The 57,671-nt window shown below is 54.5% G+C and carries 47 protein-coding genes and 2 pseudogenes (1 of these 49 running past the window's edge); 19 read left to right on the top strand and 30 right to left on the bottom strand.

What is annotated here, in order from left to right; genetic code table 11:
* Positions 1-162: 162 nt before the first annotated feature.
* The 8 genes from hydF to dauA form a co-directional block, all read right to left on the bottom strand.
* Positions 163-1,419, bottom strand: coding sequence for a [FeFe] hydrogenase H-cluster maturation GTPase HydF (gene hydF / locus ACRRUX_RS17645; RefSeq protein ID WP_432532774.1), 1,257 nt, complete (start codon positions 1,417-1,419; stop codon positions 163-165).
* Complete coding sequence (gene hydE / locus ACRRUX_RS17650) at positions 1,403-2,428, bottom strand: [FeFe] hydrogenase H-cluster radical SAM maturase HydE (protein ID WP_432532776.1); 1,026 nt, start codon at positions 2,426-2,428, stop codon at positions 1,403-1,405. The genes hydF and hydE overlap by 17 nt, the downstream gene beginning before the upstream one ends.
* On the bottom strand, positions 2,419-3,054 hold the full coding sequence (locus tag ACRRUX_RS17655; RefSeq protein WP_432532778.1) for a hypothetical protein: 636 nt from the start codon (positions 3,052-3,054) through the stop codon (positions 2,419-2,421). Before ACRRUX_RS17655 ends, hydE begins: the two co-directional genes overlap by 10 nt.
* Position 3,055: 1 nt before the next feature.
* Positions 3,056-4,492 (bottom strand): [FeFe] hydrogenase H-cluster radical SAM maturase HydG, encoded by a 1,437-nt coding sequence (gene hydG, locus ACRRUX_RS17660; RefSeq protein ID WP_432532780.1) that lies wholly within the window; start codon positions 4,490-4,492, stop codon positions 3,056-3,058.
* Positions 4,493-4,602: 110 nt separating this feature from the next.
* Positions 4,603-5,268, bottom strand: a complete 666-nt coding sequence (locus ACRRUX_RS17665) for a cytochrome b/b6 domain-containing protein (protein WP_432532782.1) — start codon at positions 5,266-5,268, stop codon at positions 4,603-4,605.
* 32 nt (positions 5,269-5,300) lie between these two features.
* Positions 5,301-5,618: an iron hydrogenase small subunit HydB gene (hydB, locus tag ACRRUX_RS17670; protein WP_432532784.1), complete on the bottom strand. Its 318-nt coding sequence runs from the start codon at positions 5,616-5,618 to the stop codon at positions 5,301-5,303.
* Positions 5,619-5,630: 12 nt separating this feature from the next.
* Positions 5,631-6,863, bottom strand: coding sequence for an iron hydrogenase large subunit HydA (gene hydA, locus ACRRUX_RS17675; RefSeq protein WP_432532786.1), 1,233 nt, complete (start codon positions 6,861-6,863; stop codon positions 5,631-5,633).
* Positions 6,864-7,772: 909 nt separating this feature from the next.
* A complete protein-coding gene (gene dauA / locus ACRRUX_RS17680; protein WP_432532788.1) occupies positions 7,773-9,509 on the bottom strand; it encodes a C4-dicarboxylic acid transporter DauA in 1,737 nt (578 codons plus the stop codon).
* A gap of 297 nt (positions 9,510-9,806) precedes the next feature.
* On the opposite strand from dauA, the gene ACRRUX_RS17685 reads away from it, so the two are divergent.
* The 3 genes from ACRRUX_RS17685 to ACRRUX_RS17695 all read left to right on the top strand — a co-directional run bounded on the left by ACRRUX_RS17685 (position 9,807) and on the right by ACRRUX_RS17695 (position 12,869).
* Positions 9,807-11,624, top strand: coding sequence for a vWA domain-containing protein (locus ACRRUX_RS17685; protein ID WP_432532790.1), 1,818 nt, complete (start codon positions 9,807-9,809; stop codon positions 11,622-11,624).
* 86 nt (positions 11,625-11,710) lie between these two features.
* Entirely contained in the window at positions 11,711-12,262 is a 552-nt protein-coding gene (locus tag ACRRUX_RS17690) for a sigma-70 family RNA polymerase sigma factor (RefSeq protein ID WP_432532905.1), read from the top strand.
* Positions 12,249-12,869 carry a hypothetical protein gene (locus tag ACRRUX_RS17695; protein WP_432532792.1) on the top strand — a complete coding sequence of 207 codons (621 nt, stop codon included), beginning with the start codon at positions 12,249-12,251 and terminating at the stop codon, positions 12,867-12,869. The genes ACRRUX_RS17690 and ACRRUX_RS17695 overlap by 14 nt, the downstream gene beginning before the upstream one ends.
* Positions 12,870-12,917: 48 nt before the next feature.
* On the opposite strand, the gene rdgC is transcribed toward ACRRUX_RS17695, so the two are convergent.
* The gene (gene rdgC / locus ACRRUX_RS17700) at positions 12,918-13,829 is read right to left on the bottom strand and encodes a recombination-associated protein RdgC (RefSeq protein WP_432532794.1); all 912 of its coding nucleotides are present in this window, start codon (positions 13,827-13,829) and stop codon (positions 12,918-12,920) included.
* 372 nt (positions 13,830-14,201) lie between these two features.
* Here rdgC and ACRRUX_RS17705 point away from each other — a divergent pair, with 372 nt between their 5' ends.
* The 6 genes from ACRRUX_RS17705 (at position 14,202) to ACRRUX_RS17730 (ending at position 20,775) form a co-directional block, all read left to right on the top strand.
* Entirely contained in the window at positions 14,202-15,167 is a 966-nt protein-coding gene (locus tag ACRRUX_RS17705; protein ID WP_432532796.1) for a porin, read from the top strand.
* Between the two features lie 286 nt (positions 15,168-15,453).
* Entirely contained in the window at positions 15,454-16,143 is a 690-nt protein-coding gene (gene phoB, locus ACRRUX_RS17710; protein ID WP_432532798.1) for a phosphate regulon transcriptional regulator PhoB, read from the top strand.
* A 43-nt stretch (positions 16,144-16,186) separates the two neighbouring features.
* A complete protein-coding gene (phoR, locus tag ACRRUX_RS17715; protein ID WP_432532800.1) occupies positions 16,187-17,494 on the top strand; it encodes a phosphate regulon sensor histidine kinase PhoR in 1,308 nt (435 codons plus the stop codon).
* 134 nt (positions 17,495-17,628) lie between these two features.
* The gene (locus ACRRUX_RS17720) at positions 17,629-18,600 is read left to right on the top strand and encodes a PstS family phosphate ABC transporter substrate-binding protein (protein ID WP_432532802.1); all 972 of its coding nucleotides are present in this window, start codon (positions 17,629-17,631) and stop codon (positions 18,598-18,600) included.
* A gap of 1,033 nt (positions 18,601-19,633) precedes the next feature.
* On the top strand, positions 19,634-20,149 hold the full coding sequence (locus tag ACRRUX_RS17725; RefSeq protein ID WP_432532804.1) for a GNAT family N-acetyltransferase: 516 nt from the start codon (positions 19,634-19,636) through the stop codon (positions 20,147-20,149).
* Positions 20,150-20,229: 80 nt separating this feature from the next.
* Positions 20,230-20,775, top strand: a complete 546-nt coding sequence (locus tag ACRRUX_RS17730; RefSeq protein WP_432532806.1) for a YfaZ family outer membrane protein — start codon at positions 20,230-20,232, stop codon at positions 20,773-20,775.
* Between the two features lie 281 nt (positions 20,776-21,056).
* Here the strand turns inward: ACRRUX_RS17730 and ACRRUX_RS17735 are convergent, their stop codons facing one another.
* The 14 genes and pseudogenes from ACRRUX_RS17735 to ACRRUX_RS17800 form a co-directional block, all read right to left on the bottom strand.
* Positions 21,057-21,203: a hypothetical protein gene (locus ACRRUX_RS17735; protein WP_432532808.1), complete on the bottom strand. Its 147-nt coding sequence runs from the start codon at positions 21,201-21,203 to the stop codon at positions 21,057-21,059.
* A 107-nt stretch (positions 21,204-21,310) separates the two neighbouring features.
* Complete coding sequence (locus ACRRUX_RS17740) at positions 21,311-22,630, bottom strand: RsmB/NOP family class I SAM-dependent RNA methyltransferase (RefSeq protein ID WP_432532810.1); 1,320 nt, start codon at positions 22,628-22,630, stop codon at positions 21,311-21,313.
* Between the two features lie 155 nt (positions 22,631-22,785).
* Positions 22,786-23,454 (bottom strand): glutathione S-transferase family protein, encoded by a 669-nt coding sequence (locus tag ACRRUX_RS17745; RefSeq protein ID WP_432532812.1) that lies wholly within the window; start codon positions 23,452-23,454, stop codon positions 22,786-22,788.
* Positions 23,455-23,464: 10 nt separating this feature from the next.
* A complete protein-coding gene (locus ACRRUX_RS17750; protein WP_432532814.1) occupies positions 23,465-24,136 on the bottom strand; it encodes a DUF2461 domain-containing protein in 672 nt (223 codons plus the stop codon).
* A 98-nt stretch (positions 24,137-24,234) separates the two neighbouring features.
* A complete protein-coding gene (locus tag ACRRUX_RS17755; protein WP_432532907.1) occupies positions 24,235-24,528 on the bottom strand; it encodes a methyl-accepting chemotaxis protein in 294 nt (97 codons plus the stop codon).
* A gap of 24 nt (positions 24,529-24,552) precedes the next feature.
* Positions 24,553-25,782: pseudogene (locus ACRRUX_RS17760) on the bottom strand (bifunctional diguanylate cyclase/phosphodiesterase); the annotation flags it as partial.
* A gap of 175 nt (positions 25,783-25,957) precedes the next feature.
* Complete coding sequence (locus tag ACRRUX_RS17765) at positions 25,958-26,197, bottom strand: putative hemolysin (protein ID WP_432532816.1); 240 nt, start codon at positions 26,195-26,197, stop codon at positions 25,958-25,960.
* 173 nt (positions 26,198-26,370) lie between these two features.
* Positions 26,371-27,543: a PQQ-dependent sugar dehydrogenase gene (locus ACRRUX_RS17770; RefSeq protein WP_432532818.1), complete on the bottom strand. Its 1,173-nt coding sequence runs from the start codon at positions 27,541-27,543 to the stop codon at positions 26,371-26,373.
* Positions 27,544-27,676: 133 nt separating this feature from the next.
* Complete coding sequence (locus ACRRUX_RS17775; protein WP_432532820.1) at positions 27,677-28,810, bottom strand: PQQ-dependent sugar dehydrogenase; 1,134 nt, start codon at positions 28,808-28,810, stop codon at positions 27,677-27,679.
* Between the two features lie 259 nt (positions 28,811-29,069).
* Positions 29,070-30,227, bottom strand: coding sequence for an iron-containing alcohol dehydrogenase (locus ACRRUX_RS17780; protein WP_432532822.1), 1,158 nt, complete (start codon positions 30,225-30,227; stop codon positions 29,070-29,072).
* 122 nt (positions 30,228-30,349) lie between these two features.
* Positions 30,350-31,846 (bottom strand): DUF3300 domain-containing protein, encoded by a 1,497-nt coding sequence (locus ACRRUX_RS17785; protein WP_432532824.1) that lies wholly within the window; start codon positions 31,844-31,846, stop codon positions 30,350-30,352.
* 173 nt (positions 31,847-32,019) lie between these two features.
* Positions 32,020-33,342: an ATP-binding protein gene (locus tag ACRRUX_RS17790; protein ID WP_432532826.1), complete on the bottom strand. Its 1,323-nt coding sequence runs from the start codon at positions 33,340-33,342 to the stop codon at positions 32,020-32,022.
* Positions 33,339-34,019, bottom strand: coding sequence for a response regulator transcription factor (locus tag ACRRUX_RS17795; protein WP_432532828.1), 681 nt, complete (start codon positions 34,017-34,019; stop codon positions 33,339-33,341). Before ACRRUX_RS17795 ends, ACRRUX_RS17790 begins: the two co-directional genes overlap by 4 nt.
* A gap of 1 nt (position 34,020) precedes the next feature.
* The gene (locus tag ACRRUX_RS17800; protein WP_432532830.1) at positions 34,021-34,311 is read right to left on the bottom strand and encodes a PepSY domain-containing protein; all 291 of its coding nucleotides are present in this window, start codon (positions 34,309-34,311) and stop codon (positions 34,021-34,023) included.
* Between the two features lie 224 nt (positions 34,312-34,535).
* Here ACRRUX_RS17800 and ACRRUX_RS17805 point away from each other — a divergent pair, with 224 nt between their 5' ends.
* Both ACRRUX_RS17805 and ACRRUX_RS17810 read left to right on the top strand, forming a co-directional pair.
* Positions 34,536-35,336: a choice-of-anchor H family protein gene (locus ACRRUX_RS17805; RefSeq protein ID WP_432532832.1), complete on the top strand. Its 801-nt coding sequence runs from the start codon at positions 34,536-34,538 to the stop codon at positions 35,334-35,336.
* A gap of 154 nt (positions 35,337-35,490) precedes the next feature.
* Positions 35,491-35,829 (top strand): zinc ribbon domain-containing protein YjdM, encoded by a 339-nt coding sequence (locus ACRRUX_RS17810; protein ID WP_432532834.1) that lies wholly within the window; start codon positions 35,491-35,493, stop codon positions 35,827-35,829.
* A 108-nt stretch (positions 35,830-35,937) separates the two neighbouring features.
* On the opposite strand, the gene amrS is transcribed toward ACRRUX_RS17810, so the two are convergent.
* On the bottom strand, positions 35,938-37,014 hold the full coding sequence (gene amrS, locus ACRRUX_RS17815) for an AmmeMemoRadiSam system radical SAM enzyme (protein WP_432532836.1): 1,077 nt from the start codon (positions 37,012-37,014) through the stop codon (positions 35,938-35,940).
* 114 nt (positions 37,015-37,128) lie between these two features.
* Between amrS and amrB the strand changes: the two genes are divergently transcribed.
* Positions 37,129-37,923 (top strand): AmmeMemoRadiSam system protein B, encoded by a 795-nt coding sequence (amrB, locus tag ACRRUX_RS17820; RefSeq protein ID WP_432532838.1) that lies wholly within the window; start codon positions 37,129-37,131, stop codon positions 37,921-37,923.
* Positions 37,886-38,479: an AmmeMemoRadiSam system protein A gene (amrA, locus tag ACRRUX_RS17825; protein WP_432532840.1), complete on the top strand. Its 594-nt coding sequence runs from the start codon at positions 37,886-37,888 to the stop codon at positions 38,477-38,479. The genes amrB and amrA overlap by 38 nt, the downstream gene beginning before the upstream one ends.
* Before the next feature lie 377 nt (positions 38,480-38,856).
* Here amrA and ACRRUX_RS17830 read toward each other — a convergent pair whose 3' ends face one another.
* Entirely contained in the window at positions 38,857-39,600 is a 744-nt protein-coding gene (locus ACRRUX_RS17830; protein WP_432532842.1) for a sporulation protein, read from the bottom strand.
* Positions 39,601-39,839: 239 nt separating this feature from the next.
* Here ACRRUX_RS17830 and ACRRUX_RS17835 point away from each other — a divergent pair, with 239 nt between their 5' ends.
* The 4 genes from ACRRUX_RS17835 (at position 39,840) to ACRRUX_RS17850 (ending at position 42,689) form a co-directional block, all read left to right on the top strand.
* Complete coding sequence (locus tag ACRRUX_RS17835) at positions 39,840-40,370, top strand: PepSY domain-containing protein (RefSeq protein ID WP_432532844.1); 531 nt, start codon at positions 39,840-39,842, stop codon at positions 40,368-40,370.
* Positions 40,371-40,506: 136 nt separating this feature from the next.
* Positions 40,507-40,794 (top strand): hypothetical protein, encoded by a 288-nt coding sequence (locus tag ACRRUX_RS17840; RefSeq protein ID WP_432532846.1) that lies wholly within the window; start codon positions 40,507-40,509, stop codon positions 40,792-40,794.
* A gap of 51 nt (positions 40,795-40,845) precedes the next feature.
* Entirely contained in the window at positions 40,846-41,541 is a 696-nt protein-coding gene (locus ACRRUX_RS17845) for a response regulator transcription factor (protein WP_432532848.1), read from the top strand.
* Positions 41,538-42,689, top strand: coding sequence for a sensor histidine kinase (locus ACRRUX_RS17850; protein WP_432532850.1), 1,152 nt, complete (start codon positions 41,538-41,540; stop codon positions 42,687-42,689). Before ACRRUX_RS17845 ends, ACRRUX_RS17850 begins: the two co-directional genes overlap by 4 nt.
* Positions 42,690-42,805: 116 nt before the next feature.
* On the opposite strand, the gene ACRRUX_RS17855 is transcribed toward ACRRUX_RS17850, so the two are convergent.
* Complete coding sequence (locus ACRRUX_RS17855) at positions 42,806-43,324, bottom strand: glycine cleavage system protein R (protein WP_432532852.1); 519 nt, start codon at positions 43,322-43,324, stop codon at positions 42,806-42,808.
* Positions 43,325-43,583: 259 nt separating this feature from the next.
* Here ACRRUX_RS17855 and ACRRUX_RS17860 point away from each other — a divergent pair, with 259 nt between their 5' ends.
* Together ACRRUX_RS17860 and mscL are read left to right on the top strand one after the other, a co-directional pair.
* Positions 43,584-43,862, top strand: coding sequence for a DUF4242 domain-containing protein (locus ACRRUX_RS17860; protein WP_432532854.1), 279 nt, complete (start codon positions 43,584-43,586; stop codon positions 43,860-43,862).
* 279 nt (positions 43,863-44,141) lie between these two features.
* Positions 44,142-44,552, top strand: a complete 411-nt coding sequence (gene mscL, locus ACRRUX_RS17865) for a large-conductance mechanosensitive channel protein MscL (RefSeq protein WP_432532856.1) — start codon at positions 44,142-44,144, stop codon at positions 44,550-44,552.
* Between the two features lie 96 nt (positions 44,553-44,648).
* Here mscL and ACRRUX_RS17870 read toward each other — a convergent pair whose 3' ends face one another.
* The 4 genes and pseudogenes from ACRRUX_RS17870 to ACRRUX_RS17885 all read right to left on the bottom strand — a co-directional run.
* Complete coding sequence (locus ACRRUX_RS17870; RefSeq protein ID WP_432532858.1) at positions 44,649-47,624, bottom strand: TonB-dependent receptor domain-containing protein; 2,976 nt, start codon at positions 47,622-47,624, stop codon at positions 44,649-44,651.
* Positions 47,625-48,309: 685 nt separating this feature from the next.
* Positions 48,310-49,644, bottom strand: a pseudogene (locus ACRRUX_RS17875) (PfaD family polyunsaturated fatty acid/polyketide biosynthesis protein); the annotation flags it as partial.
* A 125-nt stretch (positions 49,645-49,769) separates the two neighbouring features.
* A complete protein-coding gene (locus tag ACRRUX_RS17880; protein ID WP_432532860.1) occupies positions 49,770-55,697 on the bottom strand; it encodes a beta-ketoacyl synthase N-terminal-like domain-containing protein in 5,928 nt (1,975 codons plus the stop codon).
* Positions 55,681-57,671, bottom strand: the 3' portion of a protein-coding gene (locus tag ACRRUX_RS17885; protein WP_432532862.1) for a PfaB family protein. 244 nt of this gene lie beyond the right edge of the window; 1,991 of the gene's 2,235 nt are visible here — the last part of the coding sequence; the start codon falls outside the window, past its right edge; it ends in the stop codon at positions 55,681-55,683. Before ACRRUX_RS17885 ends, ACRRUX_RS17880 begins: the two co-directional genes overlap by 17 nt.

Raw genomic sequence — 57,671 nt, forward strand, 5'->3', positions numbered from 1 at the left:
CGTTCTGCCAAGCGAAGCTTGGCTACTCCCAGCCGAAGGCACAGTGGCGGCCGAATCCCATGATAACTCCCCACGTTAGCGGTAAGCCCCACAGGGGCTTTAGGCAACCCAGCCATGCGCCAGCTTGGCTATCTTTACCGGCAGGCAAGCCCTGCTAAGGGCTTACAAAAGATGCCTCAGTGGCATCACCACTCTATCCATCACTCCCTGTAACTTGGAAATCGCCACCCCATAATTGGTGATCGCCACACCGCGGCGTTCACACTCGCGGATACGGCGGATCATCTCGGTGCGATTGAGCATGCAGGCGCCGCAGTGGATAACCATGGCATACTTTTCCAAATCATCGGGGAAGTCGTGGCCTGATACCACATCAAAGGTCAGCTGTTTACCGGAAACCTGCTTAATCCAGTTTGGCAGTTTCACCCGGCCGATATCATCTTCCTGCACATTGTGGCTGCAGCCTTCGGCGATCAGAATGCGGTCACCGTCATTGAGCTTATCCAGCTGCTCTGCGCCGCGCACCAGAGGTCCAATGTCCCCTTTGAAGCGGGCGAACAGGGTGGAGAAGGTGGTCAGTGGAATCGAATCGGGCACAATTTGCGCCACTTGCTTGATGGCCTGGGCATCGGAGATCACCAGCGCCGGTGGGCTGGCGAATTTATCCAGCGCTGCGGCCAATTCAGTCTCCTTGACCACCATGGCCATGGCATTGCAATCGAGCGCCTCGCGCAGCACCTGCACCTGCGGCAGGATGAGGCGGCCTTTGGGGGCGGCGGCGTCAATTGGGGTGACGCAGATAATGGCATCGCCTGCCTGATACAGATCGCCGGCCAGCACAGGTTCGGCTTTGAGCTCGGCCGGGGCCAGTTCCACCATCAGTCGCTTGAGCTCTTTACCGCCCAGGCCGGTTTTGGAAGAAACGGTAAAAAATGCCAGTTCCCGTGCCCGGCAGAAGGCGACATCTTCAGCCTTGGGCGCGCAGATATCCGCCTTGTTGAACACCACCAGGGTTGGCAGGTTCATGCTTTGCATTTCATCCAGCAGCGCCATTTCGCAGGCACTCAGCCCCTGCTCGTCGATCACCAGCAGCGCCATGTCGGCGCGGTACAGCACTTTACGGGTGGCAGCGATGCGCAGTGCACCCAGCTCGCCTTCATCGTCGATACCAGCGGTATCGTAGAAAGTCACCGGGCCCAGCGGCAACAGTTCATAGGGCTTGGCGACTGCGTCGGTGGTGGTGCCCTTGGTATCGGACACGATGGAGATTTGCTGGCCGGTGAGCATATTGAGCAGCGAGGACTTACCTGCGTTGCGGCGGCCAACCAGCGCGATTTGATAACGCATGCCTCTGGCAACAGCAGCGCCGGGCATCGCTGCCGAAGCACCCGTTTCCTGAGGGTTAATTCCTTGACACATAAGGATTTCTCCTGGCATCACCTCGGGCCTGTGAGGGCACAAGACCTTGATGGAAAAGCTGTTGTGAAAGTGTGGCGAGTCGGTCCTGAATGCCCCCCGCGGCGGCATTCTTGCCGGGGTAGATGTTATAGCTGGCGTATACTTCCTGCGGCGTGAACGAGGGCATAACCACGTTGCAGCCGCGGCCCAGCGCTTCAATCCGGGCGCCGGGGCGCAGTGCATCCAGTGAGCTGGTGGCCGGAATGTTGGCATCGGGGTTCATCAACCGCAGCAGGGCACTGACTCTGTGACTGCGCTGCACATCGCCGTTGGGACGGTCGGCAAACGGCGTCTGGGCGTGGGCGACAAACGGCCCGCAGGCCAGCATATCCAGCTCCATGCTGGTGAGGGTCAGCAGATCCCGCGCCAGAATGTCATCTGTCATGCCCGGCAGATCGGTAATCACCCCTGAGCCGGTTTGATAACCAAGCTGCTGCAGATGTTTCAGACGGGCCATGCGCTCATCGAAATCGGCATCCGGCCGACAGGCGGCAAACAGGGTGCGATCGAAGGTTTCCATTTTCAGCAGATAGCGGTCGGCGCCGGCTTCGCGCCACAGCGTCAGCTCGTCCAGCTGGCGATCGCCCAGCGACAGGGTAATGGCCATATCGTGCCGGGATTTGATCTCGCGGATGATAGCGGCGATGGTATCGGCCCTGTAGGTAAAATCATCGCCGGACTGCAGCACCACTGTGCCCATGCCCATGGCGGCAATCAAATCCACCGCCTTGAGGATTTGCTCCGGTGTCAGGCGATAGCGTTCCACCTGGCGGTTGGCTGCGCGCAGGCCGCAATAATGGCAGTTGTTGCGGCAGTAGTTGGAAAACTCCACTATGCCGCGCAGGTAGACCTCACTGCTGAACTGCCCGGTGGCGATATTGGCCGCTTCGGTAAACAGCCAGTCATCATCCGAGCCGGCCAGCAATTCAAGCAGTTGCTCATGGGTAAATACATAGGCGCCTATCGGCATTGGCACTCTCCTGTAAGGGACGGCAGCATCCAGATGTCATGGGCAGCCTGACGGCACTCTTCCACATAGCGGCCGATGGCTCTTGGCCAGCCTTCGCCGGTGACCGGCACGCCCTGTGCAAACCATTGACCGAGAGTGCCGGGAGCCAGTCCCAGCGCGGTACTGTCCAGCTCCAGCCACGGACCGTGGGCGGCTGTTTCCTGGCTGTGAGCATATTGTCCGGCCAGCACGGTATCACCCAGCAGCAGTATGGGTTGCAGTGGCAGCGCCTGGCTGGAGACCAGATTGACTGCCGCCGGAGCCAGGCATTTGAGTTCACAGCACCAGTCGCGGGATTGCCTGAGCAGCAGATCCATGTCGGCAGCGGCCATGCCCGGACGCAGCACCCGGGCGAACTCATCACGCCACTGAGGCTTGGCTTCAAGCTTGATCAGCGTCAGCGATGTCAGCTCACCGCTGGCCAGACGGCGACGGATCAGTTTGTTCACCGGACCATGGGCAAAGTTGCTGTACAGCGCCGCATGCAGCACCAACTGCTGCGCACCTGTCATCAGCTCAAGCAGTCTGTCACCCGGCAGGCCGGGCCATACCCGTACACCGGGTTGTTGCTGTGCGACATTTTCCATTTTACAGATAGATATCCCTTTCACCGGCATCTGTCTTGTCCAGACAGGTTTTAACGTTGCGCGCGCGGGCCGGACTCATTTTGGCCAGCTCCCGTTCAATCAGCTCGTTACCCGCAGCCCGGGTCTTTTCACAGGCGTAATCGTTCAGATACTCCTTAAAGGTGATAAGCGCGTTGGGCTGGCAGAACTTGCCGATAAACTGTTGTTTGGCCAGACCCATGAAGTGGTCACCGGTGCGGCCTTTGCGATAGCAGCCGGTACAGAAAGAGGGCACTGAGTCGGACTGGGTCACCAGTTCATAGATGATCTCTTCCATGCCACGGTGATCGCCCAGGCTGAACTGCTCGGCATCGTGCTGATCATTCTGGCTATCCTGATAACCGCCCGGTGCGGTGCGGCTGCCGGCGCTGATCTGGGATACGCCGAGCTCCAGCAGCTGTTTGCGCAGTTCGGCACTTTCGCGGGTACTCATGATAAGACCGGTGTAAGGCACCGCCAGACGGGTGATGGCGACGATGCGCTTGAAGCACTCATCGTCCACTTCAAACGGCGGCTTCTCACTGAGCTGCGAACCGTGCGCCGGTTCAATGCGCGGGAAGGAGATGGTGTGCGGGCCTACGCCACAGTCTTTCTCCAGCTGCTGCACATGGGTCAGCATCGCCAGCAGTTCAAATCTGTGGTCATACAGGCCAAACAGGGCACCGATACCCACGTCATCAATGCCGGCTTCCATGGCGCGGTGCATGGCGTACAGGCGGTACAGGTAGTCTTTCTTTTTGCCTTTCAGGTGTACCTGCTCATAGGTGTCCTGATGATAGGTTTCCTGGAAGCACTGATAGGTGCCGATGGCGGCAGTTTTCAGCACTTTGAAGTCTTCGGTGCTCATTGGCGCACAGTTGACGTTGATACGACGAATTTCACCACTCTTGCCGTGTTTGACGCTGTACATGGTCTGAATGCTGTCGACAATCGCCTGCACGTTGTTGCGCGGATGCTCGCCGTACACCGCCAGGATGCGCTTGTGACCCATCTCTTCGAGGATCTCCACTTCTTTGCGGATTTCGTCCTGCTTGAGGGTCTTGCGCTTGAGCTCGTGGTTGTCGGCATTGAAGCCGCAGTAAGAGCAGCTGTTGGCGCAGTGGTTGGACACATATAGAGGGGCGAACAGCACGATGCGGTTGCCGTAGATGATGTTCTTGATTTCCCGGGCGACGGTGAACATCTCATCAATCAGGGTGTTATCCTGGGTCTGCAGCAGTATGGCGGTATCCTGAATACTCAGTCCTTCACACTGGCGGGCCTTTTCCAGGACTGCACGCACTTGCTCGGCAGTCGGCTCGGCGGCGCAATTAATGGCTTCCCAAATGGCCTTATCGTCGATAAAGCTGACAGTGGGATCATAATCGCGGATGCAAATCTCGTGGTGGTGTGAGGTCATAACTGGAAAACTCTTCACTGATAAGAAAGGTGCGAAGACGCCCGCTGACAGGCTTCTTCGCACCTTCCCTGGTACACAGCAGGCCGGAAACCGGCCTGCTGACATGGATATTACTTCTCGGTCAGTGGCTCGCCGTTGGCAGCCACAGGCACGATTTCCTTTTCTACCCACAGTGGGGTGTACTCAGCGGCATCATGGTAAGGCACGTTGCCGTGGATCATCATGGCCTTGAAATCGTCGAAGCGATATACCGCCAGGAACAGGTGAACCGGCAGGAATGCAGTCAGCACCAGACCGGCGATCAGGTGTGCCTGACCCAGGAAGTAAACGGCGTCACGTGGCGCTGCATGTGGGATCAGCCACAGTACCAGACCAGACAGGATCAGGATGGTACCGCCGATCAGTACACAGGCACCGAACAGCTTCTGGCCGGAGTTGTACTTGTTCATTGGAGGAACAGGCACTTTCTTGCCCAGCAGGAACTTCTGTGGGTAACCACCCAGCACCATGAACCACTTCACATCGCGGTCAGAGAAGCTGAATACGCGGGCCACAAACAGTACCACGCGGTCAAACGCCATCAGGGTAAAGGCAACGGCGTCCAGCGCCATCACCACACCGGCGATGATGTGGATGTCATAGGTCAGCTGCATGCCTTCCTGAGACAGAGGTTTGAAGAACAGCAGCAGGCCGGTAGCCGCCAGTGGCAGGAAGCTCAGCAGCAGAATGTAGTGGAAAATACGTACATTCAGCGGGTGCTTCAGAATGGGTCTCATATCATGTCCGTGAGTCATCTTATTCTCTCCCATTAAGACAGCTTGGTACGATCAACAAAGTGGGTGTGCAGCAGGTCGTGGGACAGATGACCCAGAGGCTCGCCGCCAAACTCTTTGTAGTACTTTTCAACCGCTGGGTTGGCATGGCTCACGCGCAACTTGGCGATGGCGTCATCCTTGTACAGACCCTTGGTACGGGCTTTGATGTACTCGTTACGACGTTCAATTTTGCTGGCAAACCAGCCTACAGGCAGTGCCAGCACTGCCAAAAAGGCCGCGCCCACAGCCATAAACTTACGACGGGACAGGAAGAAGCTGTCTTCGGCGAACAAATAGTTTTTCTTGCTCATGGGTATTCCTTATCAGAGATTGCCAAGCCAGGATGAACCTGTGCCTTCGATAGGCTGACCGCCACCGTTGACACAGCCACCGGCGCAGTTCATCACTTCGATGAAGTGGTACTTGGAGGTACCGGCCATGACGTCACGCAGTACAGGCTCAATGTTGTTGCCCATGTCATGCACGACGGCCACGTTAACGGTGACGTTTTGGCTCAAAGAGGTATCAAACAGGGTGACAGAGGCTTCTTTCACGCCTTCCAGACCGCGAACCGGTTCAAATTCCAGTTTGGCCATTTCAGTGCCGGTCAGTACTTTGTAAGCGGTACGCAGCGCCGCTTCCATTACCCCACCGGTCACACCGAAGATGGTGCCTGCACCTGTGTACTCGGAGAACAGGCTGTCGCCCTGATATTCAGGGGTGTTGGCCAGATCGATATCCAGCAGCCGGAACAGCTGAGCCAGTTCACGGGTGGTCAGTACTGCGTCGATATCCTGATATTCTGCAGCGCTTGAACCCTGCTCTTTGTGGTATTTCCAGGCAGAGTTGAACTCTGGACGGGAAGCTTCCACTTTCTTGGCAGTACATGGCATCACAGACACAGTGAAGATCTTCTCTGGCTGCATGTCATAGACCTTGGCGCCATAGGTCTTGGCTACTGCACCGGCCATCTGCTGAGGAGACTTGGCGGTAGACAGGTTAGGCAGCAGGCTTGGATAGTTGGTTTCCAGATAACGCACCCAACCCGGGCAGCAGGAAGTGAACTGTGGCAGTGCGCCGGCATTGGGTTCGCCCTTCACGTTGGCATGCAGACGGTGAATGAACTCACTGCCTTCTTCCATGATGGTCAGGTCGGCGGCGAAGTTACAGTCAAAAATTCTGAAGCCGGCCTTGTTCATGGCACCGTACATTTTGCCCGTTACCAGAGAGCCGGTACCCAGACCAAATTCTTCACCAATGGCTACACGTACAGACGGTGCAGGAATAGCAACAACAGTGGTGTTTTTGTCAGCCAGTTTCTTGATAACTGTTTCCAGCGCGCTGTGAGTTTCCTCAATGGCACTGAATGGACAGTTCACCAGACACTGGGCACAACCCAGACACTTGTCCTGATTGATAGAGTGGGCAGCACCGCTGGCGCCTTCAATGGCGTTGGTTGGGCAGAACTTCTTACAGGCATCACAACCTTTACACTTGGATGCATTGATTTGGATCAGCCCCTGGATTTCACCGGGTTGATAGGTGGTAGCAGTCATAGTCTTTTGCGTTCCTCATCCGCAACCCCAATTTTAAAAAAATTGCAGGATTGCTTGGTGTTTATGACAACAGCTAGTTTATTGATTGTCTTTATAAAGCGGGCTGAATATAGGGGAAGCGAAAATTAACAAAATTGAGGTAAGTCAATATTTACGACTGATCATCTGAGTTTTAGGATTAATTCACAATTTTTTGTGACTTGCATCGATTCTAAATTTCGGTAAAGCAAGGCAGGTAAAAAAATGATATATCTAAATTGTTGATAATTAAGACTATATTTTTTATTTATCGGAGGCCTTCAGTAAACTGTGACCTGTCGCATAAATTATCGTGGGATTGACTGGTTCAGCCTTTTTCCAGAGTGAAAACGGGACAATCTGTCTGGTCAAAATGTCGCAATATAAGCAATAAAATTAATACCTGTTTAATGATTGAAAAAGTGAATTGCAAAAGATGGAATTATCAGGGGTGACTTCTCAATATGGAAATAGCAGAAAGGGAACAGGGTTAATCAATCAGCCAAGTCACCATTAAATTAATTAACGAATGTATTAATTAGTACTGTTAGATATTGAGCTGACCAATACCAATTTCATTTAATCGTTGTTCTGTTTCAGCGGCAGTTCAATGCGCTTGAGACAAGGTCATTAACCGCTCCTGGGCAACGGCTCCTGCGCTACCTCCTGCATCCATACAGTCGTGCGTTAAAGACATTCGCCACATTCTTGTGGCCTGCGAGGTGGCGAAGTCATGGTGGTGCTAGGTCAAGACGGCAGAGCTCAGTATCAAGTGCATTGAACCCCGCTCTGAATTGATCAGGCTATTAATGAAGGTGGTATTAATGAAGTTGTATAAGATAGTAGCGTCAGGCCTGCTGCGGCAGGCGCTGACGTATACCAAGAGATCAGTTACTCAGGGCTGGCGCTTGGCTCGATGCTTTGCAGAGCATCATCCAGTGCCGGGTGGAATTTCAGGATCCCTTCAATTGGCTGGATGTTGGCTTTGGCCAGCGTCTTGAGTGGCTGGAATTGCAGCTCACAAATATGCAGCGCGGTTCCGCTGTGACGGCAACGGCTGATGAGTTTGCTCAGTGCTGCCAGTCCTCCGGCGTCCAGCAGGTGTACCGCATCCATTTGCAGGATCAGTGTATTTGAGTCGTGAGTCAGTTCACTGATCTCACCGAACACGTTTTCTGCAGCCGCAAAAAACAGTGGACCTTCAATACGCAGGACTTTGACATCATCGGCCACAGGGCGGGAGACGTATCTGGGGGTTTGGCTGATATCCCGCACCCGGGTCATTTCCGCCACTTCCTTCATAAACAGCAGCGCGGCCAATACCATACCGACACTGATGGCGATGACCATGTCGAATACCACGGTCAGACTGAAACACACCAGGAACACCAGAATGTCGCTGCGTGGCGCGGTCTTGAGCAGGTGGACGGCTTTCGGCGCTTCACTCATGTTCCAGGCCACCACCAACAGCAGTGCAGCCATGGCTGACATAGGCACATAAGCCAGAATGTTGGTCAGCACAACCAGTGCCAGCAGCACCACCGCGGCATGTACCATGGCAGAGATTGGGCTGGTGGCTCCGGCTTTGACGTTGGCCGCTGAACGGGCGATAGCAGCCGTGGCCGGAATACCGCCAAAGAAAGGGGCGATGATGTTACCGATACCCTGGCCCAGCAGTTCGCTGTTGGCGCTGTGACGGGTGTTGGTCATACCATCGAGCACCACGGCGCACAACAGCGATTCAATGGCACCCAGCATGGCGATGGCGAAGGCTGATGGCAGCAACGCCTGGATCATGGACCAGCTGATCCCCAGTGGCTGACCGTCCGCACCGGCCTGCATCCAGGGCAGGGCAAATTCCGGCAGTACCGGTGGAATACCAAAGCCAGTGGTGCCGTCATCCAGGGTGTAGCTGAAACGGCTGCCGATGGTGTCAATCTGCAACCCGTGATGATTGAGGTACAGGCCAAGCAGACTGCCGATAATCACTGCCGGCAGATGAGCCGGTACCGGCAGTTTGAGCCTGGGCCACAGCAACATGACGGCCAGCGTCACCCCGGCGACCAGTATACTGGGCCAGTGTGCCGAGGGGGCCGATTGCACCAGTGTTGCCACCTTATCCCAGTAATGTTCAGGCATGTCGGCGATCTGCAGACCAAAGAAGTCCTTCAGCTGCAGGGTGGCAATCACCACCCCAATCCCCGCAGTGAAGCCCAGGGTAATGGACTCGGGAATATACTGGATGAGGCGACCAAGACGCAGCAGCGCCATCAGCACCAGAATGATGCCAGACATGACGGTGGCAACCAGCAGTCCCGCCAGACCAAACTGCTGTGCAATAGGGAACAGCAGCACCACAAAGGCTGCGGTTGGACCTGAAATGCTGAAACGGGAGCCGCCCAGCAGGGCGATGATAAAGCCGCCGATGACGGCTGTGTACAGACCATATTGAGGCGGCACACCGCTGGCAATTGCCAACGCCATAGCCAGCGGAATGGCAATAATCCCTACAGTGATACCGGCGAGCAGGTCTTTGAAAAAACGCTGCTTGGTATATTGCTCCGACAAGCAGGATTTGATCAGCGCATATCCCGGCTTGAGCGATGTTAGATGAGCTCTGTGTGGCACGTTATGAGTTTCCGAAGGATGAATGTTTTGTGAAGAGGCGGCTATTTTAGTGACTGCATCCATTCTATGTTGTGAATTTGATCACGCAAGCAATTGAGTGTGCTTTCAATATAGGTGGAATTGTGGCTGCGCGCCCACAGCGAAAAGACACAGAATTTACCACCCTGTTGTTTCTCCCTTATTCGCTTTCCGATTTTCCCGCTTATTTGTCAGTTGCTTACTCAACGGCATATCGAAATAACCCTTTCCGGCCCGAGCATCGTTAACAGTCTTCAGGCAAATGAAGGAGATGACACTATGAGCGACTCAGGCAGATTAATCACCGGCAACACCGGGCGGATATGCGCAGCACCGGGCCCGGGTTTAACGCGGGCGGTGAAGGTAACAGCAATGTCCGGCACCGCGATGGTGTTACTGTTAACGATTTTGTGGGGCATGACGGGATGCAGTAAATCACCGGCACCAGCGACTGAAAACCGCGACTCCTCTGATGTTCAGAGGGCGGTAAAAAGTACTCCGCCGACAGCGGAAAATACCCCTCAAGTCGCGCAGATACAGGCAGCGTCCGGCGTGATGACAGCATCGCGGCAAGCGATTCAAATTCGCGAGGCGAAGATGGTTGCTGATACCGGGGCGTTGCCGCAGGTGCAATTCAGCAGGCGCGCAGAGCTGTCAGCGGGGGACAGGTTGCAGCGCCAGACTGTCAATGACGTGATTGCCACCGCAACCCGGCCGGTCTCGACCTTGGCGATTGACGTGGACACCGCCGGTTATTCGCTGCTGCGCCGCTTTTTGCAACATGGGCAAAGGTTGCCCGGTGGCACGGTCAGGGTTGAAGAGCTGGTGAACTATTTTGACTATGAGCTGAGTGGGCGTGCCAGCAGTGATGGGCGCTTCAGCCTCAGCTCTGAGCTGGCTCCCTCGCCCTACAATCAGGGCAAAATGTTGTTAAAGCTGCAGCTTGCTGCCCTGCAACAGAAGGACGAGCCTTTGCCTCCCGCCAATCTGGTGTTTCTGGTGGATGTGTCTGGCTCTATGGCATCGGCCGACAAATTGCCGCTGCTCAAGCAATCCTTGCGAATGTTGGCGGCAAGCCTGCGCCCGCAGGATAGAGTGTCACTGGTCACTTATGCCGGTGCCAGCAGTGTGCTTCTCAGTGGCGAGCCGGGAAACTCCCTCCGTCTGGATGCGGCGGTGGCCGGATTGGGGGCGGGTGGGGGGACCCAAGGCAGCGCCGGCATTATTGATGCTTATCAACTGGCAAAAACCCACTTTATCAGCAATGGCATCAACCGGGTGATACTGGCGACCGACGGGGATTTCAATCTGGGGGTGACAGATCATGATGCGCTGATCGCGCTGATTTCCCGGGCCCGTCAGCAGGGCGTGTTTCTGAGCGTGCTGGGATTTGGTCAGGGGGATCTCAATGACCATCTGCTGGAGCAGCTGGCCGACAAAGGGAACGGACACTATGCCTATATCGACAGCTTTACCGAGGGGCGCAAAGTGCTTGGTCAGCAACTGACGCAAACGCTGGCGGTGGCGGGAAAAGAGCTGAAACTGCAGGTGGAGTTTAATCCTGCGGTGGTGACAGAGTATCGGCTGATTGGGTATGAAAACCGCCAGCTGGCTGAGTCGGATTTTAATAATGATCGGGTGGATGGTGGTGAGGTGGGCGTCGGCCATCGGGTGACAGCCCTGTATGAGCTGGTGCTGGAAGGAGGCAAGCGGCTGCTGGATCCTGGCAGATATGCACCGGCTGTCGAAATCAACCGGCAAAACCGGCCGGATGAGCTGGCGTTGGTCAAACTCAGATACCAGGAGGTACAGGCGCATACCAGCCGTTTGCTGACTCATATCGTGCCGCTGGATTCAGCGCTTGGCGCATTGTCCCTTGCCAGTGATGACATGCGATTTGCCGCGGCAGTAGCCGGAGTCGGTCAGTTGCTCAATGATGGCCGGTTTATCCAGGACGCCGGTTATGATCAGATGATTGCGCTGGCAAATTCGGCGCTTGGGCAGGATACTTGGGGATACAGGCGTGAGTTTGTTGAACTGGCCCGGGCTGCGGCGGGTCTGGATGAGCTGGAGCGCCGGGAATTGTCGTCAGACTGACAGCAACACAACGAATTTGCAGGGGAAATCAATTGACCTTAGCACTGGCAGATATTGCCCCCGAGGGCAATGGGGATGAACAACATATGCTGGATTATGCCGCCGGTGATGCGATGGCATTCGAGTATCTGTATCGCAAACACCGGGGGGCGTTGTACCGTTACTTTGTTAGGCAGATAGGTGACAGGCAACTGGCGGAGGATCTGTTCCAGGAAACCTGGAGCCGGGTCATCAAGGCTGCACCTGCCTATGAAGCGACGGCAAAGTTCACGACCTGGCTGTATCGTATCGCTCACAATTTGCTGGTTGATCATGTGCGCGCAGTTAAGCCGGTAGATAGGTTCAGTGATATGCAATCGGCTGACGCGGAACCTGAATTTGAAGATCTGAGCGCAGATCCCGGTGTGTCACTGGAAGAGCAGCAGAAATCCCGGCTGCTGCGGGAGTGTGTGGCGCTGCTGCCGCAGGTGCAAAAGGAGGCTTTCCTGCTGAATTGCGAAACCGGATTTCCGGCAAGAGTGGTGGCGGATATCGTAGGAATTAGCCATGAAGCGGGCAAAAGCCGCATCCGTTACGCCTATCAGAGTTTAAAAGATTGTGTCGCGGGCAAGTGGGAGGCATACAGTGGCAGAGCATGAGTTAACTGATACCCAGACACAGGAAATCCGTCGGTTGTATTTGCACCGGGCTAAAGAGTTGCCGCCGCCGGCCCTGGATGCCGAGATCCTGGCGCTGTCGCGGCAGCATATGAGTCAGCAGGTGCCGGTTCAGAAACCGTCCAAACATGGACTGTCACCCTGGGTATGGTCCAGCGCGGCATCGGTACTGATTATTACCGGGCTGAGTCTTTATTGGCCTGAACTCAAGGGCCCATCATCACCGGTACCCGGGATGAGCGCTCCTGAGCCGGTGATGATGCGCAGTGTTGGTTCAGAGCAGGCGATTGAAGTCAGTTTATCCCCGCCACCAGGTATGGCGACCATCGAGGTGGCCGCTCCGGCAAAGCAGGCCGATTCAATGGCGGCGAAGCGCATGCAACCAATGGCTGCGGATGAAGTGGGGCTGACAGAGCGGGCAGATACACTCAGGCGAATAGAAGCCTATCTGGCTCAGGGGGAGCGGGATAAGGCATTGGCGCTGTACCAATCGACTGCTGATAAGTTTATGGCTCTTGCCGACGACAATCCGGAGAAAAGCAGGTTTCTGCAGTTGGGCCGCCACCTTGGTGTTGCTGGCACCCAATAATAAAAAATCCCGGATTGACCGGGATTTTTTATGAGTGGATGACGCTGATTACTCGGCGCTTTCCAGTCCACCCAGCGCGTTGATGGTCGACTCCAGCAGAGCGACCAGCTCGCTGCTCATCATGGCGAAATCTGCATCCAGTCTGGCCATCGGATCTTCGTTGCCCAGCTCGTCATTGCCGGCACGGAACTCTTCTGAGAATTTCAGACGCTTGAGGCTGACATCAGAACCCAGCAGGAAGGCCACGGACTGACCGAAATGCAGTGCCAGTTTATGAACCTGCTTGCCGGTTTCCAGGTGCGCCAGCACTTCATTTTCACTTAAATCCTGTTGCTTGAAGCGCACGATACCGCCTTCATCGGCGATCGCTTTGAGCTCGGCTTCATCCTGAATGGTAAAAGGTTCAGGCGCGTTGCCGGCCTTGAGCCAGTCAGTCATTTGCTGCTCCAGTGGGGTGGCGAATGACACAGGGATAACCGGCAGACTGCCCAGCGCTTTACGCAGCAGAGCCAGCAGCTCTTCTGCCTTGGTGGCGCTGGAACTGTCGACCAGTACCAGTTGCTGCTCAGGCAGGATCAGCGCCTGAATGTGCGAGCGGCGGGAGAACGCCCGTGGCAGCAGCGTGGTGGTGATTTCGTCTTTTAATGCATCTTTTTCTTTCTTGGTCAGCTTGCGGTTTTCTTCGCTCTCAAGCTGGCTGACCTTCTCTTCCAGTGCTTCTTTCACCACGACAGACGGGAGAATCTTCTCTTCCTTGGTCGCCGCAATCAAATGCCGGTTGTTGGCGGTGTGAACCAGAGTATCTCCCTGTTTCCCCATGGCATTGGAAAAGCCAAATTTGCTGACATCCTGGCTGCTGCAAGGCGTAAAACGAAAGTCGGTCAGTGCTTTTTCCAGGCTTTCGGTGTCAACGGAGAAAGGCTTATTGAAACGATAGAGAGTGAGATTTTTAAACCACATCGGGCGGACCCCAGTTCAAATTGAAAAGGAGGGCAGTGTATGTCATCGCCGCGGCCGGGTAAAGCAAGCCGGAGGGATAAAATCAGGGGTTTATTGATAACATTTTGGTAACTGAGTTTCGGGTTTGAGAGAGTGTTTTTTGTTCGGTGCAGCATTCATAAATTAGTGCTTAATGACAATTTGATGACAGCTTTATTCAGTTCAGACTGTTGTTTGTAGCGTTTTGTTTGAAAAATCCCGGCAACTTGCAAATTTTTCAAAAGCGCACATTTATTTAGTGAAATGAAATAAAACTGCAACATTTAGGGTGGAAACTTGCCTCGCTGAAAAAATGATACGGGTTAACAAAAGACCCATTACTTAAAGGATGAAATGATGAACACCTTGACTAAATCTCTGCTCGCTTCTGCCATTGCCGTGACTCTGGTTTCCGGTGTACAGGCTGAGGATGCCGTGACTGTGTATGGCAAATTGAATATCACAGCGCAATCCAATGACGTTCAGGGCGACTCCAAAACTGAAATCCAAAGCAATGCATCCCGTCTGGGCGTGAAGGGTGCGTTTGATTTGGGCAACAACCTGGAAGCGTTTTATACCATTGAGTATGAAGTGGATACCGGGGCTGACACCAAAAATAACTTCGAAGCCCGTGATCAATACGTGGGTCTGAAAGGCAGCTTCGGTGCCGTGTCACTGGGTCGTAGTGACACTCTGTTAAAAAAGTCTCAGGGTAAAGTAGACCTGTTCAACGACCTGAGTGGTGACCTGAAGAACCTGTTCAAAGGTGAAAACAGAATGTCCCAAACAGCAACTTACATGACTCCCGAATTCAGCAACTTTAGATTTGGTGTGACCTATGTGGCTGAAGCGGATGCTGATCAGGATTACACCTATGTAAATGGCGCAGGTGAAACCATTCTGAAAGAAACCGATGGTTTCAGCGTTGCCGGTATGTATGGTGACGCCAGCCTGAAGAGCACACCAGTGTATTTCGCCGTTGCCTATGACTCTGAAGTCAAAGGCTATGATATTCTGCGTGCCACTGCTCAGGGTAAAATCGCCGGTCTGAAGATTGGTGGTATGTATCAGCAGCAGGAAAAGAGTGAAAACGGTGATTCCAAGTCCGGTTACCTGTTCAGTCTGGCTTATGAGATTGATGCTGTGACCCTGAATGGTCAGTATCAGGACATGGAAGATCTGGGCAGCTCATGGTCTGTGGGCGCTGACTACAAGCTGGCCAAGCCAACCAAGCTGCTGGCTTTCTACACTCAGCGCGAGTATGACGCCAAACCAAAAGATGACAACTATATCGGCATCGGTATTTCTCACTCTTTCTGATGTGAGTATTACAGTAGCTGACTCAAGGCGCCTGCGGGCGCCTTTTGCTTTAGGCGTGCCGGGAAATCTGATAACTCATTGAAAAAGAACCAGGTAACTCGCAATCGTGGCAGTATCTGCCGTTTCAGTCTGCCCAGATGTTGGCATAAAGTTGTAGGGCGGAAAGCGTTATTCTATTAATATTCCACGTGATTCCTTTGATACCGCCGATGTATCATAATTTTGTAATAAAACTGACCAATAATGGCGTCATACAAAATTTGGTTCACTGACAGATAAGCTGATTATGACTGCTAGGATACTGATTGTTGAAGATGAGTTGGCCATTCGCGAGATGCTGACTTTTGTGCTGGAGCAGCATGGTTTCAGTACCTGTGCTGCCGAAGACTTTGATTCCGCCATTGCCCTGATGACCGAACCTTATCCGGATCTGGTTCTGCTGGACTGGATGTTCCCCGGTGGCAGCGGTATTCAGCTGGCGAAGAAACTGAAGCAGGATGAGTATTCCAGACAGATCCCCATCATCATGTTGACTGCCCGGGGTGAAGAGGAAGATAAGGTCAAAGGACTGGAAGTGGGCGCGGATGATTATATTACCAAGCCGTTTTCACCCAAGGAGCTGGTGGCCCGTATTAAGGCGGTGCTGCGCCGCGCCGCGCCGACCCGTCTGGAAGAGACCATAGATGTGCAGGGGTTGACTCTGGATCCGGTCAGCCACCGGGTCACTGTGGGGGAAACCGTACTGGATATGGGACCCACCGAATTTCGGTTGTTGCACTTCTTCATGACCCATCCCGAGCGGGTATACAGCCGTGAACAACTGCTGGACAATGTGTGGGGCACCAATGTGTATGTGGAAGACCGCACTGTGGATGTGCATATTCGGCGCCTGCGCAAAGCAGTTGAAACCTCGGGCCATGACAAGTTGATCCAGACAGTACGCGGCGCGGGTTATCGTTTTTCAACGCGGATTTAGTCTGGCGATAGCAGGGGCTGGCAGTCCCGGAGTGACTTTATACATGTTTAATGCTTATTCCGGTTACAGGCTGTTTACCCGTTTGGCGTTGTACGCCGTGCTGGCATTGGTCACCGGACTGTTGCTGGATGAAGTGGTACTGGTGTTGCTGGTGGCGGCGATATTGCTGCTGGCCTGGCACTATCGTCAGCTGCAGCGGCTTACCCACTGGCTGTGGCATGATCGCCGGCTGACACCTCCCCATGGCAGTGGCAGTTGGGAAGGTGTATTTAACGGCATTTATCGATTGCAGGGTAAAAACCGCCGTAAAGTCAATCAGCTAATTGGTTTGCTTGGACGTTTTCGACAAGGTGCCGAGGCGTTGCCGGATGCCGCTGTGGTACTGGATTCCGAACACAATATTGTTTGGTGCAACAAGCTGGCGCAATTGATGCTGGGTCTGGTCTGGCCCCAGGACTCCGGCCAGCGGCTGGATAATCTTATCCGCCATCCTGATTTTATCGCTTACCTGCATAAAGGTGAGTTCAGAGCGCCACTGGAACTGGCATCGCCGGTCACTGAGCGCCGTACCCTTGAGGTTCGCCTGATGTCCTACGGCGACCGTCAGCTGCTGCTGATCGCCCGGGATATTACCCGTATCCGCCAGCTTGAAGGCATGCGCCGTGACTTTGTGGCCAACGTATCCCATGAACTGAAAACCCCCCTGACGGTATTACAGGGCTATCTGGAAATGATGGAAGCCATGGCAGAGCCTGACTCGATGCAGAGCCGGCCGCTGGAGATGATGCAGCAGCAGACCCGGCGTATGCAGTCCATGGTGGAGCAGTTGCTGGTACTGTCACGGATTGAGGATGCGGTGGACATAGATCTCGAGCAGACAGTCAACATGCAACAGATGATGGATATTCTCAAAGACGAGGCGCAGGCATTGTCTCAGGGGCAGTATCAACTGGAATTTTACTGTCAGCCGGGGCTCAATACCCATGGCTGTGAATTGCAGCTGCGTAGCGCCTGCTCCAATCTGATTGCCAATGCTATCCTTTACACCGAGCCCGGTGGCAATATCAGTGTTCGCTGGGAGATGGTGGCCGGCGGTGCCCGTTTCAGCGTCAGGGACTCGGGGATTGGCATTGCACCACAGCATATCAGCAGGCTGACCGAACGCTTCTACCGGGTCGACAGTGCCCGCTCCAGGCAAACCGGCGGCAGTGGGTTGGGGCTGGCAATCGTCAAACATGCCCTTGGCCACCATCACAGCGAGCTGCAGGTGAGCAGTGAGCCCAATCGAGGCAGTACGTTCAGCTTTGTGATCCCATCACATCTTTTGCCCAGAGCGCGTCAGACCGTATAACGCCTTATCCATCAATCTGAACATTGGCATTCGCTGCAATCTTTCTGTCATAAAAGAGTCATTGCGGCGTCACACAGTAAATAAATACTGACCACAGTCAATTACAACAAGTTCGTCAACTTTCGGAGATGAAAATGAAACTTAAGCAACTCGTCGGCGCAATCACACTGACAGCTGCAGGACTGTTCGCGGCTTCCGCATCTGCGGCACTGGATCCACAGTTACCCAACTATGAAAAGAGCAGTGGCGTATCAGGAAACCTGTCGTCAGTCGGTTCAGACACGCTGGCGAATATGATGACTCTGTGGGCAGAAGAGTTTAAGCACATTTATCCCAATGTGAATATTCAAATCCAGGCTGCCGGTTCTTCTACTGCGCCACCGGCACTGACTGAGGGCACTTCTCAGTTTGGCCCGATGAGCCGTAAAATGAAGCCCAACGAGATTGAGGCGTTTGAGAAGCACTATGGCTATCAGCCAACCATGATCCGTGTGGCTATTGATGCGCTGGCGGTGTTTGTCCATAAAGACAACCCAATCAAAGGACTGAGCCTGGAGCAGGTGGACGGTATTTTCTCTTCGACCCACAAGTGTGGTGACAAGAATATTGATCGCTGGGGTCAGCTGGGATTGACCGGACCTTGGGAAAACCGTGACATTCAGCTGTACGGTCGTAACTCAGTATCCGGTACCTATGGTTACTTCAAAGAAAAAGCCCTGTGTAAGGGTGACTTCAAGAGCAACGTAAATGAGCAGCCTGGCAGTGCTTCTGTGGTGCAGTCAGTCTCTCAGTCACTCAATGCCATTGGTTACTCAGGGATCGGTTACAAGACCGCTGGCGTGAAGGCTGTTGCGCTGTCCAAGAAGGGTGACGACTATATTGCCGCAACACCGGAAAATGCGGCCAATGGCAGCTACCCTCTGTCGCGTTACCTGTATGTATACATCAACAAGCACCCCAACAAGCCGCTGGCACCGATGGAGCGTGAATTTATCCGCTTCATTCTGTCCAAGCAGGGGCAGGAAATTGTTGAAAAAGACGGTTATGTACCTGTGCCAATGACAGTGGTGAGCAAGGATCTGGAAAAGGCCGGCATCAGCCTGTAACGCCAGATCTCTTAAAGAAACCTCCTGCGGGAGGTTTTTTTGTGTCTGTTGGTCTTTGGCAAACAGTCATAAAAAAAGCGACCCCTTGGGGTCGCCACACTTCAAATCGGAAGTCGAAAGATGGGATTAGCCATCTGAAATTAGGGAGGATGATGAACGATAAAACACTAAGCTAAATGTTCGGTTCATATATTCAGACTGTGATGCGGCGCAAAAGTTCGCTGGCTTTGAAAAAATATCAAAAATATTTATCACCCCCCGGTGGTGACTGGTTATCAAGTACGCCAATGTTATCGGAAACTCCTTTTTCCGACAGACAGTGCCATCAGCTGGTGTTACACCAACTTCGTTAATAGTGTGATCAATTCAGAGCGTGTCAGGGATGCTGATTTAATGTTCTTGATACTTTGGTGAGCCGTCTTGATATAGCACCTTACTGACTTCGCCGGCTCGCAAGCCACAGGGATGTGGCGAATGTCATTAACGCACGACGACTGTATGGATGCAGGAGGTAGCGCAGCGCAGGAGCTGTTGCCGAGGGGGTAATGGTGTTGTCTCAAGCGCATTGAACTCCCGCTGAAACAGAACAACGATTAAATAAAATTGGTATTAATGCCACTGCGGCCAACATTCAGGGATAAAAAAAGCAGCCTCAATTTGGGGCTGCCGGGAGATCAATTCTGATCAAGGGGACTGCGCTAGAAGTCCCAGGGAGAATGATGAACGCGAGAACTAAAATTCCTGTGTTCACTTTGTTAGAGATGCCGCTGGACTGAAAGTTCCGGAAACGATCGAAAAAAATTTAGAATATTTTTTATTTCTTATTTATCAGTGTATTGGCATGCCTGTAAAAAGGATCCTTTCCCTGGCCGCGATCCCGTGGATAGGTTGTGACGGATCCTGCCAGCCCGCCATCATGGCCAATGCTGCTGCGGTAGGGCGGAATATACGTGAAATTCGCTGTTTCAGGCTGTTTTTTACGGCAAAGCTGTTATCATCCCGCTACTGCATTTTTCGTTGTTTAAAGCTATCCATGACTGATTCCGCCTCTTCTTTTATCTACAAAGTGACCCAGGATCCCGCGCATTTAAAGGCCGCAGCCAATCTGGTCGATACCCGGGATGACAATGCCCATCCGTTAAACCATGAATCTTTTTTCCGCTCCCGCTTTGTGGTGGTCGCCATGACCAAAGAAGGTGGCCTGATTGGCTGTGCGGCGATTAAGGAAGGCGAGGGAGAGATTGCCGAAATGGGCTATCTGATGGTGTCTCCGGCCTACCGGCGTCGTGGTGTGGCGCAGAGATTGACTCAGGAGCGGGTGGAAGTTGCCCGTCGTGATGGCGTGAAACTGTTATGGGCAACCGTCAGAGATGAAAACAAAGCCAGCAAGGCCAACTTGCTGAAAAATGGCTGGCAGTTCTGGCGTAACTATCTGAGTATTCGTGGCACTGGCAATGTTGTCGGCTGGTATTGTATGCCGCTGGAAGAAGGGCTGGATGTGGACGCCATGATGGAGTCGCTGGTGGGTGACCGTATTCGTGTCGAATAACCGTTGCCGCTTTGCTTGACACAGGTTGTCGTCTTTAGAGTATTATTTCCCGCTGTTTTTCATGAAGTTTTGAGGTATTCATGCGTCGCCTTTGTTGCTTAGTGCCCGTGTTGTCCCTGTCGATGATGTCGGCAGTTGCCGCCCATGCCGGTGAATTTGAAGTCGGTCTCAATGATGAAGTGGTGTCTGTCGGTGTGACTTCACCGCTGATGCAGGGGCTGAATGGTTCTGCGGGGTATATCTATTCAGAGCCTCAGGGTCATCTGGCACAACTGGGATTGGCATTGACCCATGATGCCGGAGCCCATCACCTGCAATTTGGGGGCAAGCTGGTACATGTGTGGGCGCAGGACCGTCCTGATGGTACCGTGCTGAGTGTCGGTGGACAGTACGGACTGGATTTGGGATCCAATCTGGCCTGGCAATCCTCTGCTTATTACACCCCGTCGGTACTGGCGTTTGGTGATATGGACGGATTTTACGAGCTGGGCAGTGGCATACAGTACAACCTGACTCCACAAATGGGTTTTTACGGCGGTTATCGCTATATTCATTTTGAGTATGAACGTGCCCGCAGCGAGACCTTCGATACTGGTTTTTATGTCGGTGTGAAGGCTCGATTCTAATACCAATTTCGTTTACTCGTTGATCTGTTTCAGCGGGAGTTCAATGCGCTTGAGACAAGGTTATTAATCGCTCCTTGGCAACTGTTCCTGTACTGCGTGAGCGTGTCAGGCATCCTGCTTCTGTGTTGCATTGGTCTCAAATAGAGCATGCGCCTTGAATCTGCATCCCTGACACGCTCTGAATTGATCACACTATTAATGAAGTTGGTATATTCAGTACCGGCTTCAAACGGACAACAAAAAAGCAGGCTGATGCCTGCTTTTTCTTTTCAGATTTGCGGTCAACTCCATTTGTCTGCTGGTGCGCCGAAATTAGCCTCTTCATCGACCATTCTGCGCTTGTTGTCCCGACGGCGGGGTTTGACTTTTTTCACCCTGGACTTCTTGGGCTCGTCATCCCACTTATCAAATCTTTCACTGTGCGACATAGTGCTTCCGTTACATTGATTGTCACTGCCGTCTTTTTAGCCCAGTTGTTATGTGCTGGAAAGCAAAAAATTTTGTCACTGAAGGAAAAAAATCCCATCCACCGGATTTATGACTGTTTTTTTCTTCGCATTCTGGCGACAAACATGCCATCTGAATCTGCCTCATAGGGCCAGACGGTTATCTGAGTCATCTGCTCACCGGTAAATGGATGAGTTGATGGGATGGCTTCAAACTCCGGATGGGCGGTCAGGAAATGGTCAACGACATCACCATTTTCTGCCTGGGCCAGTGAGCAGGTAGCGTACACCAGCACGCCTCCGGGTTTTACTGCTTGACTGGTGCGGCTGAGGATATCCAGCTGCAGCTGCGGTTTATCGCTAACTGCACTGGCATTGTCCAGCCAGCGCATGTCCGGGTTACGACGCCAGGTACCGGTACAGGAGCAGGGAGCATCCACCAGTACACCGTCAAATGCCATGGCATCTACCGGCAGCGCATCACTGCGCCAGGGGGCGACCTGAATATTGTTAAGACCCGCCCGCCGTGCTCGTTTCTGCAGCTCTTCCAGCGCTCTGGGGCGGATATCCGATGCTACCAGCGCAACGGCCTGACCTTTGGCCCGGGACAGAGCACTCAGCTGCAGGCTTTTGCCTCCGGCGCCAGCGCAGGTATCCCACCAGGATTGTCCCGGGGTTGGGTTGCATACCTGCCCTATGACCTGTGATGCCAGATCCTGGATCTCCAGATTGCCATCAACATAGGCAGGGATCTGGTTAAAGTTGATGCTTTTGTGTCCAAGGCTCAGTGCGTCACTGAACCGAACAGACGCAACGGCGGCAATACCATCCTGTTGCAGAGTCTGCACCAGCGTGTCTCGGTCGGTACCCTGAGCTCTTGCCCAGATTGGCGGGCGGGAACTGAGACTGGAGGCCAGCCTTTCAGGAGCCGGGCAGGCGCAATATTGCCAGAACCAGTCGGGCAAGAGGTCTCCGGCAGTGACATCAAGATGCGGGAATACTGCGGCGATAAGCGACTCAGGTGATTGTTCCTGCACATCAGTGCGGATGCCGGCCATTTGTCCCCAGCTTTGCATCAGATCCTGCCAGGGATGTTGCTCCAGCAAGGCGGTCATCGCCAACAGGGCTGGCCAGCTATGGTTCTGCTGCGGTAATTTCCTGAGCCACCCCCACCAGCGAAACAGCCCAAACAGGGTTTCTCTCAGAACTCTTCTGTCCTTGGAGCCATGTTTTTTGTGCTCACGGAAATAGTTGGCCAGTGTTTTGTCGGCGGGCAGGTGACCTTCAGCTATCTGCATCATCAGTTGATGCAGAGTGCGGGCGTAAGTTAACGCCCTTAAGTCGGTGCCGCTGTTTACCTGGAAGGATTCCGCCTCAAAAGCGGGAATAGTGAAAGGAGAGTTTGCCATGGGGTCGCCCGGGAAAATATGGTCACTGCCGGTGACGGGTCAATGCCGGTCTGCATCCGGTGTGGCTGTAAGTCACGGCATTGGCTGTCACTGCTCAAATTGGCGCGAAGTTTAACAAAGAAAGTGCCGGAAGTTGAGTTTTCCGGCACTGCTTCTCAGCGGGTAACCATTTTACTGACGGCTTTAGCCCGCTCATCATCGCTTTGGCTGGCGGATGGCGGAACCTGCAGTGCCCGTTGGCAGGCTGGGCGATTTCCCACGGCTTCCAGCCAGCGTTGCAGGTGATCAAGCCCTTCGACGCTGATGCCGCTCCAATCGTGGATCCTGACCCAGGGCCAGGTTGCCATATCGGCAATACTGTATTCATTGCCACCCAAATACTCGACCTGAGCCAGACGGGTGTTGAGTACTTCCAGCAATCGGCGCCCCTCTTTATGGTAGCGCTCAATAGCCGCCGGGATTTTTTCCGGAAAATATCGGTAGAACACATTGGCCTGACCCATCATTGGGCCGACGCCCCCCATTTGAAACATCAGCCACTGGATCACCACACTGCGGGCGTTGGGGTCAGCCGGCAGGAACTTGCCTGTTTTCTCTGCCAGATACAGCAAAATAGCGCCTGACTCGAAGACTGCAAAGTCGTGGTTGTCAGTATCGACAATGGCCGGAATGCGGCCATTGGGATTGATTGCCAAAAATTCAGGCCGCTTTTGTTCATTGGCCGACAAATCCAGATGATGCAAGCGGTAGGGCAAGGCCATTTCTTCCAGCGCAATCGCGACCTTATAACCGTTTGGGGTTGCTGCCGAGTAGAATTCAATCATAGGTTTATCCTCAGTAATCCAAGTCCATTGCAAAACACAGATAGGCCATCAACTGACTGACGGCGTTGAATTTGGTCAGACAAAATGTGCAAAAATCATGATTCAGTACCTGCTCTCTGGTCACTGGCAGTACGGCGATAAAGTCTTTGCGTTTCAGGTCGACCAGTAACGGATGGCTGGCATCAAAGCCTTTTGGCGGTCTTATCAGGGAATCGCCATCCAGTGCAAACCCGGCGGCTTTCAGCGCCGCTACAGCAGTGTTCCAGCCCCGGGGATTTTCATCCAGACACTGTCTTATTGCTCTGAGCGCCCCGGCATCAGGATGCCAGATCCCGGCTCCCAGAAAACACTCATCCGGCGCAATATGGACATACAGTCCGGGAGCATGTACATCTTTACCCTGAAAATGCCGGAACTGAATACCGATATTGGTTTTGTAAGGGCGCTTGTCGGCACTGAAGCGGGTATCCCGCTGTGGGCGCATCATACTGCCTCCCACCTTTCTGGGGACTGCCGTCAGTCTGGGGGACAGTGCCTGTATGCCTGGCGCCATGTCACTGATGAAACTCAATGCCGGAGCTCTGACCTGAGCTTCATAGTCCACCTGATGTTGCTTAAACCAATCCCGGCTGTTGTGCGTTTCCAGTTGCTGCAGAAATTCAAAGGTACGTTCACTGAACATGGTTGATGTCTCAAATTAATACCGTCAGGTGACAGCTTAACGAACCCCCTGAAAATAAAAAGCCCACCGTAAAGGCGGGCTGTGACTTGCCAAACAGTTTAGCCATCCCGTTTGACAGACTCGCTGAGCAAATTCGCCAGTTGATTCAGGAAGCCCTGGGTATCTTCAGACAACTGGTTGATCTTATTGGTAGACTCTGATGATCTGGAGGCCAGTTGCCGTACTTCATCGGCGACTACGGCAAAGCCTCTGCCGTGCTCACCGGCGCGGGCGGCTTCAATGGCGGCATTGAGAGCGAGCAGGTTGGTCTGGCTGGAAATGCCGTCAATCACTTTGGAGATTTCGGCAATTTCCCCGGACGATTTGGCGACGTTCTCCATGATCACATTCATATCATCCCGCTGATGCACTTCCTTGGTAATATTGCGGACGAACGCGGTATACATGATTTTGCCATCCAGCCTGATTTTGGACAGGGACAACAACCCCCACTCCTGACGACCATCTTTACGAAACACCGGAACTTCGCGGCGGGTACCAACAATCTTGTCATGGCCTGTCTTGCGATTGCCGTTGACATAACTGTCATGGTTGGCCTGAATTTCAGTCGGCACCAGCATCTTGACGTTCTGGCCGATGACCTCAGCCGGCGAGTATCCCCAGAGATCCTCGGCGGCTTTGTTGAAGAAGGTAATAATGTTTTTGTCGTCTATGGTGACGACTGCATCCAGCGCCTGTTCCAGCGTTTGATTGACCGATTCCTGAGTTTCCCGCTGGGCGGTAATGTCTCTGACAAATGCGGTGTAGCCAATGTGACCGTCAATAGCGACTTTAGAGAGCGAAAAGGCAACGAAAATTTCGCGCCCATCCTTGGTTTCCAGCTTGAGTTCGCGACTGGTACCAACAATCTTGTTATTACCGGTGCGGCGGTTGCGATTGACAAATTCATCATGGTTGGCCTGGTACATTTGCGGTACCAGCATGCGTACATTCTGGCCAATAACTTCGTCCCGGTTATATCCCCACAGCGCCTCGGCAGCCGGGTTAAAGAAGGTCACTATATTGTTTTCATCAATAGAGACCACTGCATCAATCGCCTGACGCAATGTCTGATCGATTTCTTCGCGCTTGCGTCTTTCATCGGAGATATCCCTGATGAATGCGGCGTAACCGACCTCGCTGTGCACAGTGGTGCGATTCAGTGCCAGATTAACCCAGGTTTTGCTGCCATCCCTGCGGGTGACTTCAATTTCCCTTTTGGTCCCAACGATTTTGTTCTGACCGGTACGGCGATTGAAGTCCACGTATTTATCGTGATTCGGCTGGTGTTCAACCGGGACCAGCATTTTCACGTTTTTGCCCATTACCTCTTTGGCACTGTATCCCCAGAGCTCTTCGGCCGCGTGGTTCATAAATACCACATTGTTTTTGCCATCGATGATAACCACTGCATCCAATGCCTGTTCCAACGCCTGTTCCATCGCCATATGCAGAGGCTTTTCGGCGTTTTCCTGATTTTGTTGGCTGAACTCTGGCGTGATTTGCTTGGTCTGGCTTTCATTTGCCCGGAATTTGCTGAAAAGTCCCATGTGTTTGTCCTGTTGATTAGGCTGTCTGAAAACGCTGGCACCTTGCTGCGGTGTCATCGGAAATTGCCGTCTCTCGTGGGGTTGTTTCTCAGGGAAACGGCGATTTCACTGCTCTGCAGTAAGTTTAGCCACTGATTTTGAGATTGCGTGACTAATCCACAGCTTGCCCAATAAAAAAGTCGGCCAGATAGCCAGGGACAACAGGGAACAGTTTATGGAGGTAGCAGAGCGCTTATTGCGAATCCCGGCGAAACAGCTCCCAGGCATCCCAGTCCTGCCCCTGATACAGACAACGACCGGACAGACCATCCGGGGTGTCCTTTATCTGGTATTGACCTCCCAGCGCTATGCAATGCTTGGCTGCGGGATTGGCGAGATTGAGAACTTCGGCCTGTTGCTCAGCCGGTGTTGGCTGACAGGCGCTGAGGACCAGTGTGGTACTGGCGATAACGACAGCAAGAGACAATTTCATGGTAACTCCTCAAGAAGGTGGCTCAACCTTAGTTATCTCATGTAAGTCTTTTTATTTTCAAGGTTTTTATATTCTTTGCTGACCGTTGCCACGAGTCGCCAAATGTCGCCAAAAATCCTGTCACTGCGTATCCGGGTAACCAAAGCCCAATCACGGATTGACAGCTCTCTGGTTTAGTTGGTTGTCGCCTTTGAGGGCTTAATCTGGTCTTTGGCTGGTGCTGGAGCCGGAGTTAACCTTAACAGTTGTCCGTCGTTGCTGTCGGTCAGCAGATAGATGGCATCATCCGGCCCGACGGCCACATCGCGGATCCGTCCAAACTGATTGTTGAGCAATTGTTCCTGTGCAACGACTTTGCCGTCCCTGAGCTCAAGCCTGACCAACAGGCCGAATTTCAACGAACCCAACAGCAGGTTGCCGTGCCATTTTTCAAACAGCTTTCCCTGATAACTGCTCAGTCCGGATGGTGCGATGGACGGTACCCAGTAATGTACAGGTTGCTGCATGCCTTCTTTGTGGCTTCCTTCGCCTATGTCAGTACCTGAGCCATAATTTTTGCCGTAAGTGATGACCGGCCAGCCATAGTTGCTGCCTTTGGCTATAAGATTCAGTTCATCCCCGCCCTGCGGGCCGTGCTCGTGAACCCAGATTTCTCCTGTTGGCGTCACTGCAAGTCCCTGAATATTACGGTGGCCATAAGTGTAGATTTCAGGACGCGCTCCTGCGTCCTGCCACTGTGGATTGCCCGGACAGGGCAGCCCATCGAAGGTGATGCGCAGTACACTGCCATTGTGACTGTTTAAGTCCTGCGCGCTGCTGCGCTCTCCTCTGTCACCCAGCGTCAGCCACAGGCAGTCGTCCTGCACGGCCAGACGTCCGCCAAAATGATGCGTCCCGGCAAACCTGGGCGAGGCAGAGAAAATGGTCTCAAGTGCAATCAATCGGTTGGCAACCAGTTTGCCTTTGGCTACGGCCGTGCTGGCCAGGTTGCCATTGCTTTTATCGGCCTCGGCAAAAGCGACAAATATCTCACCGGATGACGCGAAGTCCGGGGAAAGGGCAACGCCAAGCAGGCCACCCTGACCTTTTTTCATGGCATCGGGCGCGCCTTCAATGCGGGTGATTTTGCCCTGACTGTCAATCAACAGCAGTCGGCCATTGCGTTCGCTTACCAGCCAATGTCCCGGCTTACCGGGCAACCAGGCCATGGACCAGGGATGATTTAACCCCGAGGCGACAGGTTGGACATCGATGAGATAATCCGTTGAAGTGACGCTGGCGGCCAGTGCCGGTGCAGCCAGACTGAGGATGCAGGCAAATGTCATATTCAGCTGAAGGCGACGCATGTTAATCATCCTTGTATTACGCGAGGTCAGAGTGTCCAATTTGAAGTGGTTTGGGCTGCGATGCAATCCCGCATATTGATGTTACTGATGCGGGTCATTTGCAGTTGCTTCAGTGTGTCGCCTGACTGTCCGTTCAGCCTGCCGGGGTCAGGCGCAACAACTTACCGTCACTGCTGTCGGTGAGCAGATAAATCGCGCCGTCAGATCCCTGGGCCACATCGACAATCGGTCCGTAGCGATTTTTCAGCAGCCGCTCCTGGCGGAACACTTCACCTTCTCTGAGCTCAAGCCGGATAAGCGTGCCGTATTTCAGTGAGCCCAGAAACAGATTATTCCGCCAGTGGGTAAACAGGTCACCTGAGTAGGAGAGCAGTCCGGATGGTTGAACAGGGCTGACCCACTCATAGACGGCTGGTTGATAATCATTGTCCAGTGGTTCTGACTCATCTCTTAAGCGCGTGATGGTACGGGTGCCTTCTGTGACCACGGGCCAGCCGTAGTTTTTTCCGGCAATCAGCAGGTTGAGCTCATCGCCTCTGTCCGGCCCGGCCTCGTGGGTCCAGATTCTGCCCTGGTTGTCCAGCGCCATGCCCCGGATCTCCCGATGACCTTTACTGACTATTCCGGGTTGTGCTTCTGCCGGCAATTGGGGGGTCCCGCTGCAGGGCTGGCCGGCAACCGTCAGTCGCAATATGCTGCCAGCATGACTGGTCATATCCTGCGCTGAAGCGCTGTCACCCCGGTCGCCAACCGATAACCACAGGCAATCACCATCAAGCAGCATCCGACCGCCAAAGCGTTTGCTGCCGCGATAGGCGGGCTGGGCGGTAAAGATTTGGGTAATTGAGGTCAGCTCATTATTGCTGAGCAAGGCACTGACAACCTTGGTGGCTGCACTGCCATCCGGCTGCTCACCGGCAAAAGCGATAAATACCCTGGCGTCAGCGTCCCTTGTGGGTTGAACAGCCAGTCCGAGCAGACCGCCATCACCTCTTTGCCAGCTTTGAGGCACATTACGGATATCAGTGACAGCGCCGCTGGCAGTCAGGAGCTTAAGTTTGCCACCCCGTTCACTGATCAGCAGTTGCCACTGATCTTTGGTACTTGTTGGCAAAAATGCCATGGCGGTGGGATGGCGCAGATCTGACACCAGAGTTTCCACAAGGATGCGATGTTGCTGACTGTTGAGTATGTCGGTCTGGGCGAGTGCCTGTGTGGTCAACAGGGGAGGGCAAAGCAACAAAAGCAGTAGGCGGCTCAATCTCATGTGTCATCCTGAATTGACTGATTTGTTTCCGGCCAAAGACTTACCGGTTCAGGATTAACATACGCCTTTTGTCTTGATTATTCCTTAATGAATTGCCCCGGTGGCGTCTTTAATCAGTGTTCAAAGATGGCACCGGGGCAACATACAGCGACGTAAAGTTCCGTGCGACACCAGCACAGAAGGCGATATTCACCAAGAAATGCCCTGATGATAAAAGTCCTGTGTACAAGCAGCGCTGACTGAAAAGCCGAAAGTTCGCTTATTGCAATGCGGCGTTAAAGATCTCGCGGCTGGCCTCCAGGTCAATACTGTGATTTTCACCCAGCGCATCCATGGCATTTTTCTGCAGTTGTGTAACCAGAGCATCGACTGCCTGAGATTTATCCTGGCCGTTCCGCTCTTCCTGAGTCAGTACCGTAGCCACTCCAAGACTTTGGAAAAAGTCCTCAATGGCATCTATGGTGCGCCCGGCCAGTTCGCCAGAGGCCTCCAGGCCAAACACATTGCGTCCCAGCTGCTCAAGCTTGGCGCGTTTGAAATCCAGCTGATGGCGCAGCAGCGCCGGCTGGATAATGGCCAGGGTGCGGCCGTGGTCTGTGCCATAGAGGGCGGTTAACTGATGTCCCAGAGCATGGGTTGCCCAGTCGTGCGCCACACCGCTGCCAATCAGGCCATTCAGCGCCTGATTGGCGGTGAACATCAGGTTGGCGCGCCACTCATCGCTGTCCCGGTTATTGAAGCTGCCGCCCAGCTGCAGCAGGGTCTTCAGCAGTGCTTCGGCATAGCCATCCTGCACCATGGCGCCCTGGGGCCAGGTCAGATATTGCTCACAGACATGGACCCAGGCGTCCACCATGCCGTTGATCAGCTGGTGGGTCGGCAGACTTTTCATTACATCCGGGTCAAGTACCGCGAAAACCGGCTGCACATAGGGGGAGCGGAAGCTCAGTTTATCCTGGGTGTCAGTGTTGGAGATGACTGCGCCGCAATTGGACTCAGAGCCGGTGGCCGGCAGCGTCAATACCACGCCCAGTGACAGGGCGTCACTGACTTTATGTTTGCCGGTGACAATATCCCAGCCATCACCTTCAAAGCAGGCGCCTGCGGCCACATATTTGGCGCCGTCAATGACCGAGCCGCCGCCCACCGCCAGAATGAAATCCACCTGTTCGCTGCGGGCCAGTGCGATGGCGTTATCCAGTGTTTGTTTGGTTGGATTGGGCTCAACCCCACCAAACTCCAGCCAGGAATAGCCGGTCAGCGCCTGCTCGACCTGCTGATAGATACCATTGCGTTTGATGGAGCCGCCGCCAAACAGCAACAACACTTTTTGATTTGGGCTGATGATTCGATTGATATTGGCGATTTGACCCTGGCCAAAGAGGATGTGGGTCGGATTCTGGTAATGAAACTGCATATGAGGATCCGTTAACAGGCCCACCCGCCTGAAAGCGGGTGGCAAATGATGGACGGATTCTAAGCGGCGCGTGCCTGGGTCACAACCGATTTTACCCGGTTGTGAGAGCCAGCCTGCGCAGGTTAATGTTGCCGCTCTCTGCCGCCGTGCTCACGGTGACTTTGGTTGCGGGAACCTGTGTGGCTGGATTGCCGCTGTGGTGCCTGGTACTGAGGTTTTGGTCTGGGCTCGGAGCGAACCTGATCGGTATAGGATGACTGATTGCCGGATCTCTGGGGCGGCGTGACCTGTCGCTGAGGTTGCGGGCGTGGCTCATTGGGTTGGCTGTGACGCTCGCGCTGACTGACTTCGGCGGCGTTGTGGCCTGGCCAGCGCTCTCTGTCTTTGGCCGCTAAGCGGTCTGAGCCGGTGGCAACGCGGCGGATTACCGGCTTATCGTCCCGGCCTGTCCGCTCCTGGATGTTGGCTGATTGGCGGCGATCCGGTTGCTTCAGATTTGGTGGCGGTGGCGAGAGATGCCTGCCCGGATCCTGACTGCGGTGCCTGCGGTCCTCTTTGACCGGCGGGTAACCCGGTTTGCCCCTGTCAGATGCCGGGCGCGGTTTTGAACGATCTGAAGCTGTCAGTTGCTCGCGTGTTCTGTGTTGCCAGGCTTTGTCATGGGGAGCCCTGAACTCCCTGTTCTGACGGTCACGACCTTCAAGACGGGGTTTTCCGGGGATACTGACGGCACGGGGGGCGTCCCGATAAATCCGATCATGCACCGAGTGGCTGGCATAGCGCATACCTTTTCTGTGGTGCGGGTCATGATGCCAGCGCTGTGCGCCCTGACTGAAGGCGATACGTTGCCGGTAATGGGGACGGTAGTGATGATGGCCATGTCTGTCTATCAGCAGATATCTGTCACCCCAGTGAATACCGCCAAAGAAAAAGTTGAATGAGATCTGGATACCCGGTCGCCATGAAAACAGTGCGCCCGGAGTGTAGTATCCCAGCCACAGGGGATCTCTGGCCCACCATACCGGTGGATAGGCTGGCCAGCGCCAATAGGGAAACACCAGCCTGGGATCATAGTAAGGTACATAGACAATTTGCGGCGAGACAGATTCAATCACTATCTGCTTTTCCACCCGGGTCACAGTGACCTGCTCCATCTGCTGTAAATTACCGGCATCATCGGCTTGTAGGCGTAACTGCTGCACCATGTCCAGCACCTGACTTTCATCGGCCAGGAATGCATCACCCAGCGCTGAGGTCCAGCTGAGTTCACGGCTCATGCGATCCAGCACTGCAGGGAAGGGCAGCAGTGCTTTAATACTCGGGTCCCAGTCTTTATCTTCGGCCCGCTCAACCAATCTGGCATCGGTCAGCTGTTTGTTCTGCTCGCGCCAGCGCTGGGCTTCCACCACTTCCAGCGGATAAGTCGACGCGATAAGAATATGGGTCAGCAGGCTGTCGGGATACAGGGCAATGGGGGCCAGCAGTTGCGCCAGTCTTGGTTCACTCTGTGGCTGTGCCTGTCCGGCTGCAAAGGCATCGGTGCGGCACATGACAAGCACCAGCGCCAGTATGAGCAGCGCGAGCACTTTATGGTACGACCTGGATGTGGTGTGGTTCATTGGACCTCCCCGCAGCCGCTGGCTGCTCAATTTTGCATCATGGAAGCCAGAGTAACTTTGTCAAGATGAACATCAGCTGAAGGGGAGATTCGACCTCAGACACTGAGGGAAATAAAACGGGTTGGTGGTGGGTGAATGGCTTTAAATGTACCGTCTTGAGTCAACGGCGCTGTTCACGCGGCGTTGAATTGCAGACTGAAACGGGCACCGCCCAGGGTCGGGGATTTATCGATAATCAAGATGGCGCCGTAGCTGTCAGCCAAATCCTGCACAATGGCAAGCCCCAGTCCATGGCCTGCATCATAGGAGTCGGCTCGCTTGCCCCGCTGTACCAGCTCTCCGGCCTTGTTCGCAGGTATGCCGGGACCATCATCCTCAATGGCCAGTGTCAGTACGCCATCGGTCTGAGCGGCACGGATCAATACCCGTGACTGAGCTGCCTTGCAGGCATTGTCCAGCAGATTGCCCAGCATCTCCATCAGATCGGCAGTATCGCCGCGAAACCTCAGTCCATCAGGCAGCTGTTGTGTAAATTCAATGGCGGGATAGAGCTTGTTTAGGGTGCGGCACAGCTTGTCAGCAACCGGCTGCAGCTCGGTCCCCAGATGCCAGGCTGACTCGCCGGCGCTTTGGGCCCGTTTCAGCTGGCGGCTGATGCTCTGGCTGATGGCCTGAATTTGCTCCTGCGCCGATGCCGGCAGCTGTTGCTCGCTCTGCAATACCGCCAGCGGGGTTTTCAGGCTGTGGGCCAGATCCGACAGTGCATTGCGAAAACGTTTACGCTGATTCTGCTCCGTCTGCAGCAGACGATTGAGCTGCTTGGCGACGGATTGCAGCTCAAGTGGATAGTCGGTGGACAGTTGCTCAAGCCTGCCCTGCTCAACATCGTTGAGCTGCTGACGAAAGCGCTGCAGCGGTTTGAGTGTCCACCATAGCCAGCTGCCGCAAATCACTGCCAGCACCAGCGTCAGCACCAGCAGCCAGTTGCGCATCTGCTCGCCGAACTGGGCTGAACTGGCATTGACCTCACTCATATCTTTGATGACATGGACTGTGTAGGGAATATCCGGACCTTCATCGGTGACAAAGCTGACGCTGTAACTCTCGATAAAATGTGGCTGGCCATTGAGGGTGACCTTGCCAAATTGCCGGTCGCCGGTCGCAGGGGTGGGGAGCTCGGGTAAGGGTAAGCCCAGCAGGGAATCAGACTGCCACACGGCTTTGCCCTGGCGACTGATCACTGCATACAGACCGGATTGGATCAGATTGAAACGGTTCTCCAGCAGCGCCGGCGGCATGCGCAACTTGCCCTGCTCAACTTCCGCAACAGCCAGTACGCCGTAGAGATGGGCACCCAGTTCATCTCTGGCGGTCCGTTGCATATGCTGATTGAAGGCATCGACCAGGGTGATCCCCACCAAAGGCAGAACCAGCAGGATCAGCAGGGCAGCGCTGAGCATTACCCTGAATTTCAGGCTGTGGACGCCTGGATTCATACCTGTTCCAGTCGTTTGAGGCGATAGCCCTGACCTCTGAGCGTTTCAATCAAGCCATATTGATTGTCACCATCGAGCTTTTTGCGCAACCGGCGGATAAACACTTCAATGACGTTGGAGTCCAGATCAAAGTCCTGATCATAGATATGCTCAGTCAGTACCGTTTTGGATTTGACCTCTCCCGTGTGCAGCATCAGGTATTCAAACAGCTTGTACTCGGAGCCGCTGAGAGTGATGACTTCCGCCCCTTTTTTCACTTCCAGGGTGCTGGTGTTGATACTGAAAGGACCATTGGAGATCAGCGGGCTGGCCTTGCCGACGCTGCGGCGGATCAGCGCATTGATGCGGGCTACCAGTTCCTGGGGATGGAAAGGTTTGGTGAGGTAATCATCCGCACCGGCATCCAGGCCTTCGACTTTGTCCTGCCAGCCATCGCGGGCGGTGAGGATCAGCACCGGATAGTCTATGTTCAGATTGCGGATACGGGTAATGAGCGAGATGCCGTCCAGCTTGGGCAGGCCGACATCAATAATGGCGGCGTCATACTGATATTCGGTGGCCTGGAACAGTCCTTCTTCACCATCATCGGCGATATCGACGGAAAAATTGGCCTGTTGCAGATGGGTTTTCAGATTGTCCTGCAGGGACTTATCGTCCTCCACCAACAAGAGTCTCATATCAGTCTCCCTGAATTTGTCCTGAGGTGGCGTCTATCTGCACCTGCATCACCCGACCATCGTCGGTGACCAGTTTGACCCGATAGCCTGGATTGCCATTGACGCTGGCGCTTTCCACCTTGAGCACTTTGCCGCCATACCGGCTTTTGGCCATATCTACCGCCTGCTGTGGGCTTTTGACCTTGAGCGCAGCGCCCTGAGCGGCCATCAGCCAAGGTGCCGGCGAGCCCCAGGAGGGCGCCAGAGGCAGCAGCATCAGCAAAATAAGTGTCAGAATTCGTGTGGTTTTCATCCGGGCTGTCCATTGAGCGTCTTGCCCCTCAGTGTAAAAGAATCTATGCCGACAGGGAAAGTGCTGTACGACAACTTCAGACAGGGTTTTAGCCTGCCCGGGATGAACGGACCCTGAACAACCAGATTCCCGACAATCAGTTGAAATGGCTTTTGTGCGTTCAGCTTACGTTCACTCAGCGGACTTTTTAATGGCGCCAGACAGGTAATTCGGGGCATCGATTTATGAGCATAATTCAAACAGCATTCAGGGCTCTCTCAGTTCGTTCCGGCGGCTATGTTCGTTCGGCGCCTATGCTGTTGTTGACCTCTATGCTGGCGACGACTTATTCATCGGCCTGGGCTGCTGATCTGGTCAGCAAAGCCCAAAAGTCAGTCGCTGGCACCACTTCGCAAACAGCACCGCAGGGATTGCAGGGGGAGCTGGATACGCTCAAGGCTCAGCCGGTTGTCAGCCAGCCGCCTGTAACCCGTGCACAAATTCAGGCGCAGAAAGCAGAACGCTTCTTTGCCAACTCCGATTACAGCTGGCACAGCTTTGGCTTTTATGATGCTTTTGCCCGGCTGTTTGATGATGTGGACCGTGATGGTTTTCACAGCACCTTCAGTGTGACTTTCGATGCTGATCTGTATGCCAGCAATCCCTATGAGCAGGTGTGGGTGTACGGTGAATTGTATTTGAGCCGCAATGGCGGTGACTGGATCCATTACTACACCACAGATCCCTTTGTGATCACCGGCAGCTCCCCGAATGACGATTATGAAGTACTGACGACGCTGGAACGTGGCTATCGTCCTGGGGATTACGATGTGCTGATTGATTTGTATGAGGTGGGATACAGCGATGCTGTGGCAACCATCAGCTCTCTGGAGACGGACGATCTTTATGGATTGCCGCTGGAGAGTCTGGATTGGGATGACTGGTATGAAAGTGACAGCTCAGGTCACGGCGGCGGTTCACTGGGCGGCGCCGTCTTGCTTGGGCTGTCACTTCTTTATTGGCGCAGACGGACTCAGGATGAGTGAGGCGGTCTGCCCGAAAAGGAGCGGTTTATGGCGGGTTTTTGTGATGCGGCCGTGATTATGACTTTAAATTAATCTGCCTGATTTGGGTTATGCGTGCCAGATGACGCAATTTTGGTGTAGAATCCCGTGTTTTGTTGAACGACCGAGGTTTCTAATGTCAGCGCTTCCAAATTGCCCAAAATGTAACTCAGAATACACCTACTTCGACGGTACCATGCTGGTATGTCCAGAGTGCGCCCACGAATGGGCAGAGGGTGCAGCAGAGGCAGCCGAAGACGAGCGTGTGATCAAGGATGCCAACGGCAACATCCTGCAGGATGGCGACACAGTTACAGTTATCAAGGACCTGAAGATCAAAGGTTCTTCTTCCGTGGTGAAAGTGGGTACCAAGGTGAAGAACATTCGTCTGGTTGAAGGTGACCATGATATCGATTGTAAAATCGATGGCATCGGTGCCATGTCTCTGAAGTCCCAGTTTGTGAAGAAGGTATAATCCTCTCCATCGGGACTTATCCGCAGAAAAGCGAGCCATGAGCTCGCTTTTTTGTTGCCTGTCTGATGGGCACTGCCCTGGTATACCCGTCTTCGAGACGGATGAGGCTTAAGAAGGCGCAATCCTTACCGGAATGCGTTTGCGGCCAAAGGGCGGTGCAAACCGGGCAAAACGTCCGGCAATCTGGCCACCGCAGTGCTGGCAATGTCCGGTATCATTGAGCCGATACTCGCCAAGCTGATACCAATCGCGCTCGATAACCCGCTGCCGGCAATGGGGACAAAAACTGCTGCTGGCACTGTGATGATGCACATTGCCCACATACACATAATTCAGGCCATTGCGCTGGGCTAGCTGTCTGGCGCGCAGCAGGCTGGCCGCCGACGTTGCGGGAGTGTCCAGCATTTTGAAATCCGAATGAAAGGCGCTGAAATGCAAGGGCACATCAGGCCCGAGTTTATCGGCTATCCAGCACGTCATGGCATCCAGCTCTACATCTGAGTCGTTTTCCCCCGGGATCAGCAAAGTGGTGATTTCCAGCCACACAGCCGTTTCCTTTACCAGATATTCCAGCGTCTCCAGTACCGGGCCCAGACTGGCGCCGCAGCGGCGGTGGTAAAAATCCTCGCTGAAGGCTTTTAAATCGATATTGGCCGCATCCATGTGAGCAAAAAAATGCTCCCGCGGCGCCGGATTGATGTAACCGGCGCTGACGGCCACTGAATAGATCCCCAATTGTTTGCAGGCCATGGCGGTATCGATGGCATATTCCAGAAAAATCACCGGGTCGTTATAGGTAAAAGCCACACTCTTGCAGCCATGTTGTTTGGCCGCCAAGGCGATTTGCGCCGGGCTGGCCAGCCCCGACAGGGTGTCCATCTGCCGCGATTTACTGATGGACCAGTTCTGGCAGTAATGGCAGCCCAGGTTGCAGCCGGCGGTACCAAACGACAGTACACTGGAGCCGGGGTAAAAATGATTCAGCGGTTTCTTTTCAATGGGATCGATACAAAATCCACTGGAGCGGCCATAGGTGGTCAGTACCACTTCACCATCCTGTTCCTGGCGGACAAAGCAGGCGCCGCGCTTGCCCGGACGCAGACTGCACAGCCGTGGGCACAGATCGCACATCACCCGGCCATCATCCAGGCTGTGCCAGTATTGGGTTGGATGCCAGTCATTCATGTTTCACTTCCAGCAGGGCTTTTGAGCTGAGTATATGCCTGATTGCCCCGGTTGCTATCAGGCAATAGTGGCGACTATGCTGCATCTTGAGCGTTTCAGATAAGGAGATTGCAGATGATTAAAGTCAGGCCAACGGCGGTAGCCGGGCGCTTTTATCATTCAGATGCCGCCACGCTGAGAGCCGAGCTGGACGGCTGGCTGGAGCCATTGCCCGCAGACCCATCGATTAGGGCCATTGTGGTGCCCCATGCCGGCTATCAGTTTTCCGGTAAGGTGGCCGCTCAGGCATATCGGTATATCAGGGCGCTTGGCGAGCGGGTACGCAGGGTGATCCTGGTGGGACCTGCGCATACCATGGCATTTGATGGCCTGGCACTGCCATCAGCTGATCTGTTTGTGACTCCCCTGGGCAATGTTGAAATCGATAAATCGCTGGTGGCAAAACTCAGGGATGAGCCGAAAGTGACTGTCTATGATTTGCCCCACGCCAAAGAGCACTGTCTGGAAGTGCAGCTGCCGTTTTTACAGCAAGCCCTTGGCCAGTTCAGTTTGCTGCCGCTCCTGTACTCCAGAGTCACCCCTTGGTATCTTGAGGAGATGATGGCAAAAGTCTGGGATCCGGCGGATACCCTGCTGGTCATCAGCTCAGATCTCAGTCATTACCATGAATATGATGAAGCCTGTGGCCTGGATGCCCGCAGTATGGCGATGATAGAGGAAGGTGTCCCCAGATTAACGCCTCAGCAGGCCTGCGGCGCGACCGGCATCAATGCGCTGCTGCATCTGGCTCAGCATCGTGGATGGCAGTTTGAGCGGCTTGATTACCAAAACTCCGGCGATACCGGAGGCAATAAACAACGAGTGGTGGGCTATGTCAGCTATGTCGTCCGTGAAGTACAGCCAGTTTGAGCTGGCACAGTTATTGGCTGTGGCCAGAGTCGCCATTGCTTCACATTTTGGCGGCAATGCGGCGGTGCTGCCGAACATTGCTGATTATGATGAGCGTTTGCGGGCGACGGTGGGTTGCTTTGTCACGCTGGAAGTCAGTGGCCAGCTGCAGGGCTGCATCGGTACCATTCACAGCCAGCAGCCGCTGGTGCAGGAGGTGCATAAAAAGGCGCTGTCAGCGGCCTTTCATGACAGGCGTTTCTCGCCACTAACGGCCGCTCAGTTACCTGCACTGACGCTGGAAGTGTCTGTGCTCAGTCGGCCGGTGCGTCTGACGACAGGCACAGAGCTCGATTGCCTGAATCATCTCGACCGTCACAGACCCGGGGTCATTTTATCCCACGCTCAGCACCGCGGGGTGTTTTTGCCTCAGGTGTGGGACAAACTCAGAGGACCAAAGGAGTTTATTACCGCGCTGAAACGCAAAGCAGGTATCGACCCCACCTTACCCACCACCGCCATGCGGGTAGAGCTGTTTACCGTCGACAAACACAAAGAGCCATACTGGCAATCCTGATAGGCGACCCTGTTGCCCGGTGATATCAGCATCCTAGCGATATCTGCCCTCCCCAAAAAACCTGCCTGAGCCGGTTTTTTTGTCTGGTTGGGTTGCTGTCTATAATACCAATTTCACTTAATAGTTGATCCGTTTCAGCGGGAGTTCAATGCACTTGAGACAAGGCGAGCCGGCGAAGTCATAGTGGTGCTATATCAAGACGGCTCAACACAGTATCAAGTGCATTGAAACCCGCACTGCGTGAGCGTGTCAGGCATCCTGCTTCTGTGTTGCATTGCTCTCAAAGGGAGCCACCCTTAGTCAATCAATGCGCCTTGAATCAGCATCCCTGACACGCTCTGAATTGATCAAACTATTAATGAAGTTGGTATAACAGCTCAGCGCAGCAGATGCTCCAGCTGATTGCGGACATTGGCCAGACCTGAATCTGTGTGGGGAATGGTCAGGGACTTATAACCATCGCCGCGAAATGCTCTATCCAGCTCAATCAACACATGGGTTTGATGGGCTTCGGGAATAAATGACAGCTCCACTTCTTTCACACCAAACAGGCTGCGGCTGTTGGGGCGATATTCCATTTCCTGATAGATACCTGAGCGCGAGCGAAAGCCGGGCGCAGAAATAAAGCCTTTTTCCACGTCGGCCTTCATCATCTGATAACCGGCGCGCTCCATCACCTGCAAACAGGTTTTCACTGCTTCGTTGGGATAGATGTACAGATGATCCTTGTCGGCGGCATCCAGTCCCATGTCGATGCTCAGGCCTGTGGTCAGCCAGACTACGGACTGATTGACCCGCACCGGCAATTCGGTCACCGGGGTTTCCGGGTGCAATTGGGCGCGAAAGGGGATACGGCTCTCCTGACCGGGTTGAATCGTAGTTTTGTCGGACAGGTGCCACTGCTGGATAACCTGATTGCGGAAATAGCTGCCTTCATCGGTTTCCACCTTGGCTTTGGTCATTAATGCCAGCTCCAGGCCGGACAATTCCTGAGCCACTTCGCCACCGGTAATTACGATTTCGGCATGAAATTCCTGGCCGGGCAGCAGATGTTCGGTTTGCAGTACGGTATCGACTTTGGCGGCACCAATGCCCACTGAGGCCAGAATCTTTTTGAACATGACGCTTTTGCTCCTTGTAAACGACAACTCCCCAAGGGGCCGGGGAGGATTGGCAACACTTAACCACAAATTGGCAGGCTTGTCTGCTTCCTCGCCCCGGTATTGCGCGGCAAAGTCAACAATGCCGGTAAAGCTTACAAAAATGTAAGTTTGGGGAAAACTTGGCGCAAGTTAAGGGTTGTACAGTAGCCACATCGACACAGATTGTCGGACTGAATCACAACCGCGAGGAATACCAAATGAACACCATCAAGCACAGCAAAACCTCAGTATTGGCCTCTGTACTGGCAGCCACGCTGACCCTGACCGCAGCAGGCAGCGCCCTGGCGGCCGATGCTCCAAATCCCCACAGTGCGGATGCCATCAGTCTGCAGCAGGCTATCAGTATTGCAAGACAGCAAACCGGTGCTGAGCCAACGGAAGCCGAGCGTGAAATGACCATGGGCAAGCCGGTTTACGATGTGGAGCTGGTTGCCGCGCAGGGCAAAGAGTTCAAGGTGCGTATCGATGCCACTACCGGTGACATCATCCGCAAGCGCGAGAAAGTTGAGCATGACAGAGATGACATTCAGGAGCAGGCAGATTGGCTGGCAGGCATCGCTTCCGGGCAATACCTGTCGCTGGACAGCGCGCTGACCAAGGCGCAGCAGGAGCAAACCGGTCAGGTGTACGAGATTGAACTGAGTGATGACTTTGGCATCCACTACAAAGCCAAATTCATTCAGGCCGACGGCAGCAAAACCAAAGTGACAGTACCGGCGGCAAAATAATCGCTGACAGCGGCTTGGCCTATGGGTAAGACAGCTGAGCATGACCAGGCCATCTGTGCATGATCAATCAGGGTGTCTTGCTCTGGCTGGGGGCGCTGACCACACCGGCGAGTAAAATTGAACTGGAGATAAGTGTATGCAACAAACCTCTTTTACCGGCCTGTGGGCTGGACTTAAATCGCAACTGCTGAATATTCGCCACCATGGCGCCAAAGGTGTGGCCGAACTGCTGGCTTTCAGCCTGTTTTTTATGTTGGGACTGGTTACACTGGGAACCTGTTTATTGGCAGGTGCGGCAGCGGCTCTGTATGCCAGGTGGCAGGCAGGGAAAACCGGTTCTCCGGCCCGTCAGCAGGACGATGCACCGGTGGCGGATACCCAGTCACAGGCTCAAGCTCAGACCCAGACAATCGTGATTGCCTGAGTCAGCCGGATGTCACGCGCCTGATACACCCAGAGAGATAAGAGAGTCTGCATGCGGATATTGTTGGTTGAAGATGATGCGAGCCTGAGCCGCTTTGTGGAAAAGGGGCTGCAGGAGGCGGGGCATCAGGTTGAAGTCACGGACAATGGCAAACACGCCCTGACGTTGTGCATGACGGAGCAGTTTGAGGTCGCCATTGTCGATCGCATGCTGCCTGGGCTGGATGGTTTGTCGCTGGTTAAAGCCCTGCGCGCTGCCCAGATAGCCACACCTGTGCTGTTTCTGACCGCGCTGGGCGGCGTGGATGACAGAGTTGAAGGGCTGGAGGCCGGTGGTGACGATTACCTCACCAAGCCGTTTGCCTTTTCCGAGTTGCTTGCCCGGGTCACGGCTTTGTCGCGCCGCTCCCTCAATATCAGTGCCCAGGCCAATCCTGAGCTGTGCGTTGGCGATTTGGTGATCAATCTGTTTGAACATACCGCCAGTCGTCAGGGTAAGACGCTGGACTTGCAGCCCAAAGAGTTTCGTATTCTGGAGCTGTTTATGCGTCATCCCGGGCGGGTGATCACCCGCACCATGCTGCTTGAACATGTCTGGGATATTCATTTCGATCCCCAGACCAGCGTGGTGGAAACCCACATCAGCCGTCTGCGCAACAAGCTGGAAAAACCCTTTGGCGACAGTCTGATCCAGACTGTGCGTGGCGCTGGCTACAAGCTGGAATACAAACCGGGTGAGGCCTCATGAAGCTGACAGGATTTTTGCCCCGATGGCTGCAAAGCAGCGCCACTCAGCAGGGACTGGCGTTTATTCTGGTGTCGCTGCTTAGCCTGGTGCTGATGGCCAGCATCAGTCTGGCCTATGTGGATTATGAGCTGGGCAAACAAAACCGCGAAATTGTCGCCGAGACCCGCGAGCTGGTGGGCCAGACGACACCCAAAATCGACGATGATCCGATAGATGACGACGATATTCTGGCGATTATGGCCTCCGGCTTTGTACTTTCCGGGGTGTTGGTTGCCATGCTGACCATCGCCATAGTCGTGGTCATGAGCCGTGCCAGTGGCCGGCGTATCCAACGCATCGAGCAGGTACTGGCAGAAGTGGCCGAGGGTAATCTGGCGGCCCGTACCGGTGAGCAATACAAGTTTAATGATCTGGCCCGCATCGCCGTGGCCGTCGATGAAATGCTGTCGCGATTGCAGGGTTCAGTCGCCGCCATGAGTGATATTTCAGTAAATATCGCCCATGAACTCAAGACGCCCATCACTCGGCTGCAACACAACCTGATGAATCTGCAGGATGAAGCCGAGCGGGCTGGTGCGACGCACAGCGAGGCATTTACTCAGGAGCTGCAGCAGGCGCTGAATGACTCAGGTCGGCTGGCGTCGATTTTCGATGCCCTGCTGCGCATTTCACAGATTGAATCCGGTGCCCGTCGCAGCCGTTTTACTCAAACGGATCTGTCGGCCGTGGTCGCCACCGTGGCCGATATTTACACCGATGTGGCAGATGACGCCGGTATGCAGCTGAGCGTCAGCAAACCTGCCACGCCATTGATGCTGCAGGGCGACAGGGAATTGCTTATTCAGCTGTTGGCCAATCTGGTGGAAAACGCGCTGAGATATTGTCCTCAGGGCAGCCGCATTAGCCTGAGTTGTGAAGCGCGTGGCGATGGCATCTGCCTGCAGGTGGCTGATAATGGCCCGGGCATTGAAGATGTGCAAAAGGAGCGGGTATTTGAGCGTTTGTACCGGGTCGATAAAAGCCGCACCGATGGCGGTTTGGGGGTGGGGTTGGCGCTGGTGAAGGCGATAGTCGGGCTACATCATGGGCAAATCAGTCTGCACGACAACCACCCGGGGCTGGTGGTGCAAATCATGCTGCCACGGTAATCATCACTGCTTAACAGACCCGAATGAATACTGCACAGGGGAGCTTAGGCTCCCCTGATTTTTTGCTTTTATGAAACCTGATTTTTTGGCTTTTATGAAACCTGAGTTTGGTTTTTTCAGAATGCGCTGGCGCGAGCGCTGAGTGACACCCTGTGATTGATATTCAGCCCATCGAGCGCATCGACAATATCATCGTCCGCCAGCGCCTCTGGCACTTCCAGCTGCAGTTTCGCCTGATACACAGTTTCATTGGATCCCATCACAGCAACTCTATGGTTTTCCTGATGACTGATGATCACCCCCAAACCATCCAGCAGGGAATTGATGTCGTGGGTGAGTCCCGGCCTGTCGGCGCAGTCCAGCGTGACATCCAGCGCCCTGTGGGCTGTCGGCTCGTTACTGCTGTCAACAAAGCTGAAAAGCAATTGGGGAAAGGTGGTTTCCAGCTGATCCTGCAGGATTTCTGGATTTTCAGAATCAATGGCCAGTTTCATCATGGCGCAGAATTGATCTTCGATACGAATGATTTTGCTGCTCAGCCAGTGTCCACCGGCCTGACGGGTGACTTTGGCGAGATCAGCGATCAGATGAGGAGAAAATGGGCCGCTGATACTGCAGATAAAACAGGTTTGCATAAGACCTCCATTGAGCTGGCTGGGACGCGTTGCCCCTGGGGGCTGACTCATCTTGTGCTGATTACACCATATCAGGCTTGGGCTGTCAGGGGATAGCGACAATTGTCATAATCGGCAGCCAATATCAGCAGCCGCCATCAGCAGTCAAGATCAGCACAGGTTGTCGCACCAAAGTAGGGGAGTTTTTTAACTAAAGCATGACCGCCCTACGCTCCGGCCTTTGTTAGCTTGGTAACCTAGACAATGGTGAGGAGTGGCAATGAACAAGTACATTATTGAGCGCACCATCCCGGGGGCGGGCGAGTTGAGCGCAGAGCAGCTGATGGGCATTTCCCAGACCTCCTGCAGCGTGCTGGCGCAGTTGGGCCCCCAGATCAAATGGCTGGAAAGCTATGTGACCGACAACAAGGTGTACTGCGTCTATCTGGCGCAGAACGAACAGATCATTCGTGAACATGCCAGCCAGGGCGGCTTCCCGGTCGACAGTATTGCACAGATCAGCAGTGTGATCAGTCCGGCGACAGCCAAATCATCCTGAGTCTTGGCAGGCTTTGCTTCCGTCATCTCTGCCACAGCCCTGATGGCGCTGGATGATGTCTGCGCCGCTAAGCTCTGCACCAGGGAGAGTTTGAATTAACCTCTCTGGATTGGATGGATAAGCTGATGGAACACTTGCTGCCAGGTTAAATGGCCTTTGATCCCGGCCTGAGTAAACTGATCTACTGATTTTCAGCCTGTTTTTGCTTTTGTTTTGCCAGAACCGGTGTTACAAATTGGGGTGTTTTGGTAACAAAAAATTGTGCTTGCGGAGAACTATATGAGTTTTATTAAAGAATTCAAAGCGTTTGCGGTGAAGGGCAATGTGGTTGATATGGCGGTCGGTATCATCATTGGTGCCGCCTTTGGCAAAATTGTGTCGTCCTTTGTGGCTGATGTGATTATGCCACCCATCGGCATGCTGTTGGGTGGGGTCAACTTCAGTGATTTGGCTGTGGTGCTCAAAGAGGGCAGCGAAGGTGTGCCGGCGGTGATGATCAAATACGGTGCATTTATTCAAACTGTGGTCGACTTTGTGATTATCGCGTTTGCGGTATTTGTCGCGGTCAAAGCCATCAACTCGCTGAAAAAGAAAGAAGAAGCCGCACCTGCTGCGCCACCAAAGCCAACTGAAGAAGTGCTGCTGCTGACTGAAATTCGTGACTTGCTGTCCAAAAGCAAGGCGGAGTGAAGTTCCGATGGTGATTTGGTTGTTTTGATAGCAAAAAATACCCCGGCAATTGCCGGGGTATTTGTTTCAGTCACTTTGCAATGGCTAAGCCTTTTATCAGAATCTCAGTTTAAGGCCTGCTTTGTAGATAGTTCCCAGTACATCGTAGCTGCTTGGGAAAGTGTTACCAGAGTTGTAGGCTGTGGTACCTGCGGTATCACCAACAACAGGTGGTTGCTTATCCAGCAGGTTATCAATACCTACAGTGACTTCAATATTCTGGGTAACGGCATAGCTGGCGAACAGGTCTATGTAGCTATAACTGCCGATATGACGGAAAGGCTCGTACATGTTTTCAGCTTCGTTTGGCAGCACGTCGATGGCACCCTGATATCTCCAGTTTACTGAGGTGGTCAGGTCATCCCAAGACCAGGTCAGTCTGGTTGTTGCTTTAACATCAGAAATCGGGTTACAGCTGGTACCAAAGAAGCCATTACAGTCGACCACAGGGGTTGCTGCAGAGCTTTGGGATTCCTGAGTCAGATATTTGTTGACGTTACCGGTCAGTTGCAGTTCACCCCAACGACCAATTTCAAATGTCAGGTTATATCCAACTTCAATACCCTCAGCTTTCAGGTAGTCCAGGTTGGTTACAAAGGTGTCGATACCTGCCAGATCGCCCGTCAAGTCACCGCCCTGACGATTGATTTTGGCACATTGGGTCATATCTCCCAGCATGTAACAACCATCCAGAACTTCCTGTGGGCTGAACGAACCAATCACATCTTCAATGCGAATGTCGTAGTAGTCGACCGACAGAGAGAAGCTGTCAGCAAATGGCAGCTCAGGCGTCAGCACGATACCTGCGGTAAAGGTGTCTGCGGTTTCAGGCTTGGGTAGATTGGTTGGGTCACTGCCATCAAAGGTGTTCACCTGACCTGCAATGATGTTTGGAATAACGCCCACTTCTGCTGCGGTCATTCCCGTGGCGATACAGAGTTCTGTCAGTCTGGCATCAATATTTCCTGCGTTGGCTGAAGAACAGGGATCTATCGTTGCATCGCCCAAACCACGGGTGATGGGTGAGAAAAGTTCACCAATGTTGGGGGCTCTGGTTGCTTGCTGCTCCATGACTCGCAGCAATACTGAATCGATCGGACGCCAGTTCAAACCCACTTTCCACGCGTCATTCGAACCAAAGCTTGAATAGTCTGCCGCACGATAACCAAACTCAAGGTTCATGCTGTCAACCATTGTCATATCATCAATCAGCGGCAGAACGCCTTCCACATACCATTCTGTTACATCGTAACCACCGCTGATAGGCAGAATATTACCGCCCGCACCACCCAAACAGCTTGCGGGCGCTTGCTTCCAACATTCATCAGGTTCGAAGGTGCCGGTTTCAGTTCGCTTTTCAAAGCCCAGACCGAGAGACAGCCCTCTTGATGCAGTTGGCAGGGTGGCAAACTCCAACTCACCGGAGATAAAGCCGCCAAAGATTTCCTGTTCATAAGTTTCTTTCAGCAAAGCCGTGGCACCGGCATAAGCAGCCATTTCTGGGGTGATACTGCCATATCCGCCAAACAGATTGATTGGTACGCACGAAGAATCGCCGTTTTCACATACTACATCGCCATTGGCATTAGTGGTCGCCATCAAAGCATTCTGGATATTGGTCAGGTTGGTGTAGCCTGCGGAAACCTGCAGACGGTTTGACTCACCATATTGGTAGAACAGCTCATAGTCATAGTTATCAAGTAAAGTACCGCGAATACCTACCGTACCCTGCCACAGATGAGATTCGTAACTGGTTGAACGTTCTCCTAATTCCAGTGTACGGCGTCTCAGCCTGACATCCAGCAAGTCTTCTGAGTCTACAACGCCATTGCCGTTGGAGTCAGTCCAGTTTTTGCCATCAACCAAGGTGCCTGCAACTCGCGCAGCGTTGGCGGAGTCAAGCATAGTGGTTAAGGCAGAAGATGAAATTAACGGATTGTACAGCGGTAATACCAGGCTCGCCCCGAATGTACCTGAAGGCGCAACCTGTTGGGTTACCGTCGCATTGGTGTAGTGGAAATTACCAAATGCTTCGACTTCATCAGAAATCCCGTAATGGGACTGGGCCATGAAGTTATAACGTTCAAGCGGTGTTTGGTAGTAGTTGAAGGGGTTGAAGTTAAATACAGAACAAGGTGAACCTAATGAACCATCATCACGGAATTGCATGCTGATGGGAGTTCCCAGAACTTCGAAACGGGTTGGAATGGATGTTGTTGAACCACTGCCGGAAACATCAACAACACTTGGACCACCACATCCCCCGATCGGCTCTGGTGCAGTAGCGCCATCCAGAAACTCCTGATAGCCAGCGCCATTATCTGTACGGATACCGAATTGCCCAAGCTTGCGGTCTGCGAGTAACACAGGATCACGCTTTACATAACCAAAAGACATCACAGCATTACCGTTGCTGTTATCAAAATTTCCACCGAGAGTGACTGCTATATAGTTATTCTGGCCATCGCTGTCTGCGGTTTCTGAAATATTGGTATCCACAGCAACGCCGGAAAAATCGCGTTTCAGAATAAAGTTCACTGCGCCGGATACTGCATCAGAACCATAAACTGCAGATGCGCCACCCGTCACAATATCAACGCTTTCGATCATGGCTGTAGGAATTGAGGCGGTATCAACCCGGCCACCTATGTTGAATGGCACCATGCGCTTGCCATTCAACAAAACCAGGTTGCGCTGTGCACCCAAGCCTCTGAGGTTTACTGTGGCTGCACCTGCAGTACCATTGTTTACGTTGCCTCCATCACCGGGAATTGTCGCGGGCAAATCCCTCAATATTTTTTCGACTTCTGGCTCTTGGGCCATTCCTATTTCTTCAGCCGAAATAGTTTGAATCGGTGAGCTGGATTCGAGACCGATAGCGGTAATCTTAGAGCCTGTGACCTGAATCCTTTCGATATTCTCAGTTTGTTCCTCTGCAATGACAGTATTTACCATCGCTACGGTTGATGCTGCACCTGCAATCAGAGCATAACGAACTGCACATGCCAGCTTATTTTGGATGTGTTTTTGCATTACTAATCTCCCAGAAACTATTTGTGTTTAATTAGCAGTAATGCCATCTGCTTTAACGATGTAATCACAATAAATTAACATGTGCAATAATTGGTATCTTTTTAATGTTTGAATTTAGATAGTAATGGTCGCGGGCTAAAACTTTGGATTTACAAGGACTGCTTTCCTCAATAAGGAGATAATTCTGGAATAGGTGCAATCAAATCCGTTTATTGTCGGCAAAAATTAGACCTGTTGTTCTGTGGGGGCGATGTCTCTGGAGATAGATTGGTTAATTGAGGGGGGGGACAGGCCTTGTTGAAGACTCGCATCAGGTAATCTGCCCCGGTAAAGTTTCTTTAGTTGAGGTAGTGAATGCTTCTTGAAAGTAACTAATTGGTTGTTAGCAGTAATGCAGTTGGATATAGGTACACAGGATAGCGATGCATTGGATTTGTAATATTGGATTTTATTGCCAGCGATATCGGTTATTGCGGTATGAATTCCTTCAACGTTTGCATATTGCAGACGTTTCTGCAGATATTCCTGGGTTGTTGTGCCTGTTCAGGGCAAAACCCAGTTGAAACAATCAAAACTAATCAATTGAACATCTTGACGGATGGCAAGTAGCGATAAAGGTATGCATTCTGCAGTACCTTTATCAACCATTGCTGTCATATCAGAACTGACCAACTACGATCTGGCGGCGCCAGAGTCTGGCACTTTCCTCAAGCAGTTTCAGGTTCACTTCGGCAACCTTGCGATTGGCAGGCTCTGCCAGCACTGTGCCGGCCACCCAGGCGTTGAATGCGCCCAGCGCAGGGCCTGCCCAAATCTGATAGTCCATCTCCCGGCCCGGCTCACCGATATTCGACCAGCGACTGGAGAGCCCCAGATACCAGCGGAAAATCAGTGCCATTTTACGTTTGGGGTTATCCAGTGCGCGCTGAATTTGCGCCGGATCCCGCTCGTTGAAGTGGCGCTGGGTCATGGTCCAGATCTCCTCCAGTGAGCATCTGAAAATCTGGCTTTCCAGTTTTTCCCGCTCCTCACCCGGGAGAGCCTCAATGCTGTCGTACAGACGGTACAGTTCCCACAGCTTATTGGCGCGCATGGGAAACAGAGTGCCCCGTTTGACCACCTGCAGTTTTACGCCCATCTCGAACATGTCGGCGGCGGGCGCCATGGTGACATCCGCCATCTGAGTGGTGGCCAGCAGTTTGCGGGTGTGCTCACTGGCACCGGCTTCGATACAGCTTTGGTTGATGGAGCCAGTCACCACATAGGCGGCGCCCATGGTAAAGGCCGCCAGCATGGCTTCCGGTGTACCGAGTCCGCCACCGGCGCCGACCCGCAGTGGCTGTGGATACTGATATTTGGCCTGCAGCTGATGTTTCAGGGTAATCAGAGTGGGCAGCAGGGTAACCAGCGGGCGGTTGTCCGTATGACCGCCTGAATCTGCCTCGGCGGTGATGTCATCCGCCATGGGCACCTGCTGCGCCAGTTCAAACTGCTCGGCGCTGATAAGCCCGGCATCCAGCAAAGGGGTCAGCAGTTTAACCGGTGCCGGCGACATAAAGTGGGTCGCCACTTCAGTGCGACTGACTTTGGCGATGACTTTGTTGGCGATATTGATACTGCCATCCGGGTTGCGACTCAGGCCTGCCGCGCGATAGCGCACTATGTGCGCGCTGAGTGCCAGATAGGCGGAGGCCTCCACCGTGCGTACTCCATGCTTGAGGTACATCTCCACTGCGCCCTGCTCAAGGGCGCTTTCACTGGGGCTGTGGATCAGATTAAAGCAGTATGGACCGTCCGGCAGTGCCGCCTGAATGCGCTCAATGGCCTGCTCGACCCGGGCGGGCACCAGCCCTGCCGCGCCGAACGAACCCAGCATGCCGGCCTTGCCCATGGCGATCACCAGGGCTTCGGAGGCGATGCCGTTGGCCATGGCGCCGGCGTACAGCGGATATTTCAGGCCGTGGGCAGCGCAAAAGTCGCTGTCACCCAGTTTGCCGGCATCCAGCGCCGGCACTATGGCGCGGGTGTTGGCATCGACCGCTGACTGGCGGATGGGCGTGGCGCCATCCAGCATCAGTGCAAACGGCTCAGGGCTTGAGTCCAGCACCTGCCAGAGGGCCTGGGTATCGACGCGGGGGGATTGATTCATGCTGTGACTCCGGTATCGCTGGCTTCCACTATCATGATGGCCAGATCGCTGATTTGGTAAATTCTCAATTGGTCCTTGGACAGACTGGCATCGGCTTTAAGCTGCACGCCTGAGGCAGTGCGCTCAATGGCGGTGATATGCAGCTCCAGTGACATCTGCTGATTGTGTGGGGTGATCTGGCCGCGGTATTTCCACTTCACCAATGATTGCGGCCAGCTGGATCTGGGGCTGACAAACTCATCCCCAAGACCCGTTTTTATGGCAAAGGCCTGCAGCAGCTCCAGCATGGCTTCGACGCCCAATGAGCCCGGCATCACCGGATCCTGATGGAAATGGCAGGGGAAGAACCAGTCACTGGCATCTATGCTGCGCTTGCCATACACATAGCCAAGACCATGCTCACCGCCCGAGGCGACAATGGCCACACTGTCGACAAAGTTCAGCTGGCCCCCGGCCAGGTGCCAGTGCGGTTTGCCCGGCGGTGCATTGAAGGCATTGGCCGCGGTTAACTCAAGCTGGATATCGGGCTCAATGCCCTGTGTGACATGCCAGGGCTTGCGGGTTTGACCTCTGTCCAGCCCGGCCTGGTGGGTCAGGGCATGGTCATTGAAATAGCCAAATACCGCCTCGCCCTCGTAAAAGGGGACAACCGCCGCTTCAGTTTTATTGCGACTGCCAGCCTGACGAGTGCTCAGGGTAAATTTAAAGGTCTGAATGATATTGGCGCCGGCAAAGACAGTGCTGAGCAATTGGGTGTCATTGATGATGGTCTGGCCGCGCAAATCCACGGGTCGCAACAACCTGCCCTGACCATCCAGATTGCGGAAAAACAGCGGCTCATCCTGATAGCTGAGCGTTGTGCCCAGATAGCCGGACAGGAAGCCATTGGGCTGCAGCGCAATTTCCATCAGCACTGAGTAGGGCATCTGCGCCGGATGGCTGTTTGCCCTGAAATACCAGGCATCCGCCGGGACTTCATATTCGGCGCGGCAAGCTGATGGGGTCTTGAACTCGCCGCGCTGGCCGTCAATCCGGGTCACGCAGGTGGTCAGTTGCAGATCGCCGCAGGGGGTGCGCGGCGGCACCATGCCCCGGTATACCGCAAATTCAGGGCCAAAGCAGTGCTCGATATTGCCGGTGGCAAATTCAAACAAGTGCCAGGGGGTGAAGGGCAGGGTGTCCGGCTGTCGGTTGGCAAAGCGGGCCTGCTCAGGCGCCTGCACATGGGTAAAGGGGATCACCCCTTTATTGGTGGGCGCCTTAAAATCCGGGATTTTCTGCATCAGCGGGGCAGGCTCCAGCTCTGACAACCGGCTTTCAGCTACCGACGCTGAGTCGGATTTTCCATAACGGGTGCAGTTGGTTTCCTCTTTGAGCATCACCCCAAGATTCTGGAAATCCACCACCACTTTGCCGTTGAGCAGGATATCGATATTGGCTCTGGCTCTGGGGGTGGGATGCATACTCAGCTCGGTCACTTCCATGCGATAAGTGAGCATGCCGGATTGGGGCAGCACCTGGCCGCGGCAGCGCACTTTTTGCGGCGCATCAACCAAAGGCTGGAAGCGGCCATGGCCCATGGATTTATGCATGCCCAGCCACAACATATAAAATTGCAGCAGCTGGCCACAGCCCTCGGCCATCAGGGATCCCGCCATCACTTCATCATCCTTGAAATGGCAGGGAAAATACCAGTGATCCGGTGCCAGCCATTTGTGGCCTTCCACCATACCCAATCCCCAGGCCCCGCCCTGTGGATCCAGCGCACTTATCTGCTCGATCATCATAAACTTGCGGGAGGCAAAGCGCAGTGACTGCGGATTGCTGCCCGCTTGCGCAGCGTGACTCGGGCCAAAGCAAGTCACCAGATCGGCCCTGAGCAAAGCTTCCAGCTCCTCGCGGCTGAAACGGGTTTTGTGGCACTCAAGCAAAGGCGTGAAGCGGCTTTTCGGTGCCTGCTGTCTGGCGGTTTCTTCCGCCTGGGTGCGGATCACCCCTTTGCCATCTTCCAGCTCCCTGTCAGTGAAGAAACCGGCGCAGCCATTGTCCATTTTCAGGATCAACTGATCTCCCACATAACAGCGGTAGGAGAAGAAAAACAGCAGGGTATCGCCATTGCGGGCAAAGTGATTGATGGCAATATCGTATCTTAAGGTATCGCCGCCCCGGGGCAGATCGCCCAGGAAGGTCAGGGTGCAGTCCAGCAGCCGATAGACCCGCTCACCCCGGTTTTCAAAGTCGATGCCCAGATAGCTGATCAGCATCAAATCACACTGGCCTGACTCAACGGCCACTGCCCAGGGGATCTGGCCATCCACCAGGTAGGGGGCATCGTGGGGGATATCGTATTCAGTGGTCATGTTGCAGGGCTTGAAATCCTCCTGTTTGCTGAGGGTGGCGTCCAGTTTGGTGACTCGCGACACCAGCAGATAGTCCCTTGATGGCAGCCTGACGCGCCGGCGGAAACTGTCGATTTCGGCATACTGAGGACCGAACACTCTGGCGATATCGCCCTCGGCATACTCCAGCAGATCTTCATAGTCCCAGATGCAGTCTTTGCGCCCGGCGCCAGTCATAGGTGCCGGGGAGGCATGGTCGGCCGCTGCTGACTGGTCTGGCATTTCTGGCTGGGTCGATGTTCTGGGCGGCTGGGGCGATGTCGCGGGCGGTCTGGATAAACCAGCCAGATCAGCTGGTCGGTTAGTCGGCTGAATGGCCAACTTGGTTAGATGCCGGCGCAGCAGTACATCCGCCTGCGCAAGTCCGGCGCGTCTGGCATTGAGAAAGGCGAGATGCACCTCTGCCAGTTGCTGCCGGTGGGCGGTTAAAACCTGTTTGTCAGCGGCGCTGAGACTGGTGTTCATGTCAGTGACAGCGCCATGGGCCATCGTATTGGTTGAGCCTGCTGCCTTGTTGTTTTCATTTTCGTAGTCATTGTCTGTGTCTGTATCTGTATCTGTGTCTTTGTTTTTGGCACTGGCCCTGTGACTCAGCCCCGCTTTGATAACAGCCTGACGCACGAGGTCAGCAATATCATCGCCCCCAAGCGTGATGATTTTGGGCAGAGACGGCCCTTTGCGGTTGACCACAGGCTTTTGCAGTCGCGCTCTGAGCGCCTGCATTTGCAGGGGTGTTTGCTCAAGTAACAGTGCACTGTGAAACTCGCCTTCGATGGCGGTAATCAGGCTGGTTTGCGCATCGGATACCATGGCTGTCAGGGTGGCAAACAGCCCAGCGGCGGCACCGGGGTAGCCCAGCAACCTGGCCGGATAGCATATCGAATCGGCTGGCAGCGCCATCTTTGCCGTACTGTCTTTAATGCTGTCTTCAATACTGCTTTCAATACGGCCTTCACCTGCCACTGTTTCCGGCAAACTGCCACCACTGATGACCTGCAATTGTGGTGATGCAGCATGGCTGGTCAGCAGCGTATCGACCAGCTCGTTTTGCGTCTGTCGCAGATGCTGTATGGCGGGCGGGTTTGGGTCTGTCGGCACAGTGCGACCAAATAGCGGTAACTGCAGTGTGCCGTATCCCGCTGACGGGTGAGTCTGACTTTGACTCTGGCTTTGACTCCGGGGCTGAGCCAGCGTCAGCACCATGGCCCCGGCGCCATCGGCTGGCGGCAGTGATTTTTGCCCCAGCAGCACCCGCTCGGCGCTGCCGGCCAGGTCCACGGCGCACAGCACCACGGCATCGGCATCACCGGCGCGAAGCAGTTGGGCGGCGACTTCCAGCCCCCTGGTAAAGCCCAGTTCACCGGCCGACAGGGTAAAGGCCGGGCCGGAAAAGTCCCACAGTGCCGCCACTCTTGAGGCCATAATGTTACCGATAAAACTGGTGTACTGATTCAGCTGCGCCTTACCCAGCACTGCATCCATCACCAGTGGCTCGAGCGCGGCATATTCATCATCGCTGAGCTTTATCCCCAGATGGGAGAGATATTCAGGCAGCAGGGTATGCAGCTCGACCCGGCCGCGAAACTGATGCAGCTCAGGCTCGGTTTCCATGGCGACCAGCACGGCGGTTTTGCTGCCGGGCAGAAGGCCTGCATCCCGTATGGCTTCATCGGCCTGTTTCAGCAGCAGTAATTGCTGGGGAATAAGCCTGTCCTGCTCAGTGGCGGGCAGTTTGAACTGCATCATATCCAGCTCGAATTGCGCTATGTAGCCGCCAAGGGGGGGCTGAGTGTCTTTCGGGTGTGTGGGCAGCAGCGCCTGCAGCCCCTTCCAGCGCTTGGGTGGCAGCGGGCGCAGGGCGCTTTGTTGGGTGTGTAGCCTGTCAGCCAGCGCACTCAGGCTGTCGAGTGTGCCGATATGGGCGGCAAGGCCCGTGATGGTTAACGCCACGGATTGGGGCGATGACTTGGTTGGCTGTTGTGAAGGCCACCATTCTTTATCCGGCGGCAAAGCCTCGGCGCTTGTTGGTGTGAGCGGCTGATGGCTGAGCACCAGATGGGCATTACAGCCGCCAAAGCCAAAGGCGGAAACTGCGGCAATCTTATTCCGCTGTGTTGGTTTACTTGGGGTTGTATCAGATGGTTGAGCATCCCGGTGCTGCGGGCTGTCGGCCGTTTCATCCGCTTTGCCCGCCTGAGAGGGCCAGGGTTGAGGGCGGGTGATGATTTGCTGAGTCATGGGGTTGTGGTTTTCACTGCCTGCATTGTTGCCTGCACTGCTGACTGATTGCCCAGCCTGAATCAATCCCGGACTGGCAGGTACAGTGTCGTGGGCCATGGCCTGCAGGGTTTTGACCATGCTCACCATGCCGGCAGCCGTCAGCAGATGGCCGACATTGCCCTTGGCCGAGCCTATCAGCGGCAAGTTAGCCTCGGATTGGTCTGCCAAAAAACGCGCCATCGAGGCCAGCTCGACCCTGTCGCCCAAAGGTGTGCCTGTGGCGTGGCATTCAATCACTTCCAGCTGGCGTGGCGTCAGGCCTTTTTCACCGGCAATCTGCCAGGCGCGCTCGAACGCCGCCTGCTGCCCCTTGGGATTGGGGCTTAATACAAACTGGCCGCGGCCATCATTGGACAGCCCGACCCCCTGGATCACACCCAGAATGTTATCGCCATTGGCCCGGGCATCGGCCAGCCGTTTGATGACCAGTACCGCTGCGCCTTCACCGGCAAACAGCCCCTGAGAATCAGGTGAAAAGGGCGCGGATATGCCATTTTGCGGATAAGCCTGGAAAATCGAAAAGCCCATATGGACAAACAGCGGATCGGCGCCACTCAGGGCGGCAGCCAGCATCACATCGGCTTTGTCGTTGGCCAGATAATCACAGGCCAGACGGATGGCATACAGCGAGCTGGCGCAGGCGGCATCCAGACTGAAACTGCAGGGCCCCAGCCCCAGCGCCCGGGTTACCTGAGTCGCCGCATCTGAGGCGTTGTTGAGATTGATAGTGGGCGCTGATTGTTGCCGCTTAGCAGGCAATGGCGGCACGCCAGCAGCTTCCCGCAGAGCCGTTTGCACCCGCTGATGATACAGCGGCAGGCAGGCCGCATTGGTTTGCCTGTCCGGGAACGACAGGGCGCCCAGTATGATGCCGGTGCGCGGGCGCTGAGTGTCATCCACCGACGCCTGGTTAAGCGCTTCGCGGGCGCAGCTCAGCAGCCACTGGCGGCTGATATCCAGCGAAGCCAGCTCATCCGGCGGCAGGTTAAGCCCATCGGCATCGAAACTGAAGTCCCCGATAAAGCCGCCTTTGGTGCAATAAAACCGGTCACTTTCACCTTTGGCGCCGGTATAGGCCTGCACACTGGCGCCCAGTCTGGCGTCAGTCAGTTCGCTGCGGCAATCTGCACCGGCCAGCAACTGTTGCCACAGGGCTTCGGGGCTGGCTGCGCCGGGAAAACGGCAGGCCTGCGCGACGATGGCAAATTGCTGTTTGCCCAAATCAGGGTTAACGACTGCTGACATACTGGGTTTCCTGCGGCGCGGCGCCTGAGGTTGAAATGTGGGAGCGGACCCCCTCGCCAGGGGCTGAGAGGGTTCTGGCATGTACTGCCAGCGGGGCCCTGATGTTGACGCCCAGGGTGCGCAGCGCCGCAATACATTTGCGCAGACTGCGAATGGGCATTGCGCCTTTACTGTTGCAGGCGATGGTCTTTACCGGTTGCCAGCTTAATTGCTGATTGGCCAGCAGACTGGTGAGCTGGCGATCGGCGCCCACTTCAACAAACAATCGCGCGCCCTGATGAATTGCCCGGTTGATCAGCATGGGTAAGTTCAGCGGCTGGCACAGGGTATCGGCGATACTGTCGGCGATGTACTGGCTCAAATCCTGGGGCGCGAGGTGCAAACTGCTGAGTGCCGGATTGATCGCTTGTGGCTGTGAGGCGCTGAAAAACAGGCAATGGCGCAGTAATCGCGGGCTCTGGGTATTGAGCTGGTAAAACGCCCGCATCGACTGGTGCAGCAGCCAGGCTGCCGGCGTGTGCATGGCGGTCACCAGTGGCGAGGGGATTGCCGTGCATCCCAGCGCATCAATGACAGCCTGTACCTGGCGGGTATCACCGGCCAGAATGCAGGAGTCGAAATGGCGCACCGGCACATACACCCGACAGGTCTTCCCAAACAAGGTCTCTATTTGCTGCTGCACCGAATCGTAACTGGCTCTGAGCAGATAGCAGCCCCAGTCAGGCGTTGGCTGTGTGCCTGATGCTCCTGCGTCGTAAGATGGGGGTTGCCACAGCGCCTGCACAGCCCGCAGTGGCCCCGACAGTTCATGGCTGAACAGCGCTGATTCCAGCGTTGGCCGGATCAGGGATTCAGGTGACTGCCATATGCCCAGCGAAGCCCACATGCTGATCTCGCCCATGGAGTAACCCAGCGCCATGTCCGGCGCCAGCCCAAATTCACGGCAAAGGATTTGGCTCAGCAGCCAGGACTGGCCCACACCGGCCACGGCCTGCTGCGCCAGTGGCAGCGATTGGTTCTGGCTGGTGCGATTGGCCTGTGGGCCGGTGGATTGCAGAGTATCTGCCTGTAACATCTCCGCCTGTAACATCTCCGCCAGGGGCAGTGACTTATTGACCTCAAACAGTTCGGGGAAGTACAGGTGCAACCCCTGATACATACCGGCCCATGCGGTACCGACACCCGGATAGATAAAGGCCAGCTCGCCGGGCCTGCAGCCCTGATTGGCCGGACAGTAACAGCTGCCACCCGGGGTTTGCAGCCAGACGGTGGGGCGGGTCTCGATATGGCGGATGAGTCCATCAAGTTCCGCTTCCAGTGCCGCCATGGTGTCGGCCACCACCACAGCCCGGCAGCCGGTACCCTGAGGTAACAGGGTATTGTGTCTGTGCCAGGTATTGAGCGCGGTGCGCTCGCCGGTATCCCTGTGTAACTGGGTGGCCAGTTCGGCAGCGCTTTCGGCGCTGTACTCCAGCCAGTAGCGGGCAATCGGGCGCGGCGGCAACAGGGCACTGCCCTGGGTCAGCGTGAGGGTATGCACTGTTTGGCCGGGGATCTCATCCTCTATGCTTTGACCGTGCAGGCGTAATTGCACTTGGCGGCGATCGCCCGGTTCACAGAACCAGTACTGGCCGGAAAAGCAGATGCTGCTGCCTGTGGCATCGTCAGGGGGCATGTCAAAGGCAGGTTTGTCGGCGCAGTTGTGGGTATAGACGTCGGCATAGTCGTCGGTATGGTCGCTGACATTAGCGCCGGTGCGGCCACCCGCCAAGGGGGCTGGCGGCAGATCCCGGGCCGCCAGCGAATGGCAAAGCTGCCTGAGCGCGGCAAAGCCCTGATGCGCCGGGATGTGATATTCCAGCATCTTGCCAGCAGCTTTACCGGCAGCTGCCAGCGGGATGCTGTCTATTTCAGCGGCTGATGTCGGTTCGGTATGCAGATACAGCCGGGCATGGGGATGCTGCTTTAATTTCA

The sequence above is a fragment of the Shewanella sp. GXUN23E genome (assembly GCF_050865035.1).
In the GTDB taxonomy this organism is placed as follows: domain Bacteria; phylum Pseudomonadota; class Gammaproteobacteria; order Enterobacterales; family Shewanellaceae; genus Shewanella.

Excerpts from the sequence above, each read along its gene's own strand:
- hydF (WP_432532774.1), bottom strand. The coding sequence starts at position 1,419 with ATGTGTCAAGGAATTAACCCTCAGGAAACGGGTGCTTCGGCAGCGATG.
- hydE (WP_432532776.1), bottom strand. The coding sequence starts at position 2,428 with ATGCCGATAGGCGCCTATGTATTTACCCATGAGCAACTGCTTGAATTG.
- ACRRUX_RS17655 (WP_432532778.1), bottom strand. The coding sequence starts at position 3,054 with ATGGAAAATGTCGCACAGCAACAACCCGGTGTACGGGTATGGCCCGGC.
- hydG (WP_432532780.1), bottom strand. The coding sequence starts at position 4,492 with ATGACCTCACACCACCACGAGATTTGCATCCGCGATTATGATCCCACT.
- ACRRUX_RS17665 (WP_432532782.1), bottom strand. The coding sequence starts at position 5,268 with ATGAGACCCATTCTGAAGCACCCGCTGAATGTACGTATTTTCCACTAC.
- hydB (WP_432532784.1), bottom strand. The coding sequence starts at position 5,618 with ATGAGCAAGAAAAACTATTTGTTCGCCGAAGACAGCTTCTTCCTGTCC.
- hydA (WP_432532786.1), bottom strand. The coding sequence starts at position 6,863 with ATGACTGCTACCACCTATCAACCCGGTGAAATCCAGGGGCTGATCCAA.
- ACRRUX_RS17685 (WP_432532790.1), top strand. The coding sequence starts at position 9,807 with ATGAGCGACTCAGGCAGATTAATCACCGGCAACACCGGGCGGATATGC.
- ACRRUX_RS17690 (WP_432532905.1), top strand. The coding sequence starts at position 11,711 with ATGCTGGATTATGCCGCCGGTGATGCGATGGCATTCGAGTATCTGTAT.
- rdgC (WP_432532794.1), bottom strand. The coding sequence starts at position 13,829 with ATGTGGTTTAAAAATCTCACTCTCTATCGTTTCAATAAGCCTTTCTCC.
- ACRRUX_RS17705 (WP_432532796.1), top strand. The coding sequence starts at position 14,202 with ATGATGAACACCTTGACTAAATCTCTGCTCGCTTCTGCCATTGCCGTG.
- phoB (WP_432532798.1), top strand. The coding sequence starts at position 15,454 with ATGACTGCTAGGATACTGATTGTTGAAGATGAGTTGGCCATTCGCGAG.
- phoR (WP_432532800.1), top strand. The coding sequence starts at position 16,187 with ATGTTTAATGCTTATTCCGGTTACAGGCTGTTTACCCGTTTGGCGTTG.
- ACRRUX_RS17720 (WP_432532802.1), top strand. The coding sequence starts at position 17,629 with ATGAAACTTAAGCAACTCGTCGGCGCAATCACACTGACAGCTGCAGGA.
- ACRRUX_RS17725 (WP_432532804.1), top strand. The coding sequence starts at position 19,634 with ATGACTGATTCCGCCTCTTCTTTTATCTACAAAGTGACCCAGGATCCC.
- ACRRUX_RS17730 (WP_432532806.1), top strand. The coding sequence starts at position 20,230 with ATGCGTCGCCTTTGTTGCTTAGTGCCCGTGTTGTCCCTGTCGATGATG.
- ACRRUX_RS17735 (WP_432532808.1), bottom strand. The coding sequence starts at position 21,203 with ATGTCGCACAGTGAAAGATTTGATAAGTGGGATGACGAGCCCAAGAAG.
- ACRRUX_RS17740 (WP_432532810.1), bottom strand. The coding sequence starts at position 22,630 with ATGGCAAACTCTCCTTTCACTATTCCCGCTTTTGAGGCGGAATCCTTC.
- ACRRUX_RS17745 (WP_432532812.1), bottom strand. The coding sequence starts at position 23,454 with ATGATTGAATTCTACTCGGCAGCAACCCCAAACGGTTATAAGGTCGCG.
- ACRRUX_RS17750 (WP_432532814.1), bottom strand. The coding sequence starts at position 24,136 with ATGTTCAGTGAACGTACCTTTGAATTTCTGCAGCAACTGGAAACGCAC.
- ACRRUX_RS17755 (WP_432532907.1), bottom strand. The coding sequence starts at position 24,528 with ATGAATGTGATCATGGAGAACGTCGCCAAATCGTCCGGGGAAATTGCC.
- ACRRUX_RS17765 (WP_432532816.1), bottom strand. The coding sequence starts at position 26,197 with ATGAAATTGTCTCTTGCTGTCGTTATCGCCAGTACCACACTGGTCCTC.
- ACRRUX_RS17770 (WP_432532818.1), bottom strand. The coding sequence starts at position 27,543 with ATGCGTCGCCTTCAGCTGAATATGACATTTGCCTGCATCCTCAGTCTG.
- ACRRUX_RS17775 (WP_432532820.1), bottom strand. The coding sequence starts at position 28,810 with ATGAGATTGAGCCGCCTACTGCTTTTGTTGCTTTGCCCTCCCCTGTTG.
- ACRRUX_RS17780 (WP_432532822.1), bottom strand. The coding sequence starts at position 30,227 with ATGCAGTTTCATTACCAGAATCCGACCCACATCCTCTTTGGCCAGGGT.
- ACRRUX_RS17785 (WP_432532824.1), bottom strand. The coding sequence starts at position 31,846 with ATGAACCACACCACATCCAGGTCGTACCATAAAGTGCTCGCGCTGCTC.
- ACRRUX_RS17790 (WP_432532826.1), bottom strand. The coding sequence starts at position 33,342 with ATGAATCCAGGCGTCCACAGCCTGAAATTCAGGGTAATGCTCAGCGCT.
- ACRRUX_RS17795 (WP_432532828.1), bottom strand. The coding sequence starts at position 34,019 with ATGAGACTCTTGTTGGTGGAGGACGATAAGTCCCTGCAGGACAATCTG.
- ACRRUX_RS17800 (WP_432532830.1), bottom strand. The coding sequence starts at position 34,311 with ATGAAAACCACACGAATTCTGACACTTATTTTGCTGATGCTGCTGCCT.
- ACRRUX_RS17805 (WP_432532832.1), top strand. The coding sequence starts at position 34,536 with ATGAGCATAATTCAAACAGCATTCAGGGCTCTCTCAGTTCGTTCCGGC.
- ACRRUX_RS17810 (WP_432532834.1), top strand. The coding sequence starts at position 35,491 with ATGTCAGCGCTTCCAAATTGCCCAAAATGTAACTCAGAATACACCTAC.
- amrS (WP_432532836.1), bottom strand. The coding sequence starts at position 37,014 with ATGAATGACTGGCATCCAACCCAATACTGGCACAGCCTGGATGATGGC.
- amrB (WP_432532838.1), top strand. The coding sequence starts at position 37,129 with ATGATTAAAGTCAGGCCAACGGCGGTAGCCGGGCGCTTTTATCATTCA.
- amrA (WP_432532840.1), top strand. The coding sequence starts at position 37,886 with ATGTCAGCTATGTCGTCCGTGAAGTACAGCCAGTTTGAGCTGGCACAG.
- ACRRUX_RS17830 (WP_432532842.1), bottom strand. The coding sequence starts at position 39,600 with ATGTTCAAAAAGATTCTGGCCTCAGTGGGCATTGGTGCCGCCAAAGTC.
- ACRRUX_RS17835 (WP_432532844.1), top strand. The coding sequence starts at position 39,840 with ATGAACACCATCAAGCACAGCAAAACCTCAGTATTGGCCTCTGTACTG.
- ACRRUX_RS17840 (WP_432532846.1), top strand. The coding sequence starts at position 40,507 with ATGCAACAAACCTCTTTTACCGGCCTGTGGGCTGGACTTAAATCGCAA.
- ACRRUX_RS17845 (WP_432532848.1), top strand. The coding sequence starts at position 40,846 with ATGCGGATATTGTTGGTTGAAGATGATGCGAGCCTGAGCCGCTTTGTG.
- ACRRUX_RS17850 (WP_432532850.1), top strand. The coding sequence starts at position 41,538 with ATGAAGCTGACAGGATTTTTGCCCCGATGGCTGCAAAGCAGCGCCACT.
- ACRRUX_RS17855 (WP_432532852.1), bottom strand. The coding sequence starts at position 43,324 with ATGCAAACCTGTTTTATCTGCAGTATCAGCGGCCCATTTTCTCCTCAT.
- ACRRUX_RS17860 (WP_432532854.1), top strand. The coding sequence starts at position 43,584 with ATGAACAAGTACATTATTGAGCGCACCATCCCGGGGGCGGGCGAGTTG.
- mscL (WP_432532856.1), top strand. The coding sequence starts at position 44,142 with ATGAGTTTTATTAAAGAATTCAAAGCGTTTGCGGTGAAGGGCAATGTG.
- ACRRUX_RS17870 (WP_432532858.1), bottom strand. The coding sequence starts at position 47,624 with ATGCAAAAACACATCCAAAATAAGCTGGCATGTGCAGTTCGTTATGCT.
- ACRRUX_RS17880 (WP_432532860.1), bottom strand. The coding sequence starts at position 55,697 with ATGTCAGCAGTCGTTAACCCTGATTTGGGCAAACAGCAATTTGCCATC.